We start from the raw sequence: 57,671 nt of genomic DNA, 5'->3' as shown, positions 1-57,671 counted from the left end.
TGAGCGTCGGCGAGCGCAGCTGGCCCGCCCGCAACGTGAACATGGGCAACCCGCACGCGGTGGCCTTCGTGGCCGACCTCGCGCACGCCGGAGACCTGCACGACGCGCCCCCGTTCAGCCCCGCCTCCGCCTACCCGGACGGCGTGAACGTCGAGTTCGTCGTCGACCGCGGACCCCGCCATGTGGCCCTCCGCGTGCACGAACGCGGCTCCGGCGAGACCCGGTCCTGCGGCACCGGCGCCTGCGCCGTCGCCGTGGCCGCCGCCCGCCGGGACGGCGCCGACCCGGCGGCGACCGGCACTCCGGTCACGTACACCGTCGACGTGCCCGGCGGCACCCTGGTCATCACCGAGCGGCCGGACGGCGAGATCGAGATGACCGGACCCGCGGTGATCGTGGCCGAGGGCGAGTTCGACGCGGACTGGCTGCGCGGCCTCGGCCGATGAGCCGGGCAACGACTTGATATCGGTGTGCGGGGCGGCCGGTCGGCGGACGTCTCTCCTCCGCGGCCGTCCGGCCGGGGATCGAATTCCCGGTCGGCCGCAGGTGGCACGCTCGAAACCGTAAACCTGTCAACCATCGCTCGAATGGGTGATCCGTTTCACGCTCGGCGAGAGGCGGTCAGCCGGGCGTGATGGGCTCGGTAGCATCAAGCACCGGCCCGGACGGGAGACCGTTGCCAGTCTCCTGAGCCGTGTCCGCCATGGGGCACCCCGTCCGCCGGTCCACGCAGCCGGAGGTGCCCATGAGTGCGGAGGCCACGAACCCCGCGACGCCCGGTCCGGTGACCGGGCCCGCCCCGCGCTGGCGGGCCAGGATCGACCTGCGACGACTGGGCCGCGCCGCCCTGCTCGGCCCGGCCGCCCGCGACCGGCTGCCCGACGCCATCGGCCATGTCGCCGAGGCGCACCGAGCCCACCACCCCGAGGCCGACCTCGAAGCGCTGCGCCGCGCCTATGTGCTCGCCGAGTCCTCGCACCGCGGCCAGATGCGCAAGAGCGGCGAGCCGTACATCACGCACCCCCTCGCCGTGACCCTCATCCTCGCCGAACTCGGCGCCGAGACCACGACCTTGACCGCCTCACTGCTCCACGACACCGTCGAGGACACCGAGGTGACACTCGATCAGGTAGGTGAGCAGTTCGGTGCCGACGTGCGCTATCTCGTCGACGGCGTCACCAAGTTGGAGAAGGTCGACTACGGCGCCGCCGCCGAGCCGGAGACCTTCCGCAAGATGCTCGTCGCCGCCGGCAGCGACGTCCGCGTGATGTCGATCAAACTCGCCGACCGGCTGCACAACATGCGCACCCTCGGAGTGATGCGCCCCGAGAAACAGGCCCGCATCGCCAAGGTCACCCGGGACGTCCTCATCCCGCTCGCCGAGCGCCTCGGGGTCCAGGCGCTCAAGACCGAGCTGGAGGACCTGGTCTTCGCGATCCTCCACCCCGAGGAGTACGAACACACCCGGGAACTGATCGTCGACAACGCCTCCCGCGCCGACGACCCCCTCGATGAGGTCGCCGAGGAGATGCGCGGCGTGCTGCGCGACGCCGACATCCCGGCCGAAGTCCTCATCCGGCCGCGGCACTTCGTCTCCGTCCACCGGGTGGCCCGCAAGCGCGGCCGACTGCGCGGCGCCGACTTCGGGCGGCTGCTGGTGCTGGTGGGGGAGGACGCGGACTGTTACGGGGTGCTGGGCGAACTGCACACCTGTATGACGCCGGTGGTCTCGGAGTTCAAGGACTTCATCGCCGTACCGAAGTTCAACCTGTACCAGTCCCTGCACACGGCCGTGGCGCGGGAGGACGGGCAGGTCGTCGAGGTCCTCATCCGCACCCACCAGATGCACAAGGTCGCCGAGGCCGGGGTGGTCGCGCTCGGCAACCCCTACGCCCCCTCCTCCGACGAACCCGCCGACGGCGAGCGGGCCGACCCCACCCGCCCCGGCTGGCTCTCCCGCCTCCTGGACTGGCAGGAGGCCGCGCCGGACCCCGACACCTTCTGGTCCACCCTGCGCGAGGACCTCGCCCAGGACCGGGAGATCACCGTCTTCCGGCCCGACGGCGGGCCCCTCGGCCTGCCCGAGGGCGCGACCTGTGTCGACGCGGCCTACGCGCAGTACGGGGAGGACGCGCACGCGTGCATCGGCGCCCGGGTGAACGGCCGGCTGGCGACCCTGAGCACCGTGCTCCGGGACGGCGACACCGTCCAGCTCCTCATGGGCCAGGACCCGGCCTCCGAGCCGTCCCGGGAGTGGCTGGAGCATGCCACCACGCCCGCCGCCCGGATCGCCATCCAGCGCTGGCTGGCCGCCCACCCCGCCCAGGAGGACGGTGAGCGGCGCCCGGACGACGTGGCGGCCGCGCCCCGGCCCACCACGGAGGCCCTGTCGCTGGAGGGCTCCGTGCAGGCCCGCCCGGCGGTCGACGTCGTGGTCGAGCAGCCCGGCGCGACGGTACGCCTGGCCGGCTGCTGCACGCCGGTGCCGCCCGACGGGATCACCGGGTTCTCGGTGCGCGGGGGAGCGGTCACCGTCCACCGCGTCGAGTGCGCGGCCGTGGCCAGGATGACCGGCTCGGGCCGCACCGCGGTCGGCGTCCACTGGGGGGAGACCACGGAGTGCCGGGTGACCCTGGTAGCCGAATCGTTCGTCCGGCCGCACCTCCTGGCCGACCTCACCGAGGCCATGGCCCAGGAGGGCGCGGAGATCGTCTCGGCGACCGTGGAGCCCCCCACCCAGCAGCGGGTCCGCCACACCTACACCCTCCAACTCCCGGACGCGGCCCACCTTCCCGCGCTGATGCGCGCGATGCGGAACGTGGCGGGCGTCTACGACGTGAGCAGGACACAGACGCAGCCCGGGACGGCATAGGCCGCGGTCCGGGGCGTCGCGCGCCGCGGTCCGGAACGTCGCGTGCCGCAGTCCGGGGCGCCTCTGCCGTCCCGGCGCCCCCCAACCCCGTCGCCTCCGGCCGGAGCGGCTGCGGCCGCGGGTGTGGACGACCCCGTTCGAGTGGGCCGGTCGCGCGTCGCCGTCGCGCGGGCCGCCCGCGCTGGTAGCGGTGGTCCATGCCGCACATCCCCCGCAAGGCCACCGCGCTCCTCGCCTCCGCCGTGACCGTCTGCCTCGTCGCCGCCGGTGCCCCCGCCGAGCCCCTCGGCATCGGCGACCGGCTCTTCCCCCACCTGGGCAACCCCGGCTACGACGTCGCCTCGTACGACCTCGCCTTCACCTATTCCGGGTCCAACAGCGAACCGCTGCGCACGGTCACCACCATCGACGCCTGGACCACGGCCGAGCTGGACCGCGTCAACCTCGACTTCGCGCACGGGGAGGTCGACTCCGTGGAGGTCGACGGCGCGCCCGCCGCCTTCACCACCGCGGGTGAGGACCTCGTCGTCACCCCGGACGCGCCGCTCCCCAGCGGAAGCTGGATGCGGATCACCGTGCGGCACACCAGCGACCCGACACCCCCCGAGGGCCGTGAGACCGGCTGGGTGCGCACGGCCGACGGACTCGCCATGGCCAACCAGGCGGACGCCGCCCACCTGGTCTTCCCCGGCAACGACCACCCCTCCGACAAGGCGATGTTCACCTTCAGGGTGACCGCCCCGAACGGCTACACCGCCGTCGCCAACGGACTGGCGACCGACGTGGACCGGACCCGCGCGGCGACCACCTGGACGTACCGCACCCGGCACCCGATGGCCACCGAGCTGGCCCAGGTCTCCATCGGCCGCTCCGCCGTCGTGCGCCGGACAGGTCCGCACGGGCTGCCGCTGCGGGACGTCGTCCCCGCCGCGGACCGCGAGCGCCTCGAACCGTGGCTGGCGAAGACGCCCGACCAGATCTCCTGGATGGAGGACAAGGTCGGCCGCTACCCCTTCGAGACGTACGGCGTGCTCATGGCGGACGTGTCCACCGGCTTCGAACTGGAGACCCAGACCCTCTCCCTCTTCGAGAAGGGCCTGTTCACCGAGCCCGCCTACCCCGCCTGGTACGTCGAGTCGATCATGGTGCACGAGCTGGCCCACCAGTGGTTCGGGAACAGCGTCAGCCCCCGCACCTGGTCCGACCTGTGGCTGAACGAGGGCCACGCCACCTGGTACGAGGCCCTGTACGCGGAGGAGACGGCCGACCGCCCGCTGGCCGCGCGGATGAAGGCCGCCTACAGCGTCTCCGACCGCTGGCGCGCGGCGGGCGGACCCCCGGCCGCGCCCAAGGTCCCCGAGCCCGGCCGCAAGATCGGCATCTTCCGCCCGAACGTCTACGACGGCGCCGCTCTCATCCTCTACGCCCTCCGCCAGGAGATCGGCCGCCCGTCCTTCGAGCGCCTGGAGCGCGCCTGGGTCGCCCGCCACCAGGACGGTGTGGCGTCCACCGACGAGTTCGTCGCCCTCGCCTCGGAGATCTCCGGCCGCGACCTGACGGCCTTCTTCCACCCCTGGCTCTACGGCGAGAAGACCCCGCCCATGCCGGGACACCCCGACTGGAAGCCCGCCGCACCCGCCCGGACCGCGCCCACCGGATAAGCCGATGACGAGACGCCCCGTCCCGTGCGACCATCTTCGGGCCGGTGCGGTACGGGGCCCGGGGCCGTCAGCGGTTCCGCGGGAATCTCCCGGGGCACTCGTACGTTGTGCACAATGACCGGCAGACCGGAATCCTCAACGACGTAAGGACCCAATGACCTCCTCTTCTTCCCCTTCCCAGGACACGCAGCGCTTCGCGCACACCTACCCCGACGGTCTTCGGGCCGATGCCCTGATGGAAGAGGACGTCGCCTGGAGCCACGAGATCGACGGAGAGCGGGACGGCGAACAGTTCGACCGCTCCGAGCGCGCGGCTCTGCGCCGCGTGGCGGGCCTCTCCACCGAACTCGAGGACGTCACCGAGGTCGAGTACCGCCAGCTCCGCCTGGAGCGGGTCGTGCTCGTCGGCGTCTGGACCACGGGTACCTCGCAGGACGCGGACAACTCCCTCGCGGAGCTGGCCGCCCTCGCCGAGACCGCGGGCGCCCTCGTCCTCGACGGCGTCATCCAGCGCCGTGACAAGCCGGACGCCGCCACCTACATCGGTTCCGGCAAGGCCCACGAGCTGCGGGACATCGTCCTCGAAACGGGCGCCGACACCGTCATCTGCGACGGTGAGCTGAGCCCGGGTCAGCTTATCCATCTCGAAGACGTCGTCAAGGTCAAGGTCATCGACCGTACGGCCCTGATCCTCGACATCTTCGCCCAGCACGCCAAGTCCCGGGAGGGCAAGGCGCAGGTCGCGCTCGCGCAGATGCAGTACATGCTGCCGCGACTGCGGGGCTGGGGTCAGTCGCTGTCCCGTCAGATGGGCGGCGGCAAGGGCGGCGGCCTCGCCACCCGTGGTCCCGGTGAGACCAAGATCGAGACCGACCGGCGCCGTATCCGCGAGAAGATGGCGAAGATGCGCCGGGAGATCGCGGACATGAAGACCGGCCGCGAGATCAAGCGCCAGGAGCGCAAGCGCCACAAGGTGCCCTCGGTCGCCATCGCCGGATACACCAACGCCGGCAAGTCCTCCCTGCTCAACCGGCTCACCGGCGCGGGCGTGCTGGTCGAGAACGCGCTGTTCGCGACCCTCGACCCGACCGTCCGCCGGGCCGAGACCCCGAGCGGCCGGCTCTACACGCTGGCCGACACGGTCGGCTTCGTCCGGCACCTGCCGCACCACCTGGTCGAGGCGTTCCGCTCCACCATGGAGGAGGTCGGCGAGTCCGACCTGATCCTGCACGTGGTCGACGGTTCGCACCCCGACCCGGAGGAGCAGCTGGCCGCCGTGCGCGAGGTGATCAGGGACGTCGGCGCCACCGGCGTGCCCGAGATCGTCGTGATCAACAAGGCCGACGCGGCCGACCCGCTGACCCTCCAGCGGCTGATGCGGATCGAGAAGCGCGCCCTCGCGGTCTCGGCCCGTACCGGCCAGGGCATCGCGGAGCTGCTCGCGCTGATCGACAACGAGCTGCCCCGGCCCTCGGTCGAGATCGAGGCGCTCGTGCCGTACACGCTCGGCAAGCTCGTCGCCCGCGCGCACGACGAGGGCGAGGTGATCTCCGAGGAGCACACCCCGGAGGGCACCCTGCTCAAGGTGCGGGTGCACGAGGAGCTGGCGGCGGAACTGACGCCGTACGCGCCGACCCCGGCCGCCTGAGGACAGAGTGAAGGCCCGCCCCCGTGTCGCACGGGGGCGGGCCTTCGCCATGAGCGGTCACTGACCGCCGTAGGTCTCGCTCATGTTCAGATAGAGCGCCTCGGCGCTCTCGCCGAGCTGCGGTCCGGCCAGCCAGGTGTTGTCCTGCGGGCCGATCGAGGTGTTCGACACCAGCTTGGTCTCACCGCCGACCACCCGGAACCAGCCGCCCCCGGACGAACCGCCGGTCATCGTGCAGCCGATCCGGTACATCGTCGGCAGCGCCGGACTCAGCGACAGCCGTCCCGGCCGGTCCAGGCACTTGAACATCCTGAGGCCGTTGTACGGCGGCGCCGCCGGGTAGCCCCAGGCGCCCATCGTGCCGGACTCCGCCGCCGACGGCGCCGAGAAGTCCACGCCCAGCGCGGCCCCGACCGTCTCCTCCAGCGACTCCGCGCCCTGCTCCGGCTTCACGTGCAGCACCGAGTAGTCGTACGCGGCACCCGCGCCGCCACTGGCCGAGCCGCCCTCGATCCACTCGGTCGAGGTCGAGGCCCAGTCCGCCCACCAGTTGCCGTAGGGGGCGATCTCGGCGGCACCGGCACCGCCCAGCTCGGCCTCGGACTTCCCGAGGTCGTTGTAGGCGGGGACGAAGACGATGTTGCGGTACCAGCCGCCGTCACCGCCCGCGTGGACACAGTGGCCGGCTGTCCACACCAGGTTCGACTTCCCCGGATGGTTGACGTCCTTGACGACCGTGCCGGAACACACCGCGGGTCCGTCCGGGGAGTCGAAGAACACCTTGCCCACCGGGGCCGCGTTGTCGTGGTACGGCGTCTTCTCGGCCGCCGCCTCCACTGGCTGCGGCTCCGGATCGCTGACGCCCTGGCCGGCGGAGGCGTCCTTGGTCGAGACCGTCTTGTCGGCCTCCTTCGCCGACCGCATCCGGTCCGGCTCCCACAGGCCCTCGATCACCGGGTTGACGAAGTCCTTGGCCTCACTGAGCCACTTGTCCTTGTCCCAGTCCTGCCAGCCGCCGTCCGCCCAGGCGTCGACGTCGATGCCGTGCTCCTTGAGCCGGTCGGCGATTCCCTCCGGAACCGCGGGCTTGTCCCGCTCCGCGGTCTTCGAGGCGCCGGGCTTGTCGCTCGTCTCGTCGTCGCCCGAACCGCCGCACGCGGTGGCGGTCAGCGCCAGCGCCGCGAGCAGCGCCCCGGCGGCGAGACGGGTACGTGTGGAACGCATGGTGCGGTTGGTACGCATGGTGCGGTTGGAACGCATGGTGCGGTGAACCCCCGTAGAACTGCTGTAACTGACATTCCGCGCAGGCCCCCGGGCACCCGACACCCGCCTGTGCCAGGGGAGTTGAGCGCGAACGGCGGTGGGACCGTGAAGGTTTCCCGGTCCCACCGCCGTCGGCCGTCACTGCCCGGCGAACTTCCCGCTGACCTCGTCGAAGACGCCCTTGGCCACGTCGCCGAGCCGCGGTCCGGCCAGCCAGCCCGACTCCACCGGGCCGATGGAGGTGTTGGACACCAGCGCGGGCTTGCCGTCCGAGCCGGTCGCGACCCAGCCGCCGCCCGAGGAACCGCCGGTCATGGTGCAGCCGATGCGGTACATCGTCGGGTCCGCCTTGGCCAGCGACAGCCGTCCCGGCTTGTCCTCGCACTGGTACATCTTCTGCCCGTCGAACGGCGCCGCCGCCGGGTAACCGGTCGCGGTGATGCTGTCCACCTGCGGCACGGCCGGAGCCGCGAAGTCCACCGGAAGCGCCGAACCGACCATCTCCTCCAGCGACTTGCCGCCGCTGCCCTCCTCCGGCGTCACATGGATCACGGCGAAGTCGTAGCTGGCGCCGTCCCCGCCGGTCGCGCCGCCCTGCTCGATCCACTGGTCGGAGGTCTGCACCCAGTCACCCCACCAGACCCCGAACGGAGCGACCTGCTCCCGGGTGGCGCTCTCCAGCTCCGCCGTCTCCATCACGTCGTTGTTGTACGAGGGCACGAACGCGATGTTCCGGTACCAGCCGCCCGCCTTGCCCGCGTGCACGCAGTGGCCGGCCGTCCACACCAGGTTGGACTTGCCGGGGTTGGCCGGGTCCGCCACCACCGTCGCCGAGCACACCATGGTGCCCTCGGGCGCGTCGAAGAACACCTTGCCGGCCGTCGGCACGCTGTCGTGGTACTGGGCCGGAACCGCCTGCGCCTCCACCGGGGCCGGCGTCGGGTCGGTCACGCCCTGGTCACCCGAGAGGTCCGCGTCGTCGACGGCCTGGTCGGGCTCCTCCGCCTCACGCATCCGGTCCGGGTCCCACAGGTCCTCGATGATCGGGTTGACGAAGTCCTCGGCCTCGCGCAGCCAGTCGTCCTTGTCCCAGTTCTTCCAGGCACCGTCCTTCCACTGGTCGATGTCGATCCCGTGCTCCTTGAGCCGGTCCTTGATGTCGTCCGGGATCGAGATCTTGTCGTCACCGGCCGCGGCCGAGGAACTGGCACCGCCGCCGGCCTCGGCGTCACCGGAGTCGCAGGCGGTCGCCGTGAGCGCGAGGGCCGCGGCGAGGGCGACGGCGGACGACAGGGGGAGGGTTCTGCGCCGCGCGCCCCTTCCCCGGCGAGCGGTGAACGACGGCCGTATCGATCGCATGAGCTGACTCCCCCTGAGGTGAACGAACTTGGCGGCGGTGTGCCGCGCCCCACGGCCCCGCGTGGCGGGACCGGGAACGGCAACACACACTATGCGCTCGCTGTGGGTGAGTTCCGACGGAACGGCAACGGTTTCGCTACGAGCTGTCTGACCTGGCAACTCGTCCGCAGAGCTGCCGATTTGACACCGCCCGGTGCCCGGGTGACGGCAGGCGTGGTTAACCTTCACGCGTGACCACAGAGTTGACCTTGCTGCCCCGCGTCGCCTGGCACGGACGGGAGATCACCGCGCCCCGGCTGCGCGGGCTGCTGGCGCTGCTCGCGGCCGAACTGCGCTCCGGGTGCAGCACGGGCCGGCTGGTGGAGGGACTGTGGCCGGACGAACAGCCCGAGCGGCCCGGTAAGGCGGTCCAGGTGCTGGTGTCGCGGCTGCGCTCACAGCTCGGCGCCGACCTGATCCTGAGCACGCCCACCGGGTACCGGCTGGCGCTGGAGGAGCGGCAGGTCGACAGCGCCGCGCTGCTCCTGCACGAGGCGGCGAGCGCCGAGCGCGCCCGGGCCGGCGACCACGCTGCCGCCCTGGCCGGGGCCGAGGAGGGCCTGGCGCTGTGGGACGGGAGCCTCGGCGCCGGAGCGGGGGAGGAACTGACCGATCCGGTGGTGGCGCTGAGGGCCGACCGGGTCCGCGCCCACCGCTCACTGGCCCGCTCCCGGGCGCTCGCACTCGCCCGGACGGGGCGCCGCGAGGAAGCCGTCGTCCCCCTGAGCGGCCTCGCCGGGGAGGCACCCCGGGACGAGGAGGTACTGGCCGAACTCCTGCGCTGCGAGGCCGCCACCGCCGGCCGCGCCGCCGCACTGAGCCGGTACGACGCCTACCGACGCCGGCTCCGCGACGAACTCGGCACCGACCCGGGGCCCGCACTGCGCTCCGTGCACCAGGAGTTGCTGCGGGCGGACGCCGCTCCCGTGCGCCACGGAGTCCCGCACGAACCGAACCCGCTGCTCGGGCGGGAGAACGACATCGCCGCCGTGTCCGGGCTGCTGCGCGAGTCCCGGGTGGTGAGCGTCGTCGGCCCCGGCGGCCTCGGCAAGACCCGGCTCTCGCACGCGGTGAGCCGGGCCGCCGAGCAGGCCGTGGTCCACTTCGTCAGCCTGGCCGGCGTCACCGCCGACGCCGATGTCGCCGGTGAGGTCGCCTCCGCCGTCGGCGTCGGGGAGGGCCGCCAGTTCAGCGGCGGCGCGGACAAGGGCCCGGCCGACGGCATCGCCGGCGCGCTGGGCGCGGGGCCCGCCCTGCTGGTGCTGGACAACTGCGAGCAGGTGATCGGCGGCGCCGCCGACCTCGTACAGGCGCTGGTGTCGCGCTCCAGGGAACTGCGGGTTCTCACCACCAGCAGGGCTCCGCTGGGGCTCTCCTCGGAAGCCGTGTACGCCCTGCCGGAACTCTCCGCGGCGACCGCGGCCGAACTCTTCGCCCAGCGCGCCCGCGCCGCGCGACCAGGGGTGGAACTCGACGCCGAGCAGGTCGCCGGGATCGGCCGGCACCTCGACGGGCTGCCGCTCGCCGTGGAACTGGCGGCCGCCCGGGTCCGGGTGCTGTCCGTCGCCGACATCTCCCGCCGCTTGCAGGACCGTTTCGCACTGCTGCGCGGCGGCGCCCGGGACGCACCCGAACGGCACCGCACCCTCCAGGCCGTCGTCGAGTGGAGCTGGAACCTGCTGGAGCCCGAGGGACGGGCCGCGCTGCGCGCCCTGTCCGTCTTCCCCGGAGGCTTCACCGCGGACGCGGCGGAGTACCTGCTCGGCGGCGACCCCGACACGCTGGACCTGCTGGAACAACTGGCCGGTCAGTCGCTGATCAAGGTGGGCGACAGCCCGTCCGGCGTGCGCTTCCACATGCTGGAGACACTGCGGGAGTTCAGCGCCGCACGGCGCGCCGAGGCCGGCGAGGACGACGCGGTCACCGACCGGTTCGTCTCCTGGGCCAGGGAGTTCGGCCGCGCCCACCACGATGTGCTGTTCCGCAGCGAGCCGTTGACCCACTGGCGGCTCGTCCGGTCCGAGCAGGACAACCTCGTCACGGCCCTCCGCCACGCGCTGGCCCGCGCCGACGGACCCACCACCGCGGCACTCACCGCCGTGCTGGCCTGTCTGTGGGCCACCGACAACAGCTACGCCCGGCTGGCCCGGCTCGCCGGCGACACCGGCGGCCCGCTGTCCCACTTCCACCCCGGTCCCGAGGACCTGGAGCCCGCCCGCAGCGCCGCCGCGATCTGCGCGGCGAGCCTCTTCATGGGCCACGGCCCGCACGCCGTACGGCATCTCGTCACCCTGCGCAGGCTGCCGCCCGCGCCGCCGGACACGCTGCTGCGGGCGCTGGGGATCCTGCTGTGCGCCGTCCCCGACATGTACCCGCCGCGGTACACGCGCCTCCAGGAACTCTGCGACTCCCCGGCGCCCCTGCTCGCCGGCATCGCCGCGGGCGTGGCCGGCTACGTCTGGGAGTCCGAGCACGACACCGAGCGGGCCCTGGACTGCTCCCGCCGGATGCTCCGCGAGCTGGGCCCGCTGCGCAACCCCGCGATGCAGATGCTCGGCCACGGCCGGATCAGCGAGCTGTGCCTCCAGTCCGAACGCGGCGACGAGGCCTACGAGCATCTGCGGGCCGCGCTGGAGGAACTCGCTGAGTTCGGCGACTGGTCGGACTCGGCCGGCATCCGCTGGGCGCTGGTGCTGGCCTGCCTGCAGCGCGGGGAGATCGACGAGGCCGAGTACTGGCGGGAGCTGGCCGCCCGGGACCGGCAGACGCAGGCCGCCGACGTCCTCACCCTCGACCTGCCCGCCCGCGCGGAGATCGCCCTCGCCCGGGGGCTCACCGAGGTCGGGCTCGGGCTCTGGCGCCAGGCGGTCGAACAACTGCGGACGGACGGCCCGGACCGGGGCGACGACCCGTTCGTGGACACCTGGGAACTCCAGGTACGGGCGGCCACGCTGGCCGCGCACGCCCAGCACGGCAGGCTGGAGCCGGTCGTCCGGCTCGTCGGAGACCTGCGCGAACGCCTGCTCGCCAAGCTGACCGGATCCGCGGGCGACGGGCCGACCCCGGCGGACCTGCCCGCGTACGGCACCGTCCTGCTGGCGCTCGGCTTCGCCGGCCTGGCCACGGGCGACTCCTCGGCCGTACGGCTCGTCGCCCTCGCGGAACGCATGCCGGTGGTACGGGACTTCCCCACCCTGTCCTTCACCCGGTCCCGGCAGGCCGCCGAGAACGCCGACGGGGCGGCGTACACCGACGCGAGGTCGAGGTACGCCGCCCTGGGGCGGGAGGAGCTGCGGGCGGAGGCCCTGCGGGAACTCACTGCCGCGGTTCGCGATTGAACTGCGCCTTGGACCACAGGTAGCCCACCACGGTCAGACCCAGGCACCAGCCAAGGGCCAGCAGTCCGTTGACGGTACCGATCTCGGTGCCGAGCAGCAGCCCGCGCAGCGTCTCGATGCAGGGGGAGAAGGGCTGGTACTCGGCGAACCAGCGGAACCAGCCCGGCATCAGGTCCACCGGCACGAACGCGCTGCCCAGCAGCGGCAGCACCATCAGCGGAAGACCTATGTTGCTGGCTCCCTCGGCGTTGGGGGAGACCAGCCCGATACCGGCCGCGATCCAGGTCAGGGCGAGACTGACCAGCGCCAGCAGGCCGACCGCGGCGACCCACTCCACCGGCGTCGCGTTCGGCCGGAAGCCGATGGCCACGGCGATCACCAGGACCAGCGCCAGCGCCATCAGTGTCTGGATCACGCTGCCCACCACGTGACCGATGAGCACGGAGGCCCGGGAGATCGGCATGGTGCGGAACCGGGCGATGATCCCCTCGGTCATGTCCATCGCCACGGAGACGGCGGTGCCGAGCGCGGTCCCGCCGATGGTCATGACCAGGATGCCGGGCACCAGGTAGGCGACGTATTCGGCACGGTCCGCGGTGCCGCCGTTCATACCCGCGCTCATCACGTCGCCGAACACGTAGACGAAGAGCAGCAGCAGGATGACCGGGGTGAGCAGAAGGTTGAGGGTGAGGGAGGGGTAGCGGCGCGCGTGGAGCAGGTTGCGGCGCAGCAGGGTCAGGTTGTCGCGGAAGGCGTGGGAGGCGGTGTTCATCGGAGAGGGCGTCCTCATCGGGGAAGCGGTGCTTGTCGGGGAGGCGGTGCGCGTCGGTGATGCGGTGCGCGTCGGGGGCTTGGTGTTCGTCGGGGAGCCGGTGTTCATCGGGCGCTCTCCTTCTGGGTGGGGACGGACGTGCCGGCGGGGTGGGTGTCGCCGACCCTGCCGGCGCCCTCGGCGGAGTCGCCGCCGCCGGTCAGTGCGAAGAAGACGTCGTCCAGATCCGGGGTGTGCACCGACAGTTCGTCGGCCTCGACCCCGGCGGCGTCCAGCCAGTCGAGGATGGCGCGCAGCTCCCGCTGGGTTCCGTCGCTGGGCACCTGGAGCATGAGCGCCTCGTCGTCACGGCTCGTCTCACGCAGCGCGGACGCCGCCCGCTCGTACCCCTCCGGGTCGGAGAAGCGCAGCCGCACATGACCGCCGGGGACGAGCCGCTTCAGTTCCTCGGCCGTGCCCTGCGCCACGAACCTGCCGCCGTTGAGCAGCGCGATCCGGTCGGCGAGCTGGTCCGCCTCCTCCAGGTACTGCGTGGTGAGGAAGACCGTCGTACCGCCCGAGACCAACTCCCGGATGATCTGCCACATCGTGTGCCGGGAGCGGGGGTCGAGTCCGGTGGTCGGCTCGTCGAGGAAGATGATCCGCGGTCCGCCGACCAGGGTCATCGCGATGTCGAGCCGGCGCTTCATGCCGCCCGAATAGGTGGCCGCGGGCTTCTTCGCCGCCTCGACGAGGTCGAAACGCTCCAGCAGCTCGGCGGTCACCCGGCGCCCCTCGCTCTTGGAGAGGTGGTGCAGGTCGGCCATGAGGAGCATGTTCTCCTCGCCGGTGATCAGCCCGTCCACGGCGGAGAACTGGCCGGTGACACCGATCGCCCGGCGCACCGACTGCGCCTCGGTGGCAAGGTCGTGGCCCGCGACGGCAGCCTGCCCGCCGTCGGCGGAGATCAGCGTGGAGAGGATGTTGACCGCGGTGGTCTTGCCCGCCCCGTTCGGGCCGAGAAGGGCGAAGACCGTGCCCGTGGGTACCTGGATGTCGATGCCGTCGAGGACGGTCTTGTCCCCGTACGCCTTGCGCAGTCCGGAGGCTGCGATCGCGAGTTCCTGTGGTGTCGTCGTCATGCCGCAGAGCTTGCGGCCGGAGCGGTTCAGTACGGCTTCAGCGTGGTTTCAGTCCTGGGGGTGGGGCGCGCGGGGGTGAAACTTGCAGGTCAACGGGGGGACCGTCGGGTGCGGGTGCGGGTGCGGGTGCGGGTGCGGGTGCGGGTGCGGGGGAGAGGGAGAGGGTGGCGGTGCGCGTGGTGGGGTGGTGGTGCGCGGGAGGGGGTGGTGGTGCACTTCTCCAGAGGTCGGGTTGTCGTGGCTCCGGCTCGGCGAACATCTCGACGGCCCGGGTTCGGGCTGGCATCGCACTCGCGTGTGGGCGGTTCGCGGAGCCCGCGAGAAGGATCTTGAAGCGACCCGTAACCGAGTGAGCCCCCAGGGGTTGGTAGCGGTGGGGGGTCGGCTGTCTGCGCGCGGCCCTCCGTGCCCAATTCCCCGGAGCGTTCGAGTGAAGGCCCGCGGGGGTGCGTATACCGGGACGGGCGAGGACACATGTGACCTGCTCGCCCCCGAAGGCGGGAGGACGGGGAGCGGTGGCTGTGACCGAGTCGGCATGCGGAGGGGCGGCCGGCGCGCCGGGCGCGTGCGACACCGGAAGGGACGGCGAAGGAGCGCCCGCGCGGGGGGCGGGCGCACCGGGCGTGAAGGAGCCTGCGGCACCCGCTGAACGTGGGGTGAGTTCGGACCTGGCGGAACGCAACGTCCCGAAGGAGCGCACCTCCTGGCACGAAGGGATCCTGCGGCGTCAGTCGGCACGCGAATCCGCGGCGCGCACCTACGCGCGTGCCCTGCCGATCGTCCCGGTCCGCGCACGCGGGATGACCATCGAGGGCGCCGACGGGCGCCGGTACCTGGACTGTCTCTCCGGCGACGGCACCTTGGCCCTCGGCCACAACCACCCCGTCGTCCTTGAGGCCATCCGCAAGGTCCTCGACTCCGGTGCGCCTCTGCATGTCCTCGACCTCGCCACCCCGGTCAAGGACGCCTTCATCACGGAACTGTTCCGCACGCTCCCGCCCGGCCTCGCCGACCACGCGCGGGTGCGGTTCTGCGGCCCCGCCCGAAGCGACGCCGTCGACACCGCTCTCGAACTGGTCCGCCACGCCACCGGCCGCAGCGGAACCCTCGCCTTCACCGGCGCCCACCACGTGACGACGGCGGACGCCCTCGAAGCCTCCGGCAGAGTCTTCGACGCCGGCGCCGTCCGCCTGCCCTACCCGCAGGACTACCGCTGCCCGTTCGGCGTCGGGGGTGAACAGGGCGCCGAACTCGCCGCCCGCTGGACGGAGTCCGTTCTCGACGACCTCAAGTCCGGAGTTCCGCGGCCTGCCGGGATGATCCTGGAGCCGGTTCAGGGCGAGGGCGGAGTGATCCCCGCCCCCGACACCTGGCTGCGCCGGATGCGCAGGCTCACCGCCGACCGCTCCATCCCGCTGATCGTCGACGAGGTCCAGACCGGCGTCGGACGGACCGGCGCCTTCTGGGCCGTGGAACACAGCGGAGTGACCCCCGACGTGATGGTGCTCTCCAAGGCCATCGGCGGCAGCCTCCCCCTGGCCGTCGTCGTCCACCACGAGGACCTCGACGACCGGGAACCGGGCGCCCGAGCGGGCACGTTCCGCGGCAACCAACTCGCCATGGCCGCGGGCACGGCCACCCTGGCCCACGTCCGTGAGAACGGCCTCGCCGATCGAGCACAGCGCCTCGGCACCCGCATCCTGACCGAACTCGGGGGACTCGTCGACGAGTTCAGCTGCGTCGGTGAGGTCCGGGGACGAGGCCTGATGATCGGAGTCGAGCTGGTCGACCCCGACCCCGACCCCGACCCCGACCTCGACGCCGAGGCCCTCGACCTCGGTCGGCCCCGTCCTCCCGCCCCCGAACTCGCTGCCGCGGTACAGCGGGAATGCCTCAAGCGCGGCCTGATCGTCGGACTCGGCGGCCGGCACAGCAGCGTCGTACGGCTCCTCCCACCACTGACCATGACCGACGAACAAGCCGTCGCAGTCATGGACCGCCTGTCCGACGCAGTCCACACGGTCGCCCGAACCCACACCTGACCCGGCCCACCCGGCCCGGGGCGGCCCCTCCATCAGGGCCACGGCCCGAACCACGACTACCGCCTCCATCAGGACCACCCCCTCTACCAGGACCACTCCCTCCACACGAACCACTTCCTCCACGCGAACCCTCCTTCCAGGAACAGAGCAGACGTTGAACACCTCCCGTACAGCCGCCGAGCACACCCCCAGGGACGTGGGCGGCCTCGCAGAAGCCCGCCTCGCGGCCCCGGAGCCGTCCGCGCCCACGGACGAGCCGGTGCAGGAGCTGTCGGAAGAGCCGGCGACCCGGCGCCGGGAAGGACGCCCTGCGCCTGATGTCACGGGAACCAGCGGCTCGCCGCGCCCCGGGGAGGGGGAGGGGGAGGGGCACTCCGCACCGGAGTGGACCCCGGCGCAGGGCGGCGGCCCCGAGGCCGAACGGCTGCACCGGCCCACCCTCGACCCCATGGACCACCCCGGCTCGCACACCGCGGCCGAGGCAGCCGCTACGGAGAACCTCCTCCGATGCTGGGTACGGGAGACCAGCCCTGCCGCGCCCTCCGCCGGGACCCTGCGGATTCCGCTCCCTGCCAGCGGAACGGCCCTGATCGCACCCGTCCGCTACTGGTCCCCGACCGGTGGGCACCGCTTCGGCCCGCCCCGCCTCCAGGGCGCCCCCGAGTCCTCCCCGCCGGCCGACGCGGTGACGATCGCGGCGCTGCTCGCCCGAGAACTGCCGCACAGCTCCGCACCGTCGGACGCCGCGTCCGCCTCCCCTTGGGGCGGGGGACCCGGGAACACCCCCGTGAACCCGTCCCCGGCTCCCTCGGAGCGCACCGACCTCGTCGCCCGCGTCGCGGACTCCGTCCGTCGCACCGCCCTGTTCATCAGCGAGAGGCGGCACCGTCCCGCCGACGGACACGACCTCTTCCTCAGCGCCGAGCAGGCACTGGTCCTCGGACATCCCCTGCACCCGGCCCCGAAGAGCCGTGAAGGCCTCTCCGACTCCGAAATCCACCGGTACTCACCCGAATTGCGTGGCTCCTTCCCTCTCCACTGGATCGCCGTGGCCCCCTCTGTGCTGGCCACCGACTCGGCCTGGACCGAGGGCGGCCGCCCCGTCACCGCACCGCGCCTTGCGGCCCGTCTCGCAGGCGCCGGCCTGCCAGTGCCCGGCACCTACGCCGCCTTGCCCATGCACCCCTGGCAATGGCGCGAGGTCCGTAACCGTCCCGATGCCGCGGCACTGTTCGAAGCCGGGCTGATCATGGACCTCGGTCCCTACGGCCTTCCGTGGCATCCCACCTCCTCCGTGCGCACGGTCCATCAGTCCGGCGCGCCCGCCATGCTCAAACTCTCGTTGGGTCTGCCCATCACCAACTCCCGCCGCGAGAACCTCCGTAAGGAACTGCACCGCGGCGTCGAGGTCCACCGCCTTCTGCGAGCCGGCCTGTCCAGGCAGTGGCAGGCTGCCCACCCGAGCTTCGACATCGTCCGCGACCCGGCCTGGCTCGCTGTCGACGACCTCCAGGGGAGGCCGGTGCCCGGACTGGACGTGATGATCAGGCACAACCCCTTCCACTCCGCCGTCGACGTCTCCTGCGTAGCCGGACTGATCTCGCTCCGTCCACGAACCGCCCTGCCCTCGACCGTGCCGGCCGCCTCGCCCAGCCTTCCGGCCGGCCACCGGTCACCTCGTCCGGTGTGGAGATCGCGCCTCGCCGAACTCGTCACCCGAATCGCCACCCGTACGGGCCGCTCGACCGGCGCCGCGTCCACCGAGTGGTTCCTGCGCTACCTCGAACACGTCGTCCGCCCAGTGCTCTGGCTGGATGCCGAGGCCGGCATCGCCCTGGAGGCGCACCAGCAGAACACCCTGGTGCTGCTGGACCCGGACGGTTGGCCCGCGGGCGGACGCTATCGCGACAACCAGGGCTACTACTTCCGTGAGTCCCACCGCGCCGAACTAGAGGCCCGCCTGCCCGGCATCGGCGAACACGGCGAGACCTTCGTCTCCGACGACGTAACCGACGAACGCTTCGTCTACTACCTCGCCATCAACAACGTGTTCGGGCTGATCGGCGCATTCGGCTCCCAGGGCCTCGCCGACGAACGCCTCCTGCTCGCCGCCTTCCGCCGCTTTCTGGGCGACGTGTCCTCCGGACAAGGACAGCGCCGAACGTCCCTGCCGGACCGTCTCCTCGATTCGACCACTCTTCGCTGCAAGGCCAACCTCCTCACCCGGCTCCACGGTCTGGACGAACTCGTAGGTCCCGTCGATACCCAGTCCGTCTACGTCACCATCGCCAACCCCCTTCGCTGCTGAACCATGCCGTCGACTCGCCCGCCCCGTCCGAAGCGCTCGCGCTCGCGGACCCCGAGCACGGCGACCTCGGCCTTCTCATCGCTTCAGCCCCCCGGTTCGGAGGATTTTCAGCCCTCCGTACTTCTGAGGACTTCACCCCTTCGCGCTTCCGAGGACCATGACCCACCCCACCTTCTGAGAGGAGCGTCGCCGTGCCTCCCCATGACGCGAGCACCGACGCCGGTACCGACTCCGCCGCCTCTGTCGGCACCGACACGGCTCCGGGTGTCCCCACCCGTGAGGGCTTCGAGGGCTTCGAGGACCGCGAGACCCACGCGAGCACCGAGGACACCGAGGACACCGAGGACACGCTGGACCTGCGCCTGCCCGACGAATTTCTGGCGCTGATCGCGTCGGGGGAGCGGGCCGACGGCGGCGGCGCCGGGCGCCGGGTCGGTGCCAGCACCGACAGCGACAGCGACAGTGGCACTGGCACCGGTGCCAATGCCAGTGCCGGTGCCGAGGACGTCGGCGGAGGCGGCGCGCAGGCGGGTGCGGGCATGCCCACCGACCGCGTCTACCCCGCCCAGACCGGCGACGACCTTCTCGATCGCGTCGCCGACTGGGGACCGATCACCACAGGCATGGGTGTCTTCCACCTCGTTCCAGTGGGTCTCCCACGGGATCTTCCGCTCCTCAGCCGCTGGATGAACGACCCCGCCGCTGCCGCGTTCTGGGAGCTGGCCGGGCCCCAGAGCGTGGCCGAGGGACACGTGCGTTCCCAACTCGAAGGAGACGGGCGCAGCGTGCCGTGCGTGGGAGTGCTGGACGGTACGCCCATGAGCTACTGGGAGATCTACCGGGCGGACCTCGATCCGCTGGCCCGCCACTATCCCGCTCGCCCTCATGACACCGGAATCCACCTCCTCATCGGTGATGTCGTCGACCGCGGACGCGGTCTGGGCGCCACGCTGCTCCGAGCCGTGGCCGATCGTGCGCTCGACGTGCGGCCCGCCTGCGCACGCGTTGTAGCGGAACCCGACGTTCGCAACACCCCTTCCATTTCCGCCTTCCTGAGCGCGGGTTTCCGGTTCGCCGCCGAGGTCGACCTGCCCGCCAAGCGGGCCGCCCTCATGGTCAGGGACCGGGCCCTGCGCGATGTCCTGTGACGTCACGTCGCGATGTCTTCACTCTTGGTACACCGCTCGGGCGGCCGGGGTTCCCATCCGGATCCGGTCGGTTTCGAGGCCGTCGACGGTCTGCCTGCCGTCGGAGCGGCCGGGCCCCCGACCGCTCCCGGTCCCCGAAATCTCCCGCGCCAGACGCGTCCGGCCCTTCCGCCCCTCCGCCCCCTCCGCCCCCTCCGCCCCCTCCGCCCCTCCGCCCCCTCCGGACCCTCCGGTCCCTCCTCACGGTCGGACATGTATCCCGGCCAGGTGCGCCCCAGCCCCAGCCCCAGCCCCTCCCCACCCCGCCCCGCGAGGTCCCCGGTCTTGATCCAGTCCTCCCGTACCACCGTGATCACCCGTTTGTCAGTGCCGGGTCGTAGGGTGGTCGCGCTATGACGAAGCCCTCTCTCCCCGAACTCCTGCACGCTGCCGTCACTGCCGTCGGCGGATCGGAGCGCCCCGGCCAGGTGACCATGGCCGAAGCCGTCGCGGAGGCGATCGACGACGGTTCCCATCTGCTGGTCCAGGCCGGCACCGGTACCGGAAAGTCGCTGGGCTATCTGGTTCCGGCCCTCGCGCACGGGGAGCGGGTCGTCGTCGCGACGGCCACCCTGGCCCTGCAGCGGCAGCTCGTGGAGCGGGATCTGCCGCGCACCGTCGATTCGCTGCACCCCCTGCTGCGCCGCCGTCCGGAGTTCGCCATGCTCAAGGGCAGGTCGAACTATCTGTGTCTGCACCGGCTCCACGAAGGTGTCCCGCAGGACGAGGAGGAGGGCCTCTTCGACCAGTTCGAGGCGGCCGCACCCACCAGCAAACTCGGCCAGGATCTGCTGCGGCTGCGCGACTGGTCGGACGAGACCGAGTCGGGCGACCGCGACGACCTCACGCCCGGGGTCTCCGACCGGGCCTGGGCCCAGGTGTCCGTCTCCTCGCGGGAGTGTCTGGGCGCCACCAAGTGCGCCTACGGCGCCGAGTGCTTCGCCGAGATGGCCCGTGAGCGGGCCAAACTCGCCGAGGTCGTCGTCACCAATCACGCGCTGCTGGCCATCGACGCCATCGAGGGCGCCCCGGTGCTTCCGCAGCACGAGGTGCTGATCGTGGACGAGGCCCACGAACTGGTCTCCCGGGTTACCGGGGTCGCGACTGGTGAACTCACTCCGGGCCAGGTCAACCGTGCCGTACGCCGGGCCGCCAAGCTCGTCAACGAGAAGGCCGCAGATCAGCTCCAGACCGCTGCCGAGGGCTTCGAGCGGCTGATGGAGCTGGCACTGCCGGGGCGCCTGGAGGAGATCCCCGAGGACCTCGGCTACGCGCTCATGGCGCTCCGGGACGCCTGCCGCACTGTGATCTCCGCGATCGGCGCGACCCGCGACAAGTCCGTCCAGGACGAGGACGCGGTCCGCAAGCAGGCGCTGGCATCCGTGGAAAGCGTGCACGACGTCGCGGAGCGGATCACGCACGGCTCGGAGTGGGACGTCGTCTGGTACGAGCGTCACGACCGCTTCGGCGCCTCCCTGCGGGTCGCCCCGATGTCGGTCTCCGGACTGCTGCGCGAGAAGCTCTTCGCGGACCGCTCGGTGATCCTGACCTCGGCGACCCTCAAGCTGGGCGGCGACTTCAACGGCGTCGGCGCCTCCCTGGGCCTCGCCCCCGAAGGCACCGAGGGCGACGAGCTGCCGCAGTGGAAGGGTGTCGACGTCGGCTCGCCCTTCGACTACCCGAAGCAGGGCATCCTCTATGTCGCCAAGCACTTGGCGCGTCCCGCTCGTGACGGTGACCGGGCGGACATGCTCGACGAGTTGACTGAGCTGATTCAGGCGGCCGGCGGCCGTACGCTCGGGCTGTTCTCCTCGATGCGGGCCGCCCAGCTCGCGGCGGAGGAGCTGCGCTCGCGCATCCCCGAGTACCCGATCCTCCTCCAGGGTGAGGAAACCCTGGGCGAGCTGATCAAGAACTTTGCCGCCGACCCGAAGACCTGCCTGTTCGGCACGCTCTCCCTGTGGCAGGGCGTGGACGTTCCGGGTCCCAGTTGCCAGTTGGTCGTCATGGACAAGATTCCGTTCCCCCGGCCCGACGACCCCTTGATGAGTGCTCGCCAGAAGGCGGTGGAGGACGCGGGCGGCAACGGCTTCATGGCGGTGGCGGCGACGCATGCGGCGCTGCTCATGGCCCAGGGCGCCGGTCGGCTCGTGCGGGCGTCCGGGGACCGCGGTGTGGTCGCCGTCCTCGATCAGCGGTTGGCCACGGCGCGGTACGGGAGCTATGTGAAGGCGTCCCTGCCCGACTTCTGGTACACCACCGACCGCAATCAGGTGCGCAGGTCGCTGGCCGCGATCGATGCGGCGGCCCAGGCGCAGGCCGCAGCAGCCGAAGCCGAGTGAGCGGCGGGTGGGCCCCTCCCATCGATGACGGGCCCACCATCCCATCGACGACGGGCCCACCATCCCTTCGATGACGGGCCCCATCCCGCGACGTCCGGACATGGCTCCGACGTGGGGAAGGCCGGGTGCGGACAAGGCAGGGCCCCGGAACCGGCGCAGGGGTTCCGGGGCCCGGTCAGATCGGCGAGGTCCGACGCGCGGGGCTCAGACGCGCCGCAGCACCGCCACCACCTTGCCGAGGATGGTCGCGTCGTCGCCGGGAATCGGTTCGTACGCGGAGTTGTGCGGGAGGAGCCAGACATGGCCGTCCTCGCGCTTGAAGCGCTTGACGGTGGCCTCGCCGTCGAGCATCGCGGCGACGATGTCGCCGTTCTCGGCGACCGGCTGGCGGCGGACGGTGACCCAGTCGCCGTCACAGATCGCGGCCTCGATCATCGAGTCGCCGACGACCTTCAGGACGAACAGCTCACCGTCCCCGACCAGCTGCCGGGGGAGAGGGAAGACGTCCTCGACGGACTCCTCGGCGAGGATCGGGCCACCGGCGGCGATCCGGCCCACCAACGGCACGTACGACGCGGCGGGCTTGCCCGCGGTGTCCGTGGGCTGCACCGAGGCGGCCTGGTCGGAGCCGCGCACCTCGTAGGCGCGCGGGCGGTGGGGGTCCCGGCGCAGGAAGCCCTTGCGCTCCAGTGCCATCAGCTGGTGTGCGACCGAGGAGGTGCTGGAGAGGCCGACCGCCTGGCCGATCTCGCGCATCGACGGCGGGTAGCCGCGGCGCTGCACCGAGTCCCTGATGACCTCGATGACCCGGCGCTGCCGGTCGGTCAGTCCCGAGCTGTCGGCGCGGATGCCTGGAGGTCGGCCCGGGAGGGAACGCTTGTGTCCCTCGGGATTCACGGCTTCGTTCATGGCATGCCCCGGCTCGAGTCGGCCCTGGGAGCGGTCCTGGGCAGTGATGGTGGCACTGTCTGCGGTGGTGGTCACGTCGGCCCCTCTCGATGGTCTCCCTGCTGGACAACGGTAGTTGGTTTCGAAAGGTTGCGCCAAACACACGTTCGAGTGAAAAACCGCGATTCACCTGACGTGATCATGTGTCCGGGTGTATAGCTAACGCGGCGTCCGGCGGATCAAGGCTTCCCCTGCTGTACTCTTCACCGCCGGGTGACGGCCCGTGGTTCCGATGCCTCAGTCTGCCATCCGGCGGGTCGCCGACCGGGACCTGGCCCCCATCTGTGCGGGAGTCCCACGGCGCCTCCCTGCGCCGCTCACCGTATCTCCGCATGCGCCGCGGCGGTACGGCTGTGCGCGCCCGTGTCGCCGTGAAGGATGCGGTCCGATGGTGTCGGGGGGGCCCGTCCGGGCGTCCGGGTGGTGCTGTAGGGGTGATGTCCGCCGTGAGGCGGACACGCAGAGGCGCGACACGCGCGCGTGGCGTGCATGTATGAGCCAATCCCCACATCTAGTGGTTGGATTGCGGCAGCAGCCCAGAAGTTGTGGTCCCCCCGGTCTTCGGGTCGTCGGGCATCGCCTATGCTTGGGGCTGCTTCGAGGGGCTCATGAGGTCCCGCGAGGCCATTGAGTCTGCTGTGAGGAGGGTTGGGAGTTCATGCACTGCCCCTTCTGCAGGCACCCCGACAGCCGTGTGGTCGACAGCCGTACGACCGACGACGGCACGTCGATCCGCAGGCGCCGCCAGTGCCCTGACTGCTCCCGTCGTTTCACGACCGTGGAGACGTGCTCGCTCATGGTGGTGAAGCGGTCCGGAGTCACCGAACCGTTCAGCCGTACCAAGGTCATCAATGGCGTGCGCAAGGCATGCCAGGGGCGGCCTGTCACCGAGGACGCACTCGCCCAGCTCGGCCAGCGGGTCGAGGAGGCGGTGCGGGCCACCGGAAGCGCCGAGCTGACCACCCACGACGTGGGACTGGCCATACTCGGCCCACTCCAGGAACTCGACCTCGTCGCCTATCTGCGATTCGCCTCCGTCTACCGCGCGTTCGACACGCTCGAGGACTTCGAGGCAGCCATCGCGGAACTCCGGCAGACGGGCCGCCCCGACGCGGACGACGAAGACCGCGAGGACGCGGGTGCGGGGAGCCAGGAAGACGAAGGCGGGACCGGAGGGACCTCGCAGGTCCCCGTGCCCGCCCGCGCCGCGGACTGACCGGCGGACCGGATCCGGTTCCGGGCCGGTCCGGCCGTGAGGCGGCGACCCAAGACCTGTTGCGGGCGGCAGCGCGGTGCCCGCAACACCAGACAGAACACCGTGCCACGGGAACATCGGGGCACTTCAGGGCGTTTTGCCCGTACAGGGAGGCGGCATGACAGAGACGGCGAGCGGTCCGGCACGAGGTGCCCGCGCCAAGGGCACCAAGGCCACCAAGGGCCTGCGTATCGAGCGCATCCACACGACCCCCGGCGTGCACCCGTACGACGAGGTCCAGTGGGAGCGCCGTGACGTCGTCATGACCAACTGGCGCGACGGCTCTGTGAACTTCGAGCAGCGTGGCGTCGAGTTCCCCGACTTCTGGTCGGTGAACGCGGTCAACATCGTCACCAGCAAGTACTTCCGAGGTGCCGTCGGCACCCCGCAGCGCGAGGTGAGCCTGAGGCAGCTCATCGACCGCATCGTGAAGACGTACCGGAAGGCCGGAGAGGACCACAAGTACTTCTCCTCGCCCGCCGACGCCGAGATCTTCGAGCACGAGCTGGCGTACGCCCTCCTGCACCAGATCTTCAGCTTCAACAGCCCCGTCTGGTTCAACGTCGGCACGCCCCAGCCGCAGCAGGTCTCCGCCTGCTTCATCCTCGCCGTCGACGACTCCATGGAGTCGATCCTGGAGTGGTACAAGGAAGAGGGCATGATCTTCAAGGGCGGCTCCGGTGCCGGCCTGAACCTCTCCCGGATCCGCTCCTCCAAGGAACTGCTGTCCTCCGGCGGCAACGCCTCCGGTCCGGTCTCCTTCATGCGCGGTGCCGACGCATCCGCCGGAACGATCAAGTCCGGTGGTGCCACCCGCCGCGCGGCCAAGATGGTCATCCTCGACGTCGACCACCCCGACATCGAGGACTTCATCGAGACCAAGGTGAAGGAAGAGGAGAAGATCCGCGCCCTGCGTGACGCGGGCTTCGACATGGACCTGGGCGGCGACGACATCACGTCCGTCCAGTACCAGAACGCCAACAACTCGGTCCGCGTGAACGACGAGTTCATGAAGGCGGTCGAGCAGGGCGGCAAGTTCGGTCTCCGCGCCCGTATGACCGGCGAGGTCATCGAGGAGGTCGACGCCAAGGCCCTGTTCCGCAAGATGGCCGAGGCCGCCTGGGCCTGCGCCGACCCGGGCATCCAGTACGACGACACCATCAACCACTGGCACACCTGCCCGGAGTCCGGCCGGATCAACGGCTCGAACCCCTGCAGCGAGTACATGCACCTGGACAACACGTCCTGCAACCTCGCCTCGCTGAACCTGATGAAGTTCCTCAAGGACGACGGCAAAGGCCACCAGTCCTTCGACGTCGAGCGCTTCGCCAAGGTCGTCGAACTCGTCATCACCGCGATGGACATCTCCATCTGCTTCGCGGACTTCCCGACCCAGAAGATCGGCGAGAACACCCGCGCCTTCCGCCAGCTCGGCATCGGCTACGCCAACCTCGGCGCCCTGCTGATGGCGACCGGCCACGCCTACGACTCCGACGGCGGCCGCGCCCTCGCCGGCGCCATCACCTCCCTGATGACCGGTACCTCGTACCGGCGCTCGGCCGAGCTGGCCGCGGTCGTCGGCCCGTACGACGGCTACGCCCGCAACGCCCAGCCGCACCTGCGCGTCATGAAGCAGCACGCCGACGAGAACACCAAGGCCGTCCGCATCGACGACCTGGACACGCCGATCTGGGCCGCCGCCACGGAGGCCTGGCAGGACGTGCTGCGCCTCGGTGAGAAGAACGGTTTCCGTAACTCCCAGGCGTCCGTCATCGCCCCGACCGGCACCATCGGTCTGGCGATGTCCTGCGACACCACCGGCCTGGAGCCCGACCTCGCGCTCGTCAAGTTCAAGAAGCTGGTCGGCGGCGGCTCGATGCAGATCGTCAACGGCACCGTGCCGCAGGCCCTGCGCCGCCTGGGCTACCAGGAGGAACAGATCGAGGCGATCGTCGCCCACATCGCCGAGCACGGCAATGTCGTCGACGCCCCGAGCCTCAAGCCGGAGCACTACGAGGTCTTCGACTGCGCCATGGGCGAGCGCTCCATCTCCGCGATGGGTCACGTCCGCATGATGGCCGCGATCCAGCCGTGGATCTCGGGCGCCCTGTCCAAGACGGTCAACATGCCGGAGGCGGCCACCGTCGAAGAGGTCGAGGAGATCTACTTCGAGGCCTGGAAGATGGGCGTCAAGGCGCTCGCCATCTACCGCGACAACTGCAAGGTCGGCCAGCCCCTCTCCGCGAAGACCAAGGAGAAGGAGAAGACCGAGGTCACCCAGAAGGCCGAGGCGACCATCCGCGAGACGGTCGAGAAGGTCATCGAGTACCGTCCGGTCCGCAAGCGCCTCCCGAAGGGCCGTCCCGGCATCACCACGTCCTTCACCGTCGGCGGCGCCGAGGGCTACATGACCGCCAACTCCTACCCGGACGACGGTCTCGGCGAGGTCTTCCTGAAGATGTCGAAGCAGGGCTCGACCCTCGCGGGCATGATGGACGCCTTCTCCATCGCGGTCTCCGTCGGCCTCCAGTACGGCGTGCCGCTGGAGACGTACGTCTCGAAGTTCACCAACATGCGCTTCGAGCCGGCCGGTATGACGGACGACCCGGACGTGCGGATGGCGCAGTCGATCGTCGACTACATCTTCCGCCGTCTCGCGCTGGACTTCCTGCCCTTCGAGACGCGCTCCGCGCTCGGCATCCACTCGGCCGAGGAGCGTCAGCGTCACCTGGAGACCGGGTCCTACGAGCCGGCCGACGACGAGGTCGATGTCGAGGGTCTGGCCCAGTCCGCTCCGCGCGCCCAGGAGCTGAAGGCCGTCGTCGTGCCGAAGATCGAGGTCGAGGACGTCACGCCGGCCCCGAAGCAGGCCCACACCAGCGCCGAGCTGGTGGAGATGCAGCTGGGCATCCAGGCCGACGCCCCGCTGTGCTTCTCCTGCGGCACAAAGATGCAGCGCGCCGGTTCCTGCTACATCTGCGAGGGCTGCGGCTCGACCAGCGGTTGCAGCTGACCGCGCGGCAGGCGAACTTGCCTGCCTGCCGGTAGGACCCTGACGAGGAGGGGCGCCGACGGATACCGTCGGCGCCCCTCCTTCGTCGTGTGCGGCCGTCAGGACTGGTGGGCCTTGCCCATGACCCGGGTGAAGACCGCCGGGTCGTCCTCGAAGCCGTGGATCCCCGGATGGAGGTCCCAACTGCCGTCCTCCTGGCGGGCGAACTCCGCCACGGCGGCCGCCGTGGAACCGAGCACGCCGCCGAAGTCGTCGGTCACCAGGTCGCTGTGGCCCTCACGGATGCGCAGACCCGGATTGGTCACGCCGACGAACGTGCGCCGCACGGAACGCTGCTGGATGACCACGCCGACCACCACGCGCGCGTAGCGGCTGTCGAGCCGGTTGAGCTCCACCGTCATGACCTCGTCCCAGCCGAAGCCCTTGCCGTCGTGGCTGTCCCGGTTGAGGTAGATGGTGCCGTCGGGCGACCGGCTGTCGAAGTGCACGACGAACGCCGGATCACCGTAGGGGTCGCTCGCCAGATACGTGGCCGCGACGAGATCCAGGTCGGTGGGCGGCTGCCCCGGTCGACTCGGGTCCCATTTGAGTGCGATCTCGACCTTACGGATCCCCTTGTTGAGGCCGTTCACCAGACTCCCCTTCCCCGTTCACCCTGTACGCAAGACCTGAACTGCCCTACAGAAAAGGCCGATTGCCTATCCTGCCACGCACGCCTGGGTACGCGGAGGGAAGCACTCGGAGTGAGCGCGGCCGGTGCCCCGCTCCATGGCCTTACGATGGCGCGGTGCTGGTCAAGTGGATTCGCTGCACCGTGGTGGACCGCCGCGGTTTCGAGCGGGGGCAGCGGAAGTGGGCGGGGCTTCTGGGGGAGCCGGGGTTTCGGGGACAGGGCGGCGGCTGGAGCCGGAGCCGATCGGGGGTTGCGCACATCTTCGCCTTCTGGGAGAGCCGCGCCTTCTACGACTCCTTCATGGCGCGCTCGCACGACCGTCTGGCGGCGTCCCAGTCGGGCACGTTCAAGGACGCCCAGGTCAAGCTGTTCGACTACCGCTTCGACGTGAAGACCGGCTTCGAACCGCGGTTCACCGACGCCGACCTGCTCCGGGTCGCCCACTGCCGGGTGCACGAGGAGCGCGCCGAGCACTTCACCCTGATGCAGGAGAAGGTGTGGAACCCCGCCATGGCGGGGTCGCCCGGTATGGTCCGCGGACTGTTCGGCGAGGCGCCGGGCCACGAGTTCCTCGTACTGTCGATGTGGCAGTCGGCCGCCGAACACGGCAAGTACCGGACCGAACGCGTGGAGAGGCTGGCCCTGCGAGCCCAGATCGAGGCCGACGTGGCCGCGCTGACCGGTGACATCGTGCAGATGGAACCCACCTGGACGGTCTGAATCCATCCGGAGCGGGCAACTCCGCTCCGGAAAATTGTGTGACCTACGCCGTATGGAGCCCGTACGGGTGCTCGATCAGCCGTCACTCGATCTAGGGTTTCGGCATGGCAAGACCACGGCGCATCATCCTTGTCCGGCACGGCGAGTCAACCGGCAATGTTGATGACACCGTGTACGAGCGCGAACCCGACCACGCCCTCGCCCTCACGGAGCGGGGCTGGCGCCAGGCCGAGGAGACGGGCAAACGGCTGCGCGAGACCCTCGGCCGCGACCGCGTCAGCGTCTACGTCTCGCCCTACCGCCGCACCCACGAGACCCTGCGCGCCTTCCATCTGGACCCGGAACTCATGCGGGTGCGCGAGGAGCCCCGGCTGCGGGAGCAGGACTGGGGAAACTGGCAGGACCGCGACGACGTACGCCTGCAGAAGGCGTACCGGGACGCCTACGGCCACTTCTTCTACCGCTTCGCCCAGGGCGAGTCCGGCGCCGACGTGTACGACCGGGTCGGCGGGTTCCTGGAGAGCCTGTACCGCAGTTTCGAGGCCCCCGACCACCCGCCGAACGTGCTGCTGGTCACCCACGGCCTGGCGATGCGCCTGTTCTGCATGCGGTGGTTCCACTGGACGGTCGCGGAATTCGAGTCGCTGTCCAACCCCGGGAACGCGGAGGTGCGCATGCTCGTTCTCGGGGACGACGGCAAGTACACACTCGACCGGCCCTTCGAACGCTGGCGAGATCCGGAACCGTACGGAATCACCGGATAGAGTGGCAGAGCGATGACCGCAGATTCCTCACCCGACGGGCGCCTGGAGCGCGCCCTTGCCAGCCTGCGTGGACTGTCAGTCGGCGATGCGCTGGGCTCCCAGTTCTTCGTACCGGCGAACTACCCGCTGCTGAAGCGCCGCGAGCTGCCGGCGGGCCCCTGGCAGTGGACCGACGACACGGAGATGGCCTGTTCCGTGGCCGCCGTCCTCGCCGCCCACCACCGCATCGACCAGGACGCCCTCGCCCGCTCATTCGCCGAGCGCCACGACTTCGACCGCGGCTACGGCCCAGCCGTGAACCGCCTGCTGCGCCTGGTCCGGGAGGGCGGTGACTGGCGCGAGCTGGCGGCCGGCCTCTTCAAGGGACAGGGTTCCTGGGGAAACGGCGCGGCCATGCGGATCGCGCCCCTGGGCGCCTGGTACGCGGACGACCCCGAGCAGGCCACTCACCAGGCCGAGATCTCCGCGTACCCCACCCACCAGCACCGTGAGGCGGTCGTCGGTTCGATGGCCGTCGCGGCCGCAGCGGCGCTGGCAGGCGCCCCCGGCGGGCCGCCCGGCGCGGAGGCCCTGCTCGACGGTGTGATCGCGCTCGTCCCGAAGAGCGCCGTGGGCGCGGGGCTGCGCCGGGCCCGGGACATGCTGGACTACGCGGACGCCGCCACCGTCGCGGCCGTGCTGGGCTGTGGCCGCCGGACGACGGCCCACGACACCGTCCCCTTCGCCCTGTGGTCCGCGGCGCGGTCCCTCGGCGACTACGAGCAGGCGTTCTGGACCACGGCCCAGGTCGGCGGTGACGTCGACACGACCTGCGCCATCGTGGGCGGGGTGCTGGCGGCCGGCAAGGCTGGAGCCCCGCCGGCTGCGTGGGTGGAGCAGACCGAGGCCCTGCCGGGGTGGGTTCCTACGGCTTGACCCGGTGCGTCGACGGGGCCGGCGGTGCGTCGACGGGGCCGGTGGTGCGTCGACGGGGCCGGCGGTGCGTCGACGGGGCCGGTGGTGCCTTGCCGGGGTTGCCAGTGGCGCGTCGCCGGACCCGCGGCGGGTGGTCCGCAGGCCGGCCCTGCTGCCTTGTGCCGCCCTTGACTCTCGGCGTCCGCCTCAGTCGTTGCTGCTGGGGTGGGCCTTGCCGAACCTGTGGAACTCTCCGTACACGATGGGAACTCTCCGTGACTGCTCGGTCGTTCTTCAGGTATGCGCAGTGTGATCCACGGGCCACGGACCACGGACACACGGCAGGGGTGCGAGAGAGCTACGGGGGTGGACGTGAACGTGGTGGTAGCGGTGCTTCTCGCGGCTACGGCGTGGCTGCGGATGGCCGGGCCGTCGCTGTCGCCGGTCCTCCCGGCCAGGCTCAGCCATCCGCGGCCTCGTGCGGCCCCGTGCCGCTCAGCCGGCCACGGGGCCGGCGGTGCCCGACAGGGCTTCCAGGTCGCTCTTGCGGACCTTGATCACGAACCAGGCGGTGGCCAGGGCGAGTACGCCCATCGCGGCGGCGGCCACGAACCCCATCGAGATGCCCTTGGCCAGCACCTCGTGTCCCCACGGGGCCGGCAGTTGATGCGTCTCGGCGAACTGAGCCTTCTGCTCCGGGGTGGCATCGGCCATGAACTGAGGCAGTTGCTTCTCCGCCTCGTCCCTGCTGGCCGAGCCGAACACCGTGGTGAGGATGGACAGGCCGAGCGACCCGCCGACCTGCTGGGTGGTGTTGAGCAGGCCCGACGCGGCGCCGGCTTCGTGCTGCGCGACACCCGAGACCGCGGTGATCGTCAGTGTCACGAAGTTCAGCCCCATACCGAAGCCGAACAGCAGCATCGGCCCCAGCACTCCGCCGACGTACGAACTGTCGGCGTCGATGAGGGACTGCCAGGTCAGGCCGACCACGACGAGGGCCGAGCCGGTGAGCATGAACGGCTTCGGACCCAGCACCGGCAGGAACCGCTGCGACAGTCCCGCGCCGAGCGCGATCACCACCGTCACCGGGAGGAAGGCGAGACCCGCCTCGATCGGGGTGTACCCCAGCACGTTCTGCACGAAGAGCACGATGTAGAAGAACATGCCGAACATCGCCGCGGCCAGGCTCAGCATGATCACATACGTGCCCGAGCGGTTGCGGTCGGCGAACATCCGCAGCGGGGTGATGGGTTCCTTGGCCCGGGTCTCGATGAAGGCGAAGGCCAGCAGCAGAATCACGGCGGCGACGAAGGAACCGATCGTCAGGTTGTCCCGCCAGCCCTCGTCGGCCGCCCGAATGAATCCGTAGACGAGGGACGCCATACCCAGCGTCGAGGTCAGCGCCCCCGCGATGTCGAAGCGACCGGTGTGCCGTTCCGACTCGCTGATGTACAGCGGGGTGAGGACGGCGATCAGGACGCCGATCGGGACGTTGACGAACAGCACCCAACGCCAGTCGAGCCACTCGGTCAGCATGCCGCCGGCCAGCAGTCCGATCGCGCCGCCACCCGCGGAGACGGCGGCGAAGACACCGAAGGCCCTGTTCCGTTCGGGGCCTTCGGGGAACGTTGTGGTGATGAGAGCCAGCGATGTCGGCGACGCGATCGCGCCACCCACGCCCTGGAGCACCCGAGCGGCCAGCAACTGCCACGGCTCCTGGGCCAGTCCGCCGAGCAGCGAGGCGAAAGTGAAGAGCAGGATGCCGGTCATGAAGACCCTGCGACGGCCGAGGATGTCTCCCGCCCGGCCGCCGAGCAGCAGCAGACCGCCGAAGGTCAGCGTGTACGAGCTCACCACCCAGGTGAGGTCGGTGGTGCTGAACTTGAGCGCGTCTTGAATGTGCGGGAGTGCGATGTTCACAATCGTCGCGTCGAGTACCACCATGAGTTGGCAGGCCGCGATGACGGTGAGAGCCACTCCGGGGCGTCCCGGCCGCCGGGCCTCCCCGGGCTTCCGGTCCTGAGTCAACTGAGAGGTTGTCACTATGGTTCCCCCATAAGTGCCTTAGTGAACGCTTGCGTTCACTGTCGCTGCAACGGTAGTGAGTCCGTAGTAGTGAACGCAAGCGTTCACTTAGCTCGTCGTCGCGTGGCGTTCCCCCTTTGTCGCCGCCGCTCGACTTCCTCAACTCCCCGCAATACCCGCTTCTTTGTACGCTGGAGATGCTGATGGTTACCTCGCGCTGGACGGCCGCCCCCGCTCGGGCGGCCTCGCTGCGCCGGCGCGGCGCCGTGCTCGAACGCGCCATCCTCGATGCCGCGCTGGAACAGCTCAGCACGGTCGGTTGGAACGGCCTCACCATGGAGGGCGTCGCCGCCGTAGCTCAGACCGGCAAGGCCGCGGTCTATCGCCGCTGGCCCTCCAAGGAGGATCTCGTCGCCGACGCGTTGCGGGCCGGGCTGCCCCGCATCGACGGAGTGCCGGACCTGGGCGGCGTGCGGGAGGACCTGCTGGCGCTGTGCCGGCTCGCGCGGGAGGCCATGTACTCGCGCCCTGGATTCGCGCTCCGGTCTGTCATTCACGAATGCGACCAGCTTCAAGCGGAGCGGTTCCATAGTGTGATCTTCAGTGGTGTCGTGGAGCCCACGCTCAAGCTGCTGCGCGATGTGATCACCCGTGGCATTGAGCGGGGCGAGGTGCGGTCCGATGCCGCCAACGCATGCGTCTTCGATGCCATCCCAGCCATGATGATGTACAGGTCAAAGATGTGCGGAAGTGAATGGGGTGACGAGGAGCTGGCGGAAATGATCGACCAGCTCATGCTTCCGCTACTCCGGCCGAACGGGGGTTGCAGGCCGGATGCGGGGTCGGTGAAGGCGTAAAGGGAAACCGGGGTGTCGCCGGGTGATCCGGGCGGCGTACGCTAAGGGCGCCATGCCGTACGAACCACCCACTCACACCGTCGAGCGCTCACTGCGCGCCACGACCGGAGCGAAGGTCATTGCCGGTGTAGACGAGGTGGGGCGCGGCGCCTGGGCCGGACCCGTCACTGTCTGCGCGGCGGTCACCGGACTGCGCCGGCCCCCCGAAGGGCTCACCGACTCCAAGCTGCTCACCGTCAAGCGGCGCACCGAGCTCGCCCAGGAGCTCCGGAACTGGGTGACGTCCTACGCCCTGGGGCACGCCTCGCCCGAGGAGATCGACGCACTGGGGATGACCGCGGCGCTTCGGCTGGCCGCGGTGCGCGCTCTGGAGGTGCTGCCGGTTCGCCCGGACGCGGTCATCCTCGACGGTAAACACGACTACCTCGGCGCCCCCTGGCAGGTCCGGACGGTGATCAAGGGCGACCAGTCGTGCGTGGCGGTCGCCGCGGCTTCGGTGATCGCCAAGGTTCAGCGCGACAAAATGATGGCCGAACTGGGTATCGACCATGCAGACTTCGGTTTTGCGGACAATGCCGGGTATCCGTCGCCCGTGCACAAGGCCGCGCTGGAGGAGCGGGGGCCCACCCCGTACCACCGGTTGTCATGGGCGTATCTTGATGCGCTGCCCCAGTGGCGGCACCTCAAGAAGGCCCGCAGCTGGGCTGAACGGAGCGTTCCGGAGATCGAGGGGCAACTCGGCTTCGACTTCTGACCAATCCGTTCGCACTCATGTGCCACCCGTTCACGTGAGCCGCACCAATGTTTGATAGATATCAGCCCATGCCTCTCATTCCCGAGGAGCCTCAGATTCACGAGAGCGCCCAGGGTCCCCGCGTCACGCCGGCCAGCGGCCGCACCGCGCCGACCCCCCGCCCTGTACCTGGTCCGCGTCCCGCGGCTCCGTCGCGTCCTGGTCGTCCCGGGCCCCCGCGGCCCACGGCGCCCACGCAACGCACGCCGCGTGACCTGACCGCCGTCAAGCCCGGACCCTCCGGTCCGGCCGCCCCCGTCTCCGCACCGGCCGCGTCCACCCCGCAGATCCAGCTCATCCCGGCCTCGGCCGAGGGCGCGCTCGACGCTGCCGAGGAGGCCGTGGACCTGCTGCTGGACTCGGGTCGTACCCCCGGTGATGTCCTGGTGGTCACCACCGGGGAACAGCACCCGTGGGCCGCCCACGAACTGTCCTTCGGTGAAGCCTCCTACTGGGCTCAGCACGACGCGGGCGACGACGTCTTCTACGCGGATGCCGCCGTCGCGAGCCGCGCGGCCCGGCGACCCGTGGTAGTGGTCGCCGTCAACGGAGGGTCCAGCACCGCTGCCGCCACCGCGCTGCCCCTGGCCCTCGGCCGGGCCGGCAGCCTGCTGATCGTCTGCGGTGACCCGCAGACGATCAACTCGGTGCTGGGCGCGGGCGTCTGAGTCGTCTCCGGTTCGTCCGGGGGCGGGCCGACGGCGGTCCCCGTCGTGGCGGTACCAGCACGGTGGGCATTTCGCCGTGTGCGGACGATCGCCCGCCCCGGTGCCGGCTCGGCCGAGAGAGTCGGCCCTCCCCGACGGGGGTGTGGGCGCGCGAGGTGACCGGTGTCGGTGGGCGAGTTGGTTCACCGTGCGGCGGAGCCGGACCTGTGGGTCTGTTGTGTCGCTGGTGACGGTAGGGGGAAACGTTCCATCAGGACGTCGGCGCCGGTGTTTCAGCGTGCCGCGACGCGACGCATCATCTCCGAGGCGGCTCCGCCCGTGCGAGGCAGCGGGGGCGGGGACTCGGAGGTGGCGAAGGGCTCCGGTGTCGAGTCCAGGCTGGGGCGCCGGCCGCCACGCCCTTCCCCGAGCACCTGCCAGCCGTCCCGGGTCAGCGTGATGTACGCGCCACAGCGCAACCCGTGCAGGGTGCAGGCGTCACGCAGTCCCCACATCCACGCCCCGTCCTCCGGTGTCCAGCGCGCGTCGCCGTCGCGGCAGTACAGCAGGACGGCGGTGCGCACGGGGGTACGGCGGCGCAGGTCGTGCGGGATCACCCGGCGCAGCTGGTCGAGAAGGACATTGCGGAAGAGCCAGCCGTCGGCCTGCGTCGTGCGGCGGGTGAACGAGGCGCTCGCCCTGATGTGTTCGTCCGGATCGAGTACGGCGACGATCGCGGTCGCAGGCCTCGGTCGGTGCCGGGAGTGGAGCCCGCTGACAACCTCGCGGGGGTTGCGCAGCAGCGGAATCCCGGCGGAGGCCCATTCGGCGGGCTCCAGCATGCGGCCCACTGTGGCGGCGGACAGGTCGGTGGAGGTCGACGTGGATGCCGCGGGGGACGGAGCGAATCCGAAGGTCACGGTCCTCCCTTCGGCTACGCGCCCACACTGAGGGCGGAATGGAATCGGGGGAGCGCGCACCACAGCGGAGCCCTGCCGGACCACGGGCGAGCCGTGCGGGGAGCGGACTTCAATTCTTCCTGTCGAACTGGGTTGCGGCAACGAGCAATTGGAGTGACTGACCGGTATTGGTGGGTATGGGTCTTAGATCCCTACCCCGTGTGCCACCGCGGAACGCGTGAGGCGGGAAGCCTCTCCCGCGAGTCGACCACTTGGATGGCGATTGGCCGGTTGTGCCCGCCCTCCGAATGCGCGGGCACCCGGGCCCGGCAGGGCTGACCTGGTTGGGTCTACCCCTGGATCCGTGCGGTATCCCGATCGGACCGCGATGATTCGAGATCACTGAGGAAGGACCACACGTGAACCCGGAGCGACGCCCGGCCGACTTCCGCCCCGCGACCGTCGCCGACATGCCGGCGGTCTGCGACAACGGGCCGCAGCGCCTACGACTGGACAGCCGAATCGACGGTCTACCTGTCCCCGAGTCCCCGAGTCGCCGAGGCAGAGGGCTGGGCTCCGCGCTCGGAGCCCGCCTGCTCAAGACTCTGGCGGAGCGGTGCTTCAAGAGCGTCATCGCCCTCACCGCCCTGCCCAACGAGCCCAGCGTGCGGCAGCATGAAGCCCTCGGGTACACCGCGTGCGGAACCCTGAAGGCGGTCGGCTTCAAGCACGGGAGCTGGCATGACGTGGGCTTCTGGCAGCACGAATTCGATCTGCCGACACCGCCCCTACCGGCGGGCCCGGTCAGGGAGAACTGAGCGGACGGGTCCAGGAGGGCGGCCGGGGTCGGCCTCGGAGGGCGGAGGCTGGCCGGTCAAGCAGGGCGGCCTGGGTCGGCCACGGAAGGCGGAGGTTGAACGGTCCAGCAGGGCGGGTGGGCCGGTGGGGCCGGGGCTGAGGCGGGTCACTCCTGGCCTTCCGGCCCCACCGTTCAGAGGGTGGAGTGGCTGACTGTCAGTGCCATCGGGTTGCATGGAGCCATGGACGAAGTGGAACTCCGCGCCGAAGCCGATGCCATCCTCAGCCAGCTGGTCGGCGCCCCGGACGGGTCGGCACGCCTGCGTGAGGACCAGTGGCAGGCCGTGGCCGCCCTGGTACGGGACCGTCGGCGTGCCCTGGTGGTGCAGCGCACCGGTTGGGGCAAATCGGCCGTCTACTTCGTTGCCACCGCCCTGCTGCGCCGGCGCGGCTCGGGCCCCACGGTGATCGTCTCCCCGCTCCTGGCACTCATGCGCAACCAGGTGGAGGCGGCCGCGCGAGCCGGCATCCGGGCGCGCACCATCAACTCCGCCAACCCCGAGGAGTGGGACACCATCCACGAGGAGGTGGAGCGCGGCGAGACCGACGTGCTCCTGGTCAGCCCCGAGCGGCTGAACTCCGTGGACTTCCGGGACCAGACGCTCCCCAAGCTCGCGGCCACGACCGGCCTGCTGGTGGTCGACGAGGCACACTGCATCTCCGACTGGGGGCACGACTTCCGCCCCGACTACCGCCGACTGCGGGCGATGCTCACCGAACTGGCCCCGGGGGTGCCAGTACTGGCCACCACCGCGACCGCCAACGCGCGCGTGACGGCCGATGTCGCCGAGCAACTCGGCACCGGTGCCGGTGAGGCACTCGTGCTGCGCGGCCCCCTGGACCGGGAGAGTCTGCGGCTCGGGGTCGTGCAACTGCCCGACGCGGCGCACCGGCTGGCGTGGCTGGCCGAGCACCTGGATGAGCTGCCGGGCTCGGGCATCATCTACGCCCTCACCGTCGCCGCGGCGGAGGAGGCAACCGCCTTCCTGCGGCAGCGCGGCTTCCAGGTGTCCTCCTACACCGGGCGCACGGAGAACGCGGACCGGCTCCAGGCGGAGGAGGACCTGCTCGACAACCGGGTCAAGGCGCTGGTGGCGACCTCCGCCCTCGGGATGGGCTTCGACAAGCCCGACCTGGGTTTCGTGGTGCATCTCGGCTCGCCGTCCTCGCCCATCGCCTACTACCAGCAGGTGGGACGTGCGGGGCGGGGCGTCGCCCACGCCGACGTGCTGCTGCTTCCGGGCAAGGAGGACGAGGCGATCTGGCGCTACTTCGCCGACACCGCCTTCCCGCCCGAGGCCCAGGTCCGCCAAACCCTCTCGGCCCTCGCCGGCGCCGGACGGCCCTTGTCGGTCCCCGCCCTGGAGGCGGCCGTGGAGCTACGGCGCACCCGGCTGGAGACCATGCTGAAGGTGCTGGACGTCGACGGGGCGGTGAAGCGGGTCAAGGGCGGCTGGATCGCCACGGGGGCGGAGTGGGTCTACGACACCGAACGCTACGCGTGGGTGGCGCGTCAGCGTTCGGCCGAGCAGCAGGCGATGCGTGAGTACGCCGCCACGACCGGCTGCCGCATGGAGTTCCTGCGTCGGCAACTGGACGACGAGGGCGCGACCGCGTGCGGCCGCTGCGACAATTGCGCCGGCCCCTGGGCCGACCCCAGTGTCACGGCGGAGGCGCTGACCGGTGCGACCGCGGAACTCGACCGGCCCGGAGTGGAGGTGGAACCGCGTCGGATGTGGCCGACCGGGATGCCCGCGCTCGGGATCGAGGTCAAGGGCCGCATCCCCGCGGGGGAGCAGTGCTCCACAGGACGGGCCCTGGGGCGGCTCTCCGACATCGGGTGGGGCAACCGGCTGCGTCCGCTGCTGGCCGAGAGCGCGGCGGACGGCCCGGTCCCCGAGGACGTGCTGCGCGCCGCCGTCGCGGTGCTGGCCGACTGGGCGCGGTCGCCCGAAGGATGGGCGTCGGGGGCGTCGGCGCGGCCGGTGGGTGTCGTGGCGGTGCCGTCGCTGTCACGGCCGCAACTGGTCGGCACCCTGGCCCAGGGCATCGCGGAGATCGGGCGGCTGCCCCTTCTCGGCACGCTGACCTATACAGGCCCCGGTGGAACTCACACGGTGCGTCGCAGCAACTCGGCGCAACGGCTGAGGGCGCTGTCAGGGGCGTTCAGTGTGTCCGGGGACCTGGCCGACGCCTTGGCGGACTCTCGCGGTCCCGTGCTGCTCGTGGACGACTACACCGACTCGGGCTGGACGCTGGCGGTCGCGGCGCGTCTTCTGCGCCGGGCGGGCAGTGGAGAGGTGCTCCCCCTGGTCCTTGCCGCGGCGGGGTGAACGGCGGGCCCGGTGAGCGTGGTGGGCCTGGTGACCATGGTGAGCAGGATGGGACCGCTGACCATGGCGAGCAGGATGGGACCGGTGAGCAGGTTGGGCACGGCGAGAGCCCGCGGGTGTGAAGGCTTCCGCGTCCTTCGCGAATTGCCATGTCCCTGCTCGGAGTTATCCACAGGCTCAAGCGGAGATTCGCATTCCGCGAGATCGTCTTCGCATGACGAATCACGGCGAAACCGCTGGAACCCCCGAAAACGGAGACATCGCAGGGCGCCGGACGCACCCCGCGAACCACGTCGAGTGCACCGCCTACGAAGGCCACGGAGACGGGCAGCAGGTCACTCTGCGCACCCCGGCCGAACTCGCCGACGCACTCCCGTACCTGCTGGGCTACCGTCCCGAGGACAGCATCGTCCTGGTGGCCCTGCACGACCGGGACGGACGCGGCCGCTTCGGCGGAAGGGCCCGGCTCGGCGTCCCCATCAACCCTGACGACTGGCCCTCCGCAGCACGGCAGTTGGCCCACGGCCTGGTCACGGGCAGTGAACGCCGGGGCAGCCGCCCCGAGCAGATCGTGGCCTACCTCTGCCAGGAACCCGCCCGCGGTGAGTCCGGCCGGCAAGTCATGGAACGACTGCGCCCGTTGGCCCAGAAGCTGCGCACCGAGTGCGGACACCTCGACGTACCGGTCATCGAGGCGCTCTGCATCTCGGAGGGCCGATTCTGGTCCTACTGCTGCGTGAACGAAGGGTGCTGCCCGCCCGCCGGTACGCCGATGGGGCTGCCGGGCACCTCCGTCCTGGCCGCGGCCGCCACCTATGCCGGACTCCAGGTGCGGGGCACCCTGCGCGAGCTGCGGGCCAGGCTGCTTCCGTGGGAGACCGGTTCGGCGCTTGAGCAGGAGGTCGCTCTCGACACCGCCGGCATGGCCCTGGTCCCACGGATGCTCGACGACACCAGCCGCGCGGACGTCGCGGGGGAGACCCTCGAACTGGCCGAACGGCTCATCAACCGCCTCACCGAGGCGCGCCCGGTGTCCGGCACTCTCACAGCGGACCTGCGCGACGACGACCTGCTCGCCCATGACGAAGCGGCCCGACTCATTCTCGGCCTCCAGGACCGATCGACCCGGGACCGGGCAGCCGCCTGGATGGAGGGCGACGAAGCCGTCCCGGCGCTGCGCCTTTGGCGAGCCCTGGCCCGCCGCTGCGTCGGCCCCTACAACGAGCACGCCGCGGCGCCGCTGACGCTCGCCGGCTGGGTCGCCTGGTCCGCCGGCGACGAACTGGAGGCCCGGGAGGCACTCGCCATGGCCCTCGGAGCGGACCCCGACTACCTCTTCGCCCGCCTCCTTCACCAGGCATGCAACGAAGGCCTCGATCCGGAGTCGATCCGCCGCTGCCTCCGGGCGGAACGCACAGGGAACGGGTCCAAGGCCCCTGACACGGAACCCGCCACGGAAACGGAGGAGGGCGACGCCGGGCGTGCCGAGCCGGCCGGTGCTCCGCCGACCGCCCGCGCTGACGCGCCCGCAGGCGAGACATCGGCGCGGCCCACTACCGCCGCACCCGCGCGAGTGAACGGAGCCTCTCGGAGGAGGCAAGCCGACGGCCCTTCGGTACGACCGCGCGGCGGCGGAAGCCGTCCCCCCAAGGCGAGGGTGCCTCGGCCCCGCACGCCGGGAGGCAGTACGCATCCCGGCTCGGTACGACAGCCCCGGACCACGCGCGCGCCCAGGGGGCGACGCGGCACATGCGAGGACGGGACGAACCCCGGCTCGGAGGGAGAGGCATGATCACCGGCCGTCTCCGCACCGACCACCCCCATTCGGCGGGGTCGCCCGCTTCCGAGCGTGACCCGGAGCAGGCTCACCCCGTTCACCTGAGTGGCGGAACACCTGGCCGGGCCGCGCCGCCGACCCGCCCAAGTGCACCCGGTCACCCCGCCCGGCGCCGAACACGCCCCAGGTACGCAGAGCGCAGAGGAAGCCGCCCCATGCACCAGCCGACTCCTTCCTCGGACGCCCAACCCAACCCGTCGCCGGGTCCTGGACCCGAGCCGCCCGCCGGCCCGGAAGGCGCCGAGCCACGTCCCAGCCACCGGACCGGGGAGGGCCTCCCGAGCAACGGCCGTCGCCCACTTCCGGGCCTTCCGGGCCCAGTCCCGGTTGCACCGGGCGCAGCCCCGGCACTCCAAGCCTCAACGCCTGGTCCACCGGGCGCGGTGCCGGGTCCGTCCGACGCGGCACACCTTCCCGATCACCGCACCCCGGATGCGCTTCCACCCGGCACTCCGAGTACCACCGTGCCCCCCTCAGGCGAGGCCCGCCAGACCTCCCCGCCGTCCCCGGGCGAGGCCCGCCGCCCCGTCCCACCCCCCTCAGGCGAGGCCCGCCCCACCTCCCCGCCGCCCCCAGGCGAGACGCGCCGCACCACACCCGCAGCCGGGCCCCCGCAACCACGGCGCCCCACCGACCTGCCCCCCACGCACACTGCCCTGATCTGCGTGGCCCTGCCCAGCCTCGCCATCTCCACGGAGCAGGGACAACTGACCGGACGCGGACTGGAGGGCTTCTACAGAGCGGGACGCCGAGTTCTCGCCCGGTGCCAGGTGCGGATCGCCGGACGTGAACCGGTTCCCGTGCACGCCGGCATGACCGGCGCGGACAGAGCGCGATTCGTCGGTACCCTCCGCGCCTTTCCGGACACAGGTCCCGACCCGGATGTCGTCGTCGAACGCATCCGGCACGCGGACGGAACCGAGCGGATCACCCTCCGCAGCGCGGCCCCGCGCCTCCTGCGCCTCCCGGTGGAGATCGCCCTGGGCACCGACCTGGCCGACCTGGGCGCCATCGCCGCCGGCACCGCGGGTGGCGACCTGCCCGCCAGCGTTCATGACTCCGGCCTGCGCTGGACCGCCGACACCGTGAGCTCGGCCGTCACGGCGGCCCCGGCACCCACCGACGCCCTCGCCTCCGCGGGCCTGCTGCGCTGGGAGTTCGAGCTGCCACCGGGAGGCACCTCGAGTGTGGAACTGCGCGTACGGACCGAAGGAACGGGCCTGGGCCGGGCCGTGAGCGGCCGGTCCGCTACGACGAGTCCGCTGGCCGCCTCCGCACGGGCCTCGGGCGACCACCCCGGCGTACAAGTCCTGCTGCGCACCTGCGTCGAAGATCTCCAAGCCCTGCTGTTGCGCGATCCCGCCCACCCCACCGACACCCACCTGGCCGCGGGTGTGCCCTGGCGCTGCGGACCTGCACCGGCCGAAGCCCTCGTCGCGGCCCGGATGGCCCTGCCCCTGGGCACTCGACTCGCCGCGGGCACCCTGCGCACACTCGCCCGCACCCAACTGACGGCTGCAGGACCGCGGTCCGGCCTGATTCCCGGGCCGCGCCGCGACGCCGGCGCACATCTGCCGCCCAACTGCACAGCCACGGAAGCCACCCTTCTCTTCCCGACGCTCCTGGCCGAGGCTCGCCGTTGGGGACTCCCGGACAAGGAGACCGAGGCGCTGCTCCCCACCGCCGAGCGCTGCCTGGCCTGGCTGCGGACGACCGTGGGTGACGGCACCTACCTCCAGGACCCACACCCCGGCGGACCACAACGCTGCGAGACCCAGGCGCACGCCCACCGCGCTGCCCTCCTCGGTGCCGACCTGCTCGACGCCTTCGGCAGACCCGGAGGCCCAGGGCTGAGGCAGTGGGCGAGAAGCCTGCGCACCGCGTTCCAGCGGGACTTCTGGATCGACGACCTCGGTGGCGGCAGGCCCGCGGCTGCCCGCGCCCCGGACGGGCGGCTCGTACCGCACCTCGGCGCGGCCGCCGTCCACCTTCTCGACACCGGACTGCTCGGCGGAGGCGAAGCAGCACCCGGTCTCCTCGACAAGGTGCAGACCGAGCAGCTCGCCCGGCTCCTCGGCGGCCCGGCGATGGACTCCGGCTGGGGACTGCGTGGCCTGGGCGCGAAGGAGGCCGGGTTCAACCCCTTCGGCCACCGAGGAGGAGCCGTCCGCACCCACGAGACGGCCGTGGCCGTGGCCGGCCTGATCGCCGCAGGGTACGAGAAGGAGCCGACCTCGCTGCTGCGCGGTGTCCTGGACGCGTCCGAGGCCTTCGGGCACCGGCTGCCCGAGATGTACGGCGGAGAGCAGCGCACGGAGGGCGGCGCGCCGATTCCCCACCCGGCGGCCTGCCGCCCCGCCGCAACCGCCGCGGCTGCCGGAGTACTCCTGCTGACGTCCCTCGCCGGAATCCGTCCCGACACTCCTGCGGGCACCGTCACGCTCCGCCCCGCCGCCGGAGCACCCCTCGGAGAGATCGTCCTTACCGGCCTGCGGGTCGCGGGCGCGCCCTTCTCGGTGCGAGTGGGGCGCCTCGGGACGGCCATGGTCGAAGAAGCCGCCGACGGGCTGCAACTGGGAGTGTGACCTGAGACAACATCCGGACGCCGGTGACAGGCTCCCGAGTGACACCGACACCGACACCGACACCCGCCTGCGCCTATGCCCACGCCTATGCCCACGCCCACGCCCACGCCAAGATCCGAAGCCGCGCGGTCATTCCCGAAACCGAATCGATCAACGGCCGATGCGACCGAAGAAGGGAGTGTTTATCGTCAGGAAGACGACTATGATCGCGACATGCCCTACGACCCGTCAGCCTTTCCGCCCTTCGCCGTAACCGTGGACCTGGTCGTGCTGACCGTGCGCCGCCACGCCCTGTGCGCGCTGGCGGTACGCAGGGGCGAACCGCCGTTCCAGGGGCGCTGGGCCCTGCCCGGCGGATTCGTGCGGGAGGACGAGGACCTGTCCCAGGCCGCGGCACGCGAACTGGCCGAGGAGACCGGTATGCGCGCCCACGACCCCGCCGCACCGGTCCAGGACAACGGGGCGCACCTGGAGCAGCTCGCGACCTACGGTGACCCCAAGCGGGACCCGCGCATGCGGGTCGTCAGCGTCGCGCATCTCGCGCTCGCCCCCGACATGCCCGCCCCACGCGCGGGCGGCGACGCCAGCAACGCGCGATGGGCGCCGGTCGAGGAACTGCTCCAGCAGGGCGGCTACGGCCGGGACGGCGAACCCCTCGCCCCACTCGCCTTCGACCACGCGCAGATCCTCGCCGACGGGGTGGAGCGCGCCCGATCCAAGATCGAGTACTCCTCGCTGGCCACCGCGTTCTGTCCCACCGAGTTCACCGTCGGGGAACTGCGCCGTGTCTACGAGGCGGTGTGGGGTGTGGCCCTCGATCCGCGCAACTTCCACCGCAAGGTCACCGGTACCCCGGGATTCCTGGTCCCCACCGGCGGCACCACCACCCGCCAGGGCGGACGGCCTGCCCAACTGTTCAGGGCGGGCGGTGCGACGCTGCTCAACCCGCCGATGCTCCGCCCCGAAGTCTGAGAAGAGCAGCGGCAACACGCGCGGGCGACGCCCGGGCGCAAGCGGCGAACAAGGTTCCGGATGCACCGACTGCCGCTCGCCGTAAGGGTCTTGCCCTGCCCGAAATAACGGACATAGCGCGCTATCTTGCTTCGGGTGATCCAGGCTTTCGGATTGACCAGCCACCCTCGCAAGGAGCTTCCGCCTGCCGTCGACGACGTGTCGTTCGAGGCGCGCGCGGGCCATGTCACCGCGTTGCTCGGAGCTGCCGGAGCCGGCAAGACGACGGCACTCAGACTCATGCTCGAACTCCAACGGGGCCGTGGACTAGCCCACTTCAGAGGCCGGCCCCTGCACCGCATCGCCCATCCCTCGCGCGAGATCGGCGTGCTGCTCGGGGAGGTGCCGGGCCATCCCGCCCGCACGGTCCGAGGTCACCTGCGGATGCTCTGCGCGGCCGCTGGAGTTCCCGTCCGCCGCGCCGACGAAGTCCTCGAAGTGGTCGGTCTGGTCAGCCTGCGCGACGAGCGCCTGGGCACCCTCTCCCGCGGCGTGGACCGTCGCCTCGGCCTCGCCTGCGCCCTGCTGGCCGACCCGCACACCCTCATCCTCGACAACCCGGCCGACCGCCTCTCCGTGCGGGAGGGCCGCTGGCTCCACGGCGTGCTGCGCGCCCATGCCGGCCAAGGTGGCACGGTCCTGCTGGCCACCTGCGATCCCAAGGAAGCCGCTCGCACGGCAGACCGAGTCATCACCCTCGACCACGGCCGACTCGTCGCCGACCAGGACGCCCGAGACTTCGCCCGCACCCGACTGCGCCCACGCGTCGCCGTCCGCACCCCGCACGCCGCCCGCCTGGCCGCCCTGCTCACCAAGGACGCCCGCACCACGCGGCGCTCGGTGGAGGTCGTCCAGGAGGGCGGCAACCGCCTCTCGGTGTACGGCAGCAGTTGCGCGGACATCGGCGATCTCGCTCACCGCAACGGCATCCTCGTGCACCAACTCGCCGATGAGATCGGGGACATGGGGCCGACGACGACTGCCCCGGGGACAGTGGACGCCACCGAGGTGCGGAACGTGCCCCCGACCGTTGCGACGGGCGCGGACCGCAACCCCCTCCGGGCGGACGCGGAACGCAACACCCTTCAGGCGGGCGCGGATGTCGGTGCGCCCCAGTCGGCCGCGGACATCGGCGCGAGTCAGGACGACGCCGCCCATGGCCCCACCCGGGACGGCACGGACAGAGGCCTCGAGAATCAAGCTGTCGACCCGGGTAATCAACCCGCCGGACAACGCGCCGCAGCCGAGGCGCCCACCGCCGATTCCCGAGACGCGAGTTCAGGGCCCCTTCTCCCCTCCCCCCACCCCACCCTCCCGCCTCCCATCTCCGTCCGCTCCGCACCCAGCCCGCTGCGACCCCTGCGCTACGAGCTCCGTCGTGCCACGGGGGTCGGGACCGGGTTTCTCACCGCGGCCGCCGTGCTTGTGGTGTCCGCCGTGATGGCGGTGGTGCTCGCACGCGTCGGGCACACCCCGCAACCGCGGCTGCTGGCGGCGTGGCCGCGGGAGCTGCCGCTGCCCCCGGCGGCCCTCGGCGCCGGGCTGCTCGGCGCGCTGGCCTTCGGCGACGAGTTCCGGCACCCGGCACTCGCGGCGGACCGCGGCACCGTGCCCCGCAGGCTGGGGCTGCTCGCCGCCAAACTCCTCGTCTCCGGCATCACCGCGCTGGCGCTGGCGGTGGTGACGGTGGGGTGCGACGCGGAGGTGCTGTACCTCGTATACGGGCGGGAGCTCGCGGAGGTTCCCGCGGAGTGGCTCTCGTTGGGGGTGAGTTGGGTGGGGCTGGTGGTGGGGTGCGCCTGGGCCGGGGTGCTGGCGGCCGGTGTGTTCCGGTCCACCACCGCCGGGCTGGCCGCGGTGGTCGCGGTGCCCGTGCTCGTCGTGCCGCTGGTGCACAAGGTGCTGGAGGGGTCCGAGGTGCGATCGGCGGCAGGGTTTCCCCTGCGGCTCAGGGAAGTGCTGCTGGCGCAGTGGCCCTTCGGGGGCGAGCGGTATCTCGTCGGCACGGCGCGGGTGATCGCCCAACCCGTGGGCGGCGCGCTGGCGTTGTCGCTGACGGCACTGCTGTGCGCGTACCTGCTCACGGCGGTGCGCGGCAGGGTCCGATGACGGTCGTCAACGTGCTTCCCCTACCTCATGTGCGCACAACTCCCCGGGGAAAGCCCATTTCTTTCCGATAAGGCGTCAATTCCGACGGGGTGAGCGATCACCCTTTCGTGTGCTTTTCACCAAAGACCTCAAGGGAGTTGGAGAGGGCGCCGACAAAAGATCCGTGAGTACCCTTGCGCACACCATGATGACCGCCGCCCGCGCCGCCGACTCCGGTCTTGTCGGCCCGGGCGAACTCGACCGCTACCCCTACGCCGAGGCGTCCGTCGCCAACCGCGTCGGACTCCCCGCCTGGGAGGGCGGGGAACCGGAGCTGGGCCGTGTGGGCCGACGTGCCGCCGGCAGTCGCGGACGCGGGCTGCACGGCCAACTCGTCCAGCAGCTCGGACAGATGATCGTCTCCGGTGACCTGGGTGCCGACCGCCCTCTGGTGCCCGAGGAGATCGGACAGCGTTTCGAGGTCTCCCGCACCGTCGTCCGTGAGTCGCTCCGCGTCCTGGAGGCCAAGGGCCTGGTCAGTGCCCGCCCGAACGTCGGCACGCGCGTGCGTCCCGTCAGCGACTGGAACCTCCTCGACCCCGACATCATCGAGTGGCGGGCGTTTGGACCGCAGCGCGACGACCAGCGGCGCGAGCTGAGCGAGCTGCGCTGGACGATCGAACCGCTCGCCGCGCGGCTCGCCGCCGGGCACGGCCGCGAGGACGTCCAGCAGCGGTTGGCCGACATGGTCGAGATCATGGGGCACGCGCTGGGGCAGGGTGACGCCCTGACCTTCTCGCGCGCCGACGCCGAGTTCCACTCCCTGCTGCTCCAGGTCGCCGGCAACCGCATGCTGGAACACCTGTCCGGGATCGTCTCGGCCGCCCTTCAGGTCTCCGGCGGTCCGGTCACGGGCTGTGACCGTCCGACCGAGTCCTCGCTGGCGCACCACGCGCGCCTCGTGGACGCCCTCGCCGCCGGCGACGGCGGAGCGGCGGAGGCGGCGATGCGGCAGCTTCTCACCGTTCACCCCGAGGTGGAGCGCGTGGTTCCCGCCCCGCGCGAGCACTGACCGCGCCCCACGGGCGGCGCGGCCGGGGATGTCCACCCCCTCCTGAGGCATCACTCGGCCGGCGCACCGCCCCCCGTCGGACCCCGCAGGATCCGGGCGATCCTGCGGGGTCCGAGGGTGCGGCGGGGCGGTGGACAAGTCCGCCCGCCACCCGGCCCACCTCCCGGCCGACCTCATCTGTCCGTGTCTGACCGTTTTTGATTGCTTACGGGGTGTGACTCGGGCCACGCAGATTGGGCGTAACGCTTGTGGAAACAGCGCGATGACCTAAGAGGTGACAGCCGCGGAGGGAATACGGACGCCACATCTGGCGCTGTGCATCTTCCCGGCCCCCGCCCGCACCGTCGGCCCATCCCCAGGCCGGTGGTCGGCTCCTGTCCACTGTGGACGGGGCCGGAAGCCGTTTTCCATCGTTCCGAGAGGTTGTTCGTGTCGGCCAGCACATCCCGTACGCTCCCGCCGGAGATCGCCGAGTCCGTCTCTGTCATGGCGCTCATTGAGCGGGGAAAGGCTGAGGGGCAGATCGCCGGCGACGACGTGCGTCGGGCCTTCGAAGCTGACCAGATTCCGGCCACTCAGTGGAAGAACGTACTGCGCAGCCTCAACCAGATCCTCGAGGAAGAGGGTGTGACGCTGATGGTCAGTGCCGCGGAGCCCAAGCGCACCCGAAAGAGCGTCGCAGCGAAGAGTCCGGCCAAGCGCACCGCCACCAAGACGGTTGCGGCGAAGACGGTGACCACCAAGAAGGCCACCGCCACCGCCACGCCTGCGGCGTCCGCCGCCGACCCGGCCGTCGAGGACGAGGCACCCGCCAAGAAGGCCGCTGCCAAGAAGACGACGACCGCCAAGAAGGCGGCCGCGAAGAAGACCGTCGCCAAGAAGACGGCGACGGCCAAGAAGACCACCGCCAAGAAGGAAGACGGCGAGCCCCTCGAGGACGAGGCACTCGAAGAGGCCAAGCCCGGCGACGAGCCCGAGGGCACCGAGAACGCCGGCTTCGTACTGTCCGACGAGGACGAGGACGACGCGCCGGCGCAGCAGGTCGCCGCCGCCGGTGCCACCGCCGACCCGGTCAAGGACTACCTCAAGCAGATCGGCAAGGTCCCGCTGCTCAACGCCGAGCAGGAGGTCGAGCTCGCCAAGCGCATCGAGGCCGGCCTGTTCGCCGAGGACAAGCTGGCCAACGCCGACAAGCTCGCCCCCAAGCTCAAGCGCGAGCTGGAGATCATCGCCGAGGACGGCCGCCGCGCCAAGAACCACCTGCTGGAGGCCAACCTCCGTCTCGTGGTCTCCCTGGCCAAGCGCTACACCGGCCGCGGCATGCTCTTCCTGGACCTGATCCAGGAGGGCAACCTCGGTCTGATCCGCGCGGTCGAGAAGTTCGACTACACCAAGGGCTACAAGTTCTCCACGTACGCCACCTGGTGGATTCGTCAGGCGATCACCCGCGCCATGGCCGACCAGGCCCGCACCATCCGTATCCCGGTGCACATGGTCGAGGTCATCAACAAGCTCGCCCGCGTGCAGCGCCAGATGCTCCAGGACCTGGGTCGCGAGCCCACCCCGGAGGAGCTGGCCAAGGAACTCGACATGACCCCCGAGAAGGTCATCGAGGTCCAGAAGTACGGCCGCGAGCCCATCTCCCTGCACACCCCGCTGGGCGAGGACGGCGACAGCGAGTTCGGTGACCTCATCGAGGACTCCGAGGCGGTCGTCCCGGCCGACGCGGTCAGCTTCACGCTTCTGCAGGAGCAGCTCCACTCGGTGCTCGACACCCTGTCCGAGCGCGAGGCGGGCGTCGTCTCCATGCGTTTCGGTCTCACCGACGGTCAGCCGAAGACCCTCGACGAGATCGGCAAGGTGTACGGCGTGACGCGCGAGCGGATCCGCCAGATCGAGTCCAAGACCATGTCGAAGCTGCGTCACCCGTCGCGTTCGCAGGTGCTGCGCGACTACCTCGACTAGGTCGAGCGCGTACGGCGTCGAAGGCCCGGTTCCCGTAGTGGGAGCCGGGCCTTCGCGTTCCGCGCGCGGGTGCGGGGCGCGGCGGGGTGGATCACTCTGGGTTTCCGATGGCAACCCCTGAGTGAGGAGCCCGCATGCGTCGTCCCCTGGTCCGGGCGCTGGCCCGGCCGCTGGTCCTGGCTGCCGCCGCGGCCGTCATACCCTTCGCCTCCACCGCCCCGGCGGCCGCCGACAGCATCGTCGTCGGCGGATTCCCGGTCGATGTGGCCGACAGCCCCTGGACGGTGGCGTTGTCCAGCCGTGACCGGTTCGGGGGTAACCGCTCGGGGCAGTTCTGCGGCGGTGTGGTCGTCGGCCCGTCCACGGTCCTCACGGCGGCCCACTGCATGGGCGAGGACGTCCTGGGCGAGCCCCCGACAGCCGATCTGAGGGTCATCGTGGGCCGCACCGATCTGCGCACGGACGAGGGCCGGGAGATCGCCGTCCAGGAGATCAGGATCAACCCCGAGTACGACGCGAACACCAATGCCGGGGACTTCGCCGTGCTCACCCTCGCGGAGCCACTGCCGCAGGAAGCGGTGGTCGGGGCAGCGGCGGCGGGGGACCCGGCCTACACGTCCGGGACGGCCGCCACGGTCTACGGGTGGGGGGACGCGACCGGGGGCGGCGACTACGCGTACGGACTGCGGGCGGCGCAGGTGCATGTGCTGGCCGACAGCTTGTGCGAGCGGGCCTATCCGGGTGGCGGCGACGGTTCCTACCGGGCCGACAGCATGCTGTGCGCCGGTGAGGCACTGGGCGGCCGGGACGCCTGCCAGGGGGACAGCGGCGGTCCTCTCGTGGCCGAGGGGCGGCTGATCGGGCTCGTCTCCTGGGGGAGCGGTTGCGGACGCCCGGGCAGCCCGGGCGTCTACACGCGGGTGTCCGACGTCCTGACGAAGCTGGGGTGGGACGAGGCGCCCGCAGCCCCCGGAGAGGCCCACACGGCCTCCTGAGCGGCTCTGAGCGGCTCTCGTGACACATAAGGGCGGCTGCCCCCGAAGATCAGGGGCAGCCGCCCTTACGCCGGCCTAATGCCTGGAGCTGGCTCGTCGTGGACGCGAGTGGTCAGCGCTCATCCTCGGAGGCGGTGGCAGGAACGGCCGTCAGCCGCTCCGTCTCGTCCTGTATCTCAGCGGCGATCTTCTTGAGTCCCGGCTCGAACTTGCGGCCGTGGTGGGCGCAGAAGAGCAGTTCTCCGCCGCTCACCAGTACGACGCGCAGGTATGCCTGGGCGCCGCAACGGTCGCATCGATCGGCGGCCGTCAGCGGGCTCGCGGGGGTCAGAACAGTAGTCACGTCGCCTCTTCTCTAGCTCGACGAGCTGTCGTACCAGGGTCAACATCCAACCAGCCCGAAATCGTTCCCGCTCGGGGCTTCTCGTTGAAAAATCTTTCCGGGCGGCTGGCTGCTGCCGGTTGGCGGCGAATGTGCCGTATCACGTTTCTGTGTGTCGTACGGGTTCGCGCTGTCGGTCGGTGTCGGTCCCTCCGGCTGGATTGCCGGTTTGTTCATGAGGACGTGCCCGGAGCCTAAATGGTTCATGCCCCGAAGGGAACGTGATATGTACTTCACTCCATCGAGGGATCGAACACCCATGCGACGCTGGACTAGTCTTCACGAGAGACGAGGGTGGCGTTACATCGGCTCTACCAGGCCTCGGTACCCTCTGAGCGGCGACCGAAGCCGCGCCCTTACCCACAAGGGTGCCCACTGAAATTCAGCGAGGAGCGAACCGCGTGACCGCCGAGACGTCCGTGCCGTCCACAGCGCTGCTGGCAGGAGCAGACCGGGACGGTTCCAACTACACCGCGCGGCACCTGCTCGTCCTCGAGGGGCTCGAGGCCGTGCGCAAGCGCCCTGGCATGTACATCGGCTCGACCGACAGCCGCGGTCTGATGCACTGCCTCTGGGAGATCATCGACAACTCCGTGGACGAGGCGCTCGGGGGCTACTGCGACCACATCGACGTCGTCCTCCACGACGACGGCTCGGTCGAGGTCCGGGACAACGGCCGGGGCATCCCCGTGGACGTCGAGCCCAAGACGGGCCTGTCCGGTGTCGAGGTCGTGATGACCAAGCTGCACGCCGGCGGAAAGTTCGGCGGCGGCTCCTACGCCGCCTCCGGCGGTCTGCACGGCGTCGGCGCCTCCGTGGTGAACGCCCTGTCCGCCCGGCTGGACGTCGAGGTGGACCGCAACGGCAACACTCACGCCATCAGCTTCCGGCGCGGCGTCCCCGGGGCCTTCGCCGGCGCCGGGCCCGACGCGAAGTTCGAGGCCACCGGCGGGCTGCGCAAGGCCAAGCGGATCCCCAAGACCCGCACCGGCACGCGCGTGCGGTACTGGGCCGACCGGCAGATCTTCCTCAAGGACGCCAAGCTCTCCCTGGAGCACCTGCACCAGCGGGCCCGCCAGACCGCCTTCCTGGTGCCCGGCCTGACCATCGTCGTGCGCGACGAGCTCGGCCTCGGCCAGGACGGCAGCAAGGGTGAAGAGTCGTTCCGCTTCGACGGCGGCATCAGCGAGTTCTGCGAGTACCTGGCCACCGACAAGCCGGTCAACGACGTGCTCCGCTTCTCCGGGCAGGGCACCTTCAGGGAGACCGTGCCGGTCCTGGACGAGCACGGCCAGATGACGCCGACCCAGGTCACCCGCGAGCTCGACGTCGACGTCGCGATGCGCTGGGGCACGGGCTACGACACGACCCTGAAGTCGTTCGTGAACATCATCGCCACCCCCAAGGGCGGCACCCATGTCGCGGGCTTCGAGACGGCCGTCACCAGCACCATCAACGAGGTGCTGCGGGCCAAGAAGATGCTGCGGGTGGCCGAGGACGACATCGTCAAGGACGACGCCCTGGAAGGCCTGACCGCGGTCGTCACCGTGCGGCTGGCCGAACCTCAGTTCGAGGGGCAGACCAAGGAGGTCCTCGGGACCTCGGCCGCCCGGCGCATCGTGAACACCGTGATCACCAAGGAGCTCAAGGGCTTCCTGACCTCCACCAAGCGTGATGCGGCCGCCCAGGCCCGCGTGATCATGGAGAAGGCGGTCGCCGCGGCGCGTACGCGCATCGCCGCCCGCCAGCACAAGGACGCGCAGCGCCGCAAGACGGCCCTGGAGTCGTCCTCCCTGCCCGCCAAGCTCGCCGACTGCCGCAGTGACGACGTCGAGCGCAGCGAGCTGTTCATCGTCGAGGGAGACTCCGCGCTCGGTACCGCCAAGCTCGCCCGGAACTCCGAGTTCCAGGCGCTGCTGCCGATCCGGGGCAAGATCCTCAACGTCCAGAAGTCGTCCGTGACCGACATGCTGAAGAACGCCGAGTGCGGCGCGATCATCCAGGTCATAGGAGCGGGCTCGGGCCGGACCTTCGACCTCGACGCGGCTCGCTACGGCAAGATCGTGATGATGACCGACGCCGATGTGGACGGCTCCCACATCCGCTGTCTGCTGCTGACGCTGTTCCAGCGCTACATGCGGCCGATGGTCGAGGCCGGGAGGGTCTTCGCGGCCGTGCCGCCCCTGCACCGCATCGAGATCGTCCAGCCCAAGAAGGGCCAGGACAAGTACGTGTACACCTACTCGGACCGCGAGCTGCGCGACAAGCTCATGGAGTTCCAGAGCAAGGGCGTGCGCTACAAGGACTCGATCCAGCGCTACAAGGGTCTCGGTGAGATGGACGCCGACCAGCTGGCCGAGACCACGATGGACCCGCGCCACCGCACCCTGCGCCGCATCAACCTCTCCGACCTGGAGGCGGCCGAACAGGTCTTCGACCTGCTGATGGGCAACGACGTCGCCCCGCGCAAGGAGTTCATCTCCTCCTCGGCGGCGACGCTGGACCGCTCACGCATCGACGCGTAGCACCCGGGCGGGGGTGGGGCACGGCCGAGCAGCACCGGCCGTGCCCCACCCCCGCTTACGCGTCCGCGCGGTGACACGCGCGGCCTCCAGGTGACATATCACCTGATGGGGTGAAGCCCGAAAGGAACAAGAGTCGGGGATCTTCCCGTTCTGTCCATCCTTGGGCATGCACTCAAGCAACGGTCACCTCCGCGCGAGCGAGGGTGGTCCCGACAGCTCGGACCCGGCCGACGCGCCGGGGAGCGTACGGTACGACGACCCCTGGTACGACGCCCTCGCCGCCGGCTGGGGCGAGTCGGACGACGTCCCCGCACCCGTACCGCCGGCCCGCACCGAGCAGGCCACGGCCGCGGAGATCTACCTGGAGGTGCAGCGCAGCGCCGCCTTCCAGGAGGTGCGCAGCCGGTACCGCAGGTTCGTGGTGCCGGCCGTCGCCGGATTCCTGGCCTGGTACGTCGGCTACGTCGTCACCGCCACCACCGCACCGGGGCTGATGGCCCGGCCGGTGTTCGGCGCGGTGAACGTGGCGATGCTCGCCGGGCTCGGACAGTTCCTCACCACCTTCCTGCTCACCTGGGCCTACGCCCGGCACGCCCGGCTGCGCCGGGACCGGGCGGCGCTCGAACTGCGCTGGGACACCCAGGAGATGACCCGCGGCACGAGGGGCGGGTCGTCGTGACGGGTGATCACCAGACCCTGGCGCTGGTGCTGTTCAGCGCGTTCGTCGCCGTCACCCTGGCGATCACCACCTGGGTGAGCCGCCACCGGCAGGGCTCGGCCGAGGAGTTCTACGCCGGCGGCCGTCTCTTCTCACCGATGGAGAATGGTTTTGCCATCGCGGGTGACTACATGTCGGCCGCGTCCTTCCTCGGCATCTCCGGACTCATCGCGCTCTACGGCTACGACGGACTGCTGTACTCGGTGGGCTTCCTGGTGGCCTGGCTGGTGGTGCTCTTCCTGGTCGCCGAACTGGTCCGCAACTGCGGGCGGTTCACCCTCGCCGACGTGGTCGCGGCACGGATGAGCGAGCGGCCCGTGCGGATCGCGGCGGGAACTTCCTCGGTGGCCGTGTCCGTTCTGTATCTGGTGGCGCAGATGGTGGGTGCGGGCAGCCTGGTCGCGCTGCTGCTCGGGCGCCAGAGCGAGGCGGCGCAGACCTGGACCGTCATCGGCGTCGGCGCGTTGATGGTGATCTATGTTTCGTTGGGAGGGATGCGGGCCACCACCTGGATCCAGATCGTCAAGGCGGTCCTGCTGCTGGGCGGCACCATCGCGCTCACCGTGCTCGTCCTGGTGCGCTTCCACGGCGACTTCGACCACCTGCTGCTCACCGCGTCCGAACGCAGTGGCCACGGCGAGTCGTTCCTCGCCCCCGGACTCAAGTACGGCGCCGACTGGACGGCACGCTTCGACTTCATCAGCCTCGGGCTCGCCCTGGTCCTCGGCACCGCCGGACTGCCGCACATCCTGTCCCGCTTCTACACCGTGCCCACCGCACGGGCGGCCCGGCGCTCGGTGGTCTGGTCGATCGGGCTCATCGGCGGCTTCTACCTGATGACCATCGTCCTCGGCTTCGGAGCGGCCGCCATCGTCGGAACCGACGAGGTACGCGCCTCGAACGCCGCCGGCAACACCGCCGTGCCGCTGCTCGCACTCGACCTGGGCGGAGGGGCCGCTTCCACCGGCGGGACGGTCCTGTTCGCCGTCGTCGCCGCGGTGGCCTTCGCCACCATCCTCGCCGTGGTCGCCGGGATCACCCTCGCCTCCTCGGCGTCCGTGGCCCACGACCTGTACGCGTCGCTGCGGCGCCGCCGGGCCAAGCCGCGCAGCGAGGTCGCCGTCGCCCGCGTGGCCGCGGTCGGCATCGGCGTGGTCGCCATCGCCCTCGGCCTGCTGGCCCGCGACCTCAACGTCGCCTTCCTCGTGGGCCTCGCCTTCGCCGTCGCCGCGTCCGCCAACCTGCCCGTGCTGCTCTACTCGCTGTTCTGGCGGGGCTTCACCACCCGGGGCGCCGTCTGGGCCGTCTACGGGGGTCTCGTCCCGGCCGTGACACTCGTCCTGCTGTCACCGGTGGTGTCCGGCAGCCCCGAATCCCTCTTCCCCGGTGTCGACTTCCAGTGGTTCCCGCTGCAGAACCCCGGCATCGTCTCCATCCCGCTCGGCTTCGTCGCCGGCTGGCTCGGCACCGTCACCTCCACCGAGGTCCCGGACGAGGCCAAGCACGCGGAGACCGAGGTCCGGTCCCTCACCGGAGCGGGGGCTGCGTAGGGCCTGCCCTCGTGCCGTAGGCCAGGCCCCCTGCGCGACAGGCCCCGGCGGACCGGCGGCCGCCGGAGACAATCGCGCTCCGGATCCGTATCCACGTACGGGACACGGCCGCTTCCCCCGCCCCCACCCACCGGCCGTGCCCTCAGGCGCGGGTCGCCCACACGTAACGGTGTTCCGGGCGGCCCGCGTCCCCGTACTTCAGGGTCAGCCGGGCCCGTCCGGTGCGCTCCAGCAGCTTCAGATAGCGCTGCGCGGTCTGGCGGCTCACGCCGGTGCGCTCCGCGATCTCCTGGGCCGACAAAGGGCCCCCGGCATCGATCAGGGCACGGCGGACCAGCTCCGCCGTGGTGGGGGAGTGCCCCTTGGGCAGCCCTGGCTCCGAGGACGCCGACAGGGCGCCGAAGATGCGGTCCACCTCCGCCTGCTCCGCCTCGCCGCCGCCGTCGAGCGTGCGGCGCAGCTCCGCGTACGCCTCCAGCTTGGCCCGCAGACCCGCGAAGGCGAACGGCTTGACCAGGTACTGCAACGCGCCGTGCCGCATCGCCTCCTGGACGGTGGAGACGTCCCGCGCGGCCGTCACCATGATGACGTCGGTCCGGTGGCCGCGCCGGCGCATCTCCCGTACGACCGACAGGCCCGTGTCGTCGGGCAGGTAGTGGTCCATCAGCACGAGGTCCACCCGCGCCAGCTCCTCGACCCGCCGCAGCGCCTCGGCCGCGCTGTGCGCCTCCCCGGCCACGTGGAAGCCAGGGACCTTCTCGACATAGGCGGCGTTGACCTGCGCGACCCGTATGTCGTCGTCCACGACCAAGACCTCGATCATCGCGACTCCTCCTTGACCGCGGAGCGGTCCGCGGGCCCGGTGAGGGCCGGCTCCGTGTCCGGCTCGGTGAGTGCCTCGGGCAGGACGACGGCGAACTCCGCGCCACCGCCCTGGGCCCGCGCCACGGTGGCGCCGCCGCCCTGCCGCTCGGCGAGCCTGCGCACCAGGGAGAGCCCGATGCCGCGCTCGCGGTGGGCGGGCGCCTCCTTCGTGGACCAGCCCTCGGTGAAGATCAACTCGTACTGTCCGGGCGGCACTCCCGGCCCCGTGTCGCGCACGGTGAGCACCACGGTGGTCCCCTCGGCACGCGACTCGACCTCCACGCGCGCGTGCGGCGTCCCGGCGGCCGCGTCCAGGGCGTTGTCCACCAGGTTGCCGACGATGGTGACCACACCACCCGGGTCGACCAGCCGGTCCGGGAGCCGGGTCCGGTCCGACACCACCAGCGCGACACCACGCTCGGCCGCCACGGTCGCCTTGCCTACCAGCAGCGCCGCGAGCAGCGGGTCCCGGATCCGCTCCGTGATCTGTTCCGCGGTCGCCCTGTGGTCGCCCACCACCTCGCCCACGAAATCCATGGCGTCGCCGTACATCTCCAGCTCCAGCAGCCCGAGGAGGGTGTGCATCCGGTTGGCGTGCTCGTGGTCCTGGGCGCGCAGGGCGTCGATCAGACCGCGGGTGGAGTCCAGCTCCCGGCCGAGCTGCTCCAGCTCCGTACGGTCGCGCAGGGTGGCCACCGCGCCGCCGTCGTCGGTGGGCATCCGGTTGGCCACCAGCACCCGCCGGCCGCGCACGGTGAGCAGATCGGTGCCTGTCACCCGGCCGGCCAGCACATCCGTCGTACGGCCGTCCCCCAGCGCCTCGTCCGGCGAGCGGCCCAGGGACTCGTCCCCGATCCCGAGCAGGCGGCGGGCCTCGTCGTTGAGCAGGCGGATCCGGCCGGCGCGATCCAGGGCGACCACGCCCTCCCGGATGCCGTGCAGCATCGCCTCGCGCTCCGCCAGCAACGCCGAGATGTCGGAGAAGGCCAGGTCGCGGGTCTGCCGATGGACCCGCCGGGAGATCAGCCAGGCCGCCAGCGCGCCCACCGCCAGGGCACCGCCGGCATAGGCGAGCAGCTCAGGGATGGCGTGGATCAGCCGGGCCCGGACACTGTCGTAGGCGATGCCGACCGAGACCGCCCCCACGATGTCCCCGGCGCTGTCGCGCAACGGCACCTTGCCGCGGGCCGTGCGGCCCAGGGTGCCGTCGTCGATCTGCATGACCGCGTGGCCCGCCAGCGCCTGCCCGGGGTCCGTCGACACGGTCCGGCCTATCTCGTCCGGCGTGGGGTGCGACCAGCGCACCCCACGCCAGTCCATCACCACGATGTACTCGGCCCGTGTGGCCTCGCGGATCCGCTCCGCCTCCCGCTGGACCGGCCCGTCTGCCGTCGGGGGCGTGTTCACGACGTCCTCGGCGATCTGCGGATCGACGGCGGTCGTCTGGG

At 71.1% G+C, this 57,671-nt stretch carries 40 protein-coding genes (2 of these 40 cut by a window edge); 29 read left to right on the top strand and 11 right to left on the bottom strand.

Annotated elements, in window-relative coordinates; translation table 11 throughout:
- The 4 genes from dapF to hflX all read left to right on the top strand — a co-directional run.
- On the top strand, positions 1 to 446 hold the end of the coding sequence (dapF, locus tag AB0E07_RS20255) for a diaminopimelate epimerase (protein WP_362253597.1). Its footprint begins 448 nt before the window's first position; the window shows 446 of its 894 coding nt (coding positions 449-894); its start codon lies off the left edge, out of view; its stop codon occupies positions 444 to 446.
- A gap of 299 nt (positions 447 to 745) precedes the next feature.
- On the top strand, positions 746 to 2,872 hold the full coding sequence (locus AB0E07_RS20250; protein ID WP_362253594.1) for an HD domain-containing protein: 2,127 nt from the start codon (positions 746 to 748) through the stop codon (positions 2,870 to 2,872).
- A gap of 197 nt (positions 2,873 to 3,069) precedes the next feature.
- Positions 3,070 to 4,533 carry a M1 family metallopeptidase gene (locus tag AB0E07_RS20245; protein WP_362253591.1) on the top strand — a complete coding sequence of 488 codons (1,464 nt, stop codon included), beginning with the start codon at positions 3,070 to 3,072 and terminating at the stop codon, positions 4,531 to 4,533.
- 154 nt (positions 4,534 to 4,687) lie between these two features.
- On the top strand, positions 4,688 to 6,181 hold the full coding sequence (gene hflX, locus AB0E07_RS20240; RefSeq protein WP_362253588.1) for a GTPase HflX: 1,494 nt from the start codon (positions 4,688 to 4,690) through the stop codon (positions 6,179 to 6,181).
- Positions 6,182 to 6,238: 57 nt separating this feature from the next.
- Here hflX and AB0E07_RS20235 read toward each other — a convergent pair whose 3' ends face one another.
- Positions 6,239 to 7,405 (bottom strand): hypothetical protein, encoded by a 1,167-nt coding sequence (locus AB0E07_RS20235; protein WP_362253585.1) that lies wholly within the window; start codon positions 7,403 to 7,405, stop codon positions 6,239 to 6,241.
- A gap of 177 nt (positions 7,406 to 7,582) precedes the next feature.
- Positions 7,583 to 8,803, bottom strand: a complete 1,221-nt coding sequence (locus tag AB0E07_RS20230) for a hypothetical protein (RefSeq protein ID WP_362253583.1) — start codon at positions 8,801 to 8,803, stop codon at positions 7,583 to 7,585.
- 230 nt (positions 8,804 to 9,033) lie between these two features.
- Here AB0E07_RS20230 and AB0E07_RS20225 point away from each other — a divergent pair, with 230 nt between their 5' ends.
- Entirely contained in the window at positions 9,034 to 12,180 is a 3,147-nt protein-coding gene (locus AB0E07_RS20225) for a BTAD domain-containing putative transcriptional regulator (RefSeq protein ID WP_362253580.1), read from the top strand.
- Here AB0E07_RS20225 and AB0E07_RS20220 read toward each other — a convergent pair.
- Together AB0E07_RS20220 and AB0E07_RS20215 are read right to left on the bottom strand one after the other, a co-directional pair.
- Entirely contained in the window at positions 12,158 to 12,952 is a 795-nt protein-coding gene (locus AB0E07_RS20220; RefSeq protein ID WP_362253576.1) for an ABC transporter permease, read from the bottom strand. The two genes, AB0E07_RS20225 and AB0E07_RS20220, sit on opposite strands and share 23 nt — an antisense overlap.
- Positions 12,953 to 13,056: 104 nt before the next feature.
- Positions 13,057 to 14,073: an ATP-binding cassette domain-containing protein gene (locus AB0E07_RS20215; RefSeq protein WP_362253573.1), complete on the bottom strand. Its 1,017-nt coding sequence runs from the start codon at positions 14,071 to 14,073 to the stop codon at positions 13,057 to 13,059.
- A gap of 656 nt (positions 14,074 to 14,729) precedes the next feature.
- Here AB0E07_RS20215 and AB0E07_RS20210 point away from each other — a divergent pair.
- From AB0E07_RS20210 to AB0E07_RS20195, 4 genes are all read left to right on the top strand, one after another.
- Positions 14,730 to 16,115: a diaminobutyrate--2-oxoglutarate transaminase family protein gene (locus AB0E07_RS20210; protein WP_362253570.1), complete on the top strand. Its 1,386-nt coding sequence runs from the start codon at positions 14,730 to 14,732 to the stop codon at positions 16,113 to 16,115.
- Between the two features lie 448 nt (positions 16,116 to 16,563).
- Positions 16,564 to 18,423 carry an IucA/IucC family protein gene (locus AB0E07_RS20205; RefSeq protein ID WP_362253734.1) on the top strand — a complete coding sequence of 620 codons (1,860 nt, stop codon included), beginning with the start codon at positions 16,564 to 16,566 and terminating at the stop codon, positions 18,421 to 18,423.
- Between the two features lie 191 nt (positions 18,424 to 18,614).
- The gene (locus tag AB0E07_RS20200) at positions 18,615 to 19,571 is read left to right on the top strand and encodes a GNAT family N-acetyltransferase (RefSeq protein WP_362253567.1); all 957 of its coding nucleotides are present in this window, start codon (positions 18,615 to 18,617) and stop codon (positions 19,569 to 19,571) included.
- 392 nt (positions 19,572 to 19,963) lie between these two features.
- Positions 19,964 to 21,952 (top strand): ATP-dependent DNA helicase, encoded by a 1,989-nt coding sequence (locus AB0E07_RS20195; RefSeq protein ID WP_362253565.1) that lies wholly within the window; start codon positions 19,964 to 19,966, stop codon positions 21,950 to 21,952.
- A gap of 204 nt (positions 21,953 to 22,156) precedes the next feature.
- Here the strand turns inward: AB0E07_RS20195 and lexA are convergent, their stop codons facing one another.
- Positions 22,157 to 22,936, bottom strand: coding sequence for a transcriptional repressor LexA (gene lexA, locus AB0E07_RS20190; RefSeq protein WP_362253562.1), 780 nt, complete (start codon positions 22,934 to 22,936; stop codon positions 22,157 to 22,159).
- A 622-nt stretch (positions 22,937 to 23,558) separates the two neighbouring features.
- On the opposite strand from lexA, the gene nrdR reads away from it, so the two are divergent.
- Both nrdR and AB0E07_RS20180 read left to right on the top strand, forming a co-directional pair.
- Positions 23,559 to 24,116: a transcriptional regulator NrdR gene (gene nrdR / locus AB0E07_RS20185; RefSeq protein ID WP_362253559.1), complete on the top strand. Its 558-nt coding sequence runs from the start codon at positions 23,559 to 23,561 to the stop codon at positions 24,114 to 24,116.
- 157 nt (positions 24,117 to 24,273) lie between these two features.
- On the top strand, positions 24,274 to 27,168 hold the full coding sequence (locus tag AB0E07_RS20180) for a vitamin B12-dependent ribonucleotide reductase (protein ID WP_362253555.1): 2,895 nt from the start codon (positions 24,274 to 24,276) through the stop codon (positions 27,166 to 27,168).
- A 98-nt stretch (positions 27,169 to 27,266) separates the two neighbouring features.
- Here AB0E07_RS20180 and AB0E07_RS20175 read toward each other — a convergent pair whose 3' ends face one another.
- Positions 27,267 to 27,800, bottom strand: a complete 534-nt coding sequence (locus tag AB0E07_RS20175) for a TerD family protein (RefSeq protein ID WP_362253551.1) — start codon at positions 27,798 to 27,800, stop codon at positions 27,267 to 27,269.
- 155 nt (positions 27,801 to 27,955) lie between these two features.
- On the opposite strand from AB0E07_RS20175, the gene AB0E07_RS20170 reads away from it, so the two are divergent.
- The 3 genes from AB0E07_RS20170 to AB0E07_RS20160 all read left to right on the top strand — a co-directional run bounded on the left by AB0E07_RS20170 (position 27,956) and on the right by AB0E07_RS20160 (position 30,240).
- Entirely contained in the window at positions 27,956 to 28,561 is a 606-nt protein-coding gene (locus tag AB0E07_RS20170; RefSeq protein WP_362253549.1) for a YdbC family protein, read from the top strand.
- Between the two features lie 104 nt (positions 28,562 to 28,665).
- Complete coding sequence (locus tag AB0E07_RS20165) at positions 28,666 to 29,325, top strand: histidine phosphatase family protein (protein WP_362253546.1); 660 nt, start codon at positions 28,666 to 28,668, stop codon at positions 29,323 to 29,325.
- A gap of 12 nt (positions 29,326 to 29,337) precedes the next feature.
- Positions 29,338 to 30,240 (top strand): ADP-ribosylglycohydrolase family protein, encoded by a 903-nt coding sequence (locus AB0E07_RS20160; RefSeq protein WP_362253543.1) that lies wholly within the window; start codon positions 29,338 to 29,340, stop codon positions 30,238 to 30,240.
- 474 nt (positions 30,241 to 30,714) lie between these two features.
- Here AB0E07_RS20160 and AB0E07_RS20155 read toward each other — a convergent pair whose 3' ends face one another.
- Positions 30,715 to 32,262 carry an MFS transporter gene (locus AB0E07_RS20155; RefSeq protein WP_362253540.1) on the bottom strand — a complete coding sequence of 516 codons (1,548 nt, stop codon included), beginning with the start codon at positions 32,260 to 32,262 and terminating at the stop codon, positions 30,715 to 30,717.
- A 185-nt stretch (positions 32,263 to 32,447) separates the two neighbouring features.
- On the opposite strand from AB0E07_RS20155, the gene AB0E07_RS20150 reads away from it, so the two are divergent.
- From AB0E07_RS20150 to AB0E07_RS20140, 3 genes are all read left to right on the top strand, one after another.
- Positions 32,448 to 33,101, top strand: a complete 654-nt coding sequence (locus AB0E07_RS20150; RefSeq protein ID WP_362253731.1) for a TetR/AcrR family transcriptional regulator — start codon at positions 32,448 to 32,450, stop codon at positions 33,099 to 33,101.
- 52 nt (positions 33,102 to 33,153) lie between these two features.
- Complete coding sequence (locus tag AB0E07_RS20145; RefSeq protein WP_362253537.1) at positions 33,154 to 33,855, top strand: ribonuclease HII; 702 nt, start codon at positions 33,154 to 33,156, stop codon at positions 33,853 to 33,855.
- Between the two features lie 68 nt (positions 33,856 to 33,923).
- Positions 33,924 to 34,562 carry a hypothetical protein gene (locus tag AB0E07_RS20140; RefSeq protein WP_362253534.1) on the top strand — a complete coding sequence of 213 codons (639 nt, stop codon included), beginning with the start codon at positions 33,924 to 33,926 and terminating at the stop codon, positions 34,560 to 34,562.
- A gap of 272 nt (positions 34,563 to 34,834) precedes the next feature.
- On the opposite strand, the gene AB0E07_RS20135 is transcribed toward AB0E07_RS20140, so the two are convergent.
- On the bottom strand, positions 34,835 to 35,461 hold the full coding sequence (locus AB0E07_RS20135; RefSeq protein ID WP_362253531.1) for a hypothetical protein: 627 nt from the start codon (positions 35,459 to 35,461) through the stop codon (positions 34,835 to 34,837).
- Between the two features lie 398 nt (positions 35,462 to 35,859).
- Here AB0E07_RS20135 and AB0E07_RS20130 point away from each other — a divergent pair, with 398 nt between their 5' ends.
- The 9 genes from AB0E07_RS20130 to AB0E07_RS20090 all read left to right on the top strand — a co-directional run bounded on the left by AB0E07_RS20130 (position 35,860) and on the right by AB0E07_RS20090 (position 50,184).
- A complete protein-coding gene (locus tag AB0E07_RS20130; RefSeq protein ID WP_362253528.1) occupies positions 35,860 to 36,258 on the top strand; it encodes a GNAT family N-acetyltransferase in 399 nt (132 codons plus the stop codon).
- 222 nt (positions 36,259 to 36,480) lie between these two features.
- On the top strand, positions 36,481 to 38,631 hold the full coding sequence (locus AB0E07_RS20125) for a RecQ family ATP-dependent DNA helicase (RefSeq protein WP_362253526.1): 2,151 nt from the start codon (positions 36,481 to 36,483) through the stop codon (positions 38,629 to 38,631).
- 214 nt (positions 38,632 to 38,845) lie between these two features.
- A complete protein-coding gene (locus AB0E07_RS20120; RefSeq protein ID WP_362253523.1) occupies positions 38,846 to 40,423 on the top strand; it encodes a DUF4192 family protein in 1,578 nt (525 codons plus the stop codon).
- A 710-nt stretch (positions 40,424 to 41,133) separates the two neighbouring features.
- Positions 41,134 to 43,053, top strand: coding sequence for a glycogen debranching N-terminal domain-containing protein (locus AB0E07_RS20115; protein WP_362253521.1), 1,920 nt, complete (start codon positions 41,134 to 41,136; stop codon positions 43,051 to 43,053).
- Between the two features lie 213 nt (positions 43,054 to 43,266).
- Positions 43,267 to 44,025: an NUDIX hydrolase gene (locus AB0E07_RS20110; RefSeq protein WP_362253518.1), complete on the top strand. Its 759-nt coding sequence runs from the start codon at positions 43,267 to 43,269 to the stop codon at positions 44,023 to 44,025.
- A 135-nt stretch (positions 44,026 to 44,160) separates the two neighbouring features.
- A complete protein-coding gene (locus AB0E07_RS20105; protein WP_362253514.1) occupies positions 44,161 to 46,173 on the top strand; it encodes an ABC transporter ATP-binding protein in 2,013 nt (670 codons plus the stop codon).
- Between the two features lie 163 nt (positions 46,174 to 46,336).
- Positions 46,337 to 47,224, top strand: coding sequence for an FCD domain-containing protein (locus AB0E07_RS20100; RefSeq protein WP_362253511.1), 888 nt, complete (start codon positions 46,337 to 46,339; stop codon positions 47,222 to 47,224).
- A 429-nt stretch (positions 47,225 to 47,653) separates the two neighbouring features.
- Positions 47,654 to 49,189 carry an RNA polymerase sigma factor gene (locus tag AB0E07_RS20095; RefSeq protein WP_362253508.1) on the top strand — a complete coding sequence of 512 codons (1,536 nt, stop codon included), beginning with the start codon at positions 47,654 to 47,656 and terminating at the stop codon, positions 49,187 to 49,189.
- A gap of 134 nt (positions 49,190 to 49,323) precedes the next feature.
- Positions 49,324 to 50,184 (top strand): serine protease, encoded by an 861-nt coding sequence (locus tag AB0E07_RS20090; RefSeq protein ID WP_362253505.1) that lies wholly within the window; start codon positions 49,324 to 49,326, stop codon positions 50,182 to 50,184.
- A gap of 112 nt (positions 50,185 to 50,296) precedes the next feature.
- Here AB0E07_RS20090 and AB0E07_RS20085 read toward each other — a convergent pair whose 3' ends face one another.
- Positions 50,297 to 50,527: a hypothetical protein gene (locus AB0E07_RS20085; RefSeq protein WP_362253502.1), complete on the bottom strand. Its 231-nt coding sequence runs from the start codon at positions 50,525 to 50,527 to the stop codon at positions 50,297 to 50,299.
- Positions 50,528 to 50,967: 440 nt separating this feature from the next.
- Here AB0E07_RS20085 and AB0E07_RS20080 point away from each other — a divergent pair, with 440 nt between their 5' ends.
- The 3 genes from AB0E07_RS20080 to AB0E07_RS20070 all read left to right on the top strand — a co-directional run bounded on the left by AB0E07_RS20080 (position 50,968) and on the right by AB0E07_RS20070 (position 55,359).
- On the top strand, positions 50,968 to 53,091 hold the full coding sequence (locus tag AB0E07_RS20080; protein WP_362253498.1) for a DNA topoisomerase IV subunit B: 2,124 nt from the start codon (positions 50,968 to 50,970) through the stop codon (positions 53,089 to 53,091).
- A 166-nt stretch (positions 53,092 to 53,257) separates the two neighbouring features.
- Entirely contained in the window at positions 53,258 to 53,770 is a 513-nt protein-coding gene (locus AB0E07_RS20075) for a DUF485 domain-containing protein (RefSeq protein WP_362253495.1), read from the top strand.
- Positions 53,767 to 55,359, top strand: coding sequence for a cation acetate symporter (locus tag AB0E07_RS20070; RefSeq protein WP_362253491.1), 1,593 nt, complete (start codon positions 53,767 to 53,769; stop codon positions 55,357 to 55,359). Before AB0E07_RS20075 ends, AB0E07_RS20070 begins: the two co-directional genes overlap by 4 nt.
- Before the next feature lie 142 nt (positions 55,360 to 55,501).
- On the opposite strand, the gene AB0E07_RS20065 is transcribed toward AB0E07_RS20070, so the two are convergent.
- Complete coding sequence (locus AB0E07_RS20065) at positions 55,502 to 56,182, bottom strand: response regulator (protein WP_362253489.1); 681 nt, start codon at positions 56,180 to 56,182, stop codon at positions 55,502 to 55,504.
- Positions 56,179 to 57,671: the 3' portion of a sensor histidine kinase gene (locus AB0E07_RS20060; protein ID WP_362253487.1), read on the bottom strand. Its footprint extends 181 nt past the window's final position; the window shows 1,493 of its 1,674 coding nt (coding positions 182-1,674); the start codon falls outside the window, past its right edge; it ends in the stop codon at positions 56,179 to 56,181. Before AB0E07_RS20060 ends, AB0E07_RS20065 begins: the two co-directional genes overlap by 4 nt.

The sequence above is a fragment of the Streptomyces sp. NPDC048002 genome, from assembly GCF_040653275.1.
Classification (GTDB): Bacteria; Actinomycetota; Actinomycetes; order Streptomycetales; family Streptomycetaceae; genus Streptomyces.
This window is presented reverse-complemented; position numbering and strand designations above follow the sequence as displayed.

Excerpts from the sequence above, each read along its gene's own strand:
- AB0E07_RS20250 (WP_362253594.1), top strand. The coding sequence starts at position 746 with ATGAGTGCGGAGGCCACGAACCCCGCGACGCCCGGTCCGGTGACCGGG.
- AB0E07_RS20245 (WP_362253591.1), top strand. The coding sequence starts at position 3,070 with ATGCCGCACATCCCCCGCAAGGCCACCGCGCTCCTCGCCTCCGCCGTG.
- hflX (WP_362253588.1), top strand. The coding sequence starts at position 4,688 with ATGACCTCCTCTTCTTCCCCTTCCCAGGACACGCAGCGCTTCGCGCAC.
- AB0E07_RS20235 (WP_362253585.1), bottom strand. The coding sequence starts at position 7,405 with ATGCGTTCCACACGTACCCGTCTCGCCGCCGGGGCGCTGCTCGCGGCG.
- AB0E07_RS20230 (WP_362253583.1), bottom strand. The coding sequence starts at position 8,803 with ATGCGATCGATACGGCCGTCGTTCACCGCTCGCCGGGGAAGGGGCGCG.
- AB0E07_RS20220 (WP_362253576.1), bottom strand. The coding sequence starts at position 12,952 with ATGAACACCGCCTCCCACGCCTTCCGCGACAACCTGACCCTGCTGCGC.
- AB0E07_RS20215 (WP_362253573.1), bottom strand. The coding sequence starts at position 14,073 with ATGACGACGACACCACAGGAACTCGCGATCGCAGCCTCCGGACTGCGC.
- AB0E07_RS20205 (WP_362253734.1), top strand. The coding sequence starts at position 16,564 with ATGGACCACCCCGGCTCGCACACCGCGGCCGAGGCAGCCGCTACGGAG.
- AB0E07_RS20195 (WP_362253565.1), top strand. The coding sequence starts at position 19,964 with ATGACGAAGCCCTCTCTCCCCGAACTCCTGCACGCTGCCGTCACTGCC.
- nrdR (WP_362253559.1), top strand. The coding sequence starts at position 23,559 with ATGCACTGCCCCTTCTGCAGGCACCCCGACAGCCGTGTGGTCGACAGC.
- AB0E07_RS20180 (WP_362253555.1), top strand. The coding sequence starts at position 24,274 with ATGACAGAGACGGCGAGCGGTCCGGCACGAGGTGCCCGCGCCAAGGGC.
- AB0E07_RS20165 (WP_362253546.1), top strand. The coding sequence starts at position 28,666 with ATGGCAAGACCACGGCGCATCATCCTTGTCCGGCACGGCGAGTCAACC.
- AB0E07_RS20160 (WP_362253543.1), top strand. The coding sequence starts at position 29,338 with ATGACCGCAGATTCCTCACCCGACGGGCGCCTGGAGCGCGCCCTTGCC.
- AB0E07_RS20150 (WP_362253731.1), top strand. The coding sequence starts at position 32,448 with ATGGTTACCTCGCGCTGGACGGCCGCCCCCGCTCGGGCGGCCTCGCTG.
- AB0E07_RS20145 (WP_362253537.1), top strand. The coding sequence starts at position 33,154 with ATGCCGTACGAACCACCCACTCACACCGTCGAGCGCTCACTGCGCGCC.
- AB0E07_RS20140 (WP_362253534.1), top strand. The coding sequence starts at position 33,924 with ATGCCTCTCATTCCCGAGGAGCCTCAGATTCACGAGAGCGCCCAGGGT.
- AB0E07_RS20125 (WP_362253526.1), top strand. The coding sequence starts at position 36,481 with ATGGACGAAGTGGAACTCCGCGCCGAAGCCGATGCCATCCTCAGCCAG.
- AB0E07_RS20120 (WP_362253523.1), top strand. The coding sequence starts at position 38,846 with ATGACGAATCACGGCGAAACCGCTGGAACCCCCGAAAACGGAGACATC.
- AB0E07_RS20110 (WP_362253518.1), top strand. The coding sequence starts at position 43,267 with ATGCCCTACGACCCGTCAGCCTTTCCGCCCTTCGCCGTAACCGTGGAC.
- AB0E07_RS20090 (WP_362253505.1), top strand. The coding sequence starts at position 49,324 with ATGCGTCGTCCCCTGGTCCGGGCGCTGGCCCGGCCGCTGGTCCTGGCT.
- AB0E07_RS20075 (WP_362253495.1), top strand. The coding sequence starts at position 53,258 with ATGCACTCAAGCAACGGTCACCTCCGCGCGAGCGAGGGTGGTCCCGAC.
- AB0E07_RS20065 (WP_362253489.1), bottom strand. The coding sequence starts at position 56,182 with ATGATCGAGGTCTTGGTCGTGGACGACGACATACGGGTCGCGCAGGTC.